This is a genomic window from Streptomyces sp. NPDC107522 (genome assembly GCF_055657525.1).
In genome coordinates this window covers 1-45,641 of the sequence record NZ_JBVKAU010000011.1, presented here as the reverse complement: position 1 = coordinate 45,641, position 45,641 = coordinate 1, and the positions used below count along the sequence as shown (strand labels likewise).

Below are 45,641 nucleotides of genomic sequence, written 5' to 3'. Positions count from 1 at the left end.
GACAACGACCGTGGCGGCTTCCGCCGGGACGACCGCCGCGACGACCGTGGTGGCCGCTCGTTCGACCGTGACCGTGGTGGCCGTTCCTTCGAGCGCCGTGACGACCGGGGCGGGTTCCGCCGGGACGACCGGCCGGCCGGGCGTTCCTTCGAGCGCCGGGACGAGCGCGGCGGTCACCGTGGCAGCGACCGTCCCTTCAACCGCGACCGCCGCGACGACCGCCCGGGCTTCCGCTCCGGCGGCCACGAGCGCCCCTACGGCCGTCGTGACGACCACCGTGGCGGCACCTCCGGCTCCTTCGGGCGCCGTGAGGACAAGCCGCGCTGGAAGCGCAACGGCTGACGCCCACTGAGCTGAGAAGGGCCCGCACGATTTCCCTCGTGCGGGCCCTTCCGGCGTTTCCGGGGTCGCTGCGGGACACGGCGCGGCAACGGCGTTCTCTCCGGCCCTCGATCCACTACCGGAACCTGTGTGACGGTTGTTAGCATCCGTTGCCTTTGACTCGCATGGGAGAGCATGACCGGGGGGTCCGACACGGTCGCCACCATGCCTTTCTCACTTTTCCCTGGGGAGGGACCCTTGACCCGGCATGCCCGGATCGCACTGACTTTGGCGAGCCTTGCCGCCCTGGGTGCCGGTTCGCTGACAGCGGCCGTCCCGGCTGCTGCGGAGACCGCGCCGACGCCCGTCCAGACGGACGGCGTGTGGGGGATCGACTACGCGGGCGGCTTTCTGAGCACCGTCGAGTACCGCCCGAACGGTTACCAGTACGTGGTCGGCCGGGATATCTCGGCCGACGGATCCATGGTGCTGTCGCAGACCACCCGCGGGTTCGCCGGCGGCTTCGCGGATGGCACGCACGTCCAGCGGGTGCCGTGCGACGCCGGCGGCTGCGTCCCGCTGCGGTCCACCGGCAATCAGAACGTCGGCTACTTCCAGGTAGACGAGTACGACAGAGAACGCCTGCAGATCCATACCTCGCCGAACACGTACCACGGGACCGAACCGGCCGTGACCGGCGGCCGGTTCGTGGACACCACCGGCCGCTACTACGTCTACAACGCGGCCTCGACCGGCAAGCAGTACGTCGACTCCGTGCAGAAGTACCTCGTGCACGAGGTCCGGCTGACCCGGTCCGTCACGGCCGCCTCCGTGTGGGGCTCGGCGCTGTGGACGCCGGGGTCCGGCGCCGGCGCCGTCACCGCCTACGACCTGGAGCAGAAGAAGACCGTGGGGACGTATGCCACGGGCGCGCCCTGCACGGTCAAGGAGCTTCAGGTGGTGGGCCGTTGGGTCTACTGGAACTGCGGAAGCACGGGCGCGGCGGGGGTCTACGACCGTACGGCGAAGAAGAACATCACCGTGCCGTCCGGCCCCGTGCTCGTCGGCGACGGTTATCTGGTCCGGCACGACCGTGCGGCCGGGAAGCTGATGCTCACCGACTTCCACACCGGTACGGCCGCGGCTGCGCGCGAGGTCGCCGACCTGCCCGCCGGGAACACCGCCGACCAGCGGCGGCTGACCTGGTCGGTGGACAAGTTCGGCGGGGACATCGCGTACGTCGGCCCGGACAAGGCGATCCGTGTGGTGCAGAGCGGGGTGCCGGCGCAGCGGCTGACGAAGATCGAGTCCGAGCTGGGCGGCGACCACGTGGACGCCAAGGACTACTACTGGAACAGCACCTGGCAGCTCAACAAGCCTGCCTCCTGGACCTTTACGGTGAAGGACTCCCGTGGGCGGGTCGTGCACACCGAGGCCGGCTCCGGCACCGCCGTTGACGCCGGATGGGGCGGGATGACGGACGCGGGGACGTACGCGTACAACGGGCGCTACACCTGGACGCTGAGCGCCAAGGCGGCCGAGGGCACCGACACGTACTCCACCAGCGGTTCCTTCGGGCTCAGCGGCGGTCTGCAGGGCCACCACGACCAGGGCGGCCACAGCTACGGCGAACTGGTCACCCTCAACTCCTCGGGCGGTCTGACGCTGCACTACACCGAGGGCAAGGGCGCGTTCGACTGGAAGCAGTCCGCCTCCGGCTGGCCAGCCGGCACGGTCGCCGTCCCCTTCGGCGACATGGGCAAGGACCGTTGCGCGGAGATGCTGGTCCGCATGCCGAACGGCGAACTGCGGCGGTACGCGGGCAAGTGCGGGACGTCGTACACCCCGTCGAGCAGCCACACCTCCCTCGGCACCGGCTGGAACGCGTACAACGTTCTGACCGCGCCCGGCGACCTGACCGGTGACGGCCGGGTCGACCTGCTCGCCCGCAAGGCGTCCACGGGTGACGTCTACCTGTTCGCCAACGACGGTGCCGGGAAGCTGAAGGCGGGGGTCAAGATCCGCTCGGCGTGGACCGGTTACACGAAGATCGTGGGCGTGGGGGACTTCACGGGCGACGGCTTCGGGGATGTCCTCGCGCGGGACAGGGCCGGAACGCTGTGGCGCTACGACGGCGCCGGGAACGGGCTGCTGAAGGAACGGGTGAAGCTCGTCGCGAACTGGGGCGGGTCGTACAACGCGATCGTCGGTGTCGGGGACATCACGGGGGACGGGAAGAACGACCTGGTCGCGCGGGACACCGCGGGCAACCTGTACCGCAACCCGGGCACCGGGAACGGGACTTTCGGGCCACGAGTGAAGATCGCGAGCGGCTGGCAGGGCTACAAGGGCATCTTTTAGCCGAGCTTTTCAGCCATGCTGTGACGCATGTCACGCCCCCGGCGAGGGAATCGGTGGGGGCATGACAGATGACGGCATAGCGAGTGGGCGGTCGGACGGAAGACTCTCCGAACTCTCCGACGAGGAACGGCTTGCCCAGCTCGGCTACACGCAGGTTCTCGCCCGCCGCATGTCGGCGTTCTCCAACTACGCGGTCTCCTTCACGATCATCTCGGTCCTGTCGGGCTGCCTGACCCTGTACCTGTTCGGCATGAACACGGGCGGCCCGGCGGTGATCACCTGGGGCTGGGTCGCCGTAGGCCTGATGACCCTCGTCGTCGGCCTGGCGATGGCCGAGATCTGTTCGGCGTATCCGACGTCGGCGGGCCTGTACTTCTGGGCGCACCGGCTCGCGCCGCCCCGTACGGCGGCGGCCTGGGCGTGGTTCACGGGCTGGTTCAACGTGCTCGGCCAGGTCGCGGTGACCGCGGGCATCGACTTCGGGGCCGCGTCCTTCCTGGGCGCCTATCTCAACCTGCAGTTCGGCTTCGAGGTGACGCCGGGCCGCACGATCCTGCTCTTCGCGGGCATCCTGCTGCTGCACGGCCTGCTGAACACCTTCGGCGTCCGGATCGTGGCGTTGCTCAACAGCATCAGCGTGTGGTGGCACGTGCTGGGCGTCGCGGTGATCGTCGGCGCGCTGGCCTTCGTACCGGACCGGCACCAGTCCGCGTCCTTCGTCTTCGGCGAGTTCGTGAACAACACGGGCTGGGGAAGCGGCGTGTACGTCGTCCTGCTGGGCCTCCTGATGGCCCAGTACACCTTCACCGGCTACGACGCCTCGGCGCACATGACGGAGGAGACGCACGACGCCTCCACCGCGGGTCCGAAGGGCATCGTGCGGTCGATCTGGACGTCCTGGATCGCGGGATTCGTGCTGCTCCTCGGCTTCACCTTCGCGATCCAGTCGTACGAGGGTGCGCTCACGTCCCCGACGGGCGCGCCGCCCGCGCAGATCCTGCTCGACGCGCTGGGGGCGACGGCCGGCAAGCTGCTCCTGCTCGTCGTCATCGGGGCGCAGCTGTTCTGCGGGATGGCGTCCGTGACCGCCAACAGCCGTATGATCTACGCCTTTTCGCGCGACGGCGCCCTGCCGCTCTCCCACGTCTGGCACACGGTCAGCCCACGCACCCGCACGCCGGTCGCGGCGGTGTGGCTGGCGGCGGGAGGAGCACTGGTCCTCGGCCTCCCGTACCTGATCAACGTCACGGCGTATGCGGCGGTGACCTCGATCGCGGTGATCGGCCTCTACATCGCGTACGTCATCCCGACGCTGCTGCGGCTGCGCAAGGGCGACGCTTTCGAGCGGGGCCCCTGGCATCTCGGCCGCTGGTCGGGGCCGGTGGGTGTGGTGGCGGTGGCGTGGGTCGGCGTGATCACGGTGCTGTTCATGCTGCCGCAGGTCTCGCCGGTCACCTGGGAGACCTTCAACTACGCCCCCGTCGCCGTCCTGGTCGTCCTCGGCTTCGCCACGACCTGGTGGCTGGCCTCGGCCCGGCACTGGTTCCTCAACCCCGAGCACGAGCGCACGATCGCGCGGGAAGCGGGGCGGGTGGGGGCGCCCGAGCCGGTGGATCCGTAGCCGACGCGGCCGTGTCCCCGATACCCGATCGGAGACACGGCCAGGTGCGGCTATGCTCGGGGTGGCAACATCGCCTGGGCCCTTAGCTCAATTGGCAGAGCAGTGGACTTTTAATCCATTGGTTGTGGGTTCGAGTCCCACAGGGCCTACGGCTGGTAGGCGGGGGATATGCCCTCTGACCTGCTACGCAGCGTCCGGGTCGGCTTCGGTCGACTCGGGCGCTGACTCGTTTTCGTCGCTGTGCGTGAGCGGATGCGACGGGGTACGCTCCGCCTGGAGAGCCTTCGGCTTGCTCATGCCGACAGATCGAACTGCTTGAGCCAATCCGGATCGGCGTCGCCGACCGTCGCGACTAGGCCGCCGCAGAGCATCAGCATGTACAGGGTGAAATTGATCGGGTCGCCCCCATAGTGCTCGATCGCCTCGTTGAGCGTCACATTCGGCGCGTCCGGGTGACCGATGAATCCTGCTGCTTGGACGAGATCATCGTGCTTGATTCCCAGGCTGTCTGAGACCCACCTGACGGCATCGCGCGCCTGCTCCTCGGTGATCTGCTCCCGAGCCGCGACGAGCCAGCCCATCAGGATCGCGCAGACCGCGGTGGGATCTGAAGGATGCTCACCCTCAATGAACGACGCCCCCGGTCCCTTGGAAGGGTTGTCCATCCACGTCGCTATATCTGCGCGCAGGCGCTTCGCGGTCCGGGCACGGGAGATCTCAGAGAGGTCCGGCCTGGCATCGCGCTCCGCCTTAGCGGCTCGTGCGCTTCGGCGGCGCCGGCTGTTTCGTCCCATGGGATGAGCATGGCGGCTGTCCCCGCCGGAGGGAGCGGAAACTGCCGAGAAAGGTGACACTTCCTGCCGGTCCCGGCCGACCGCCTTGGCGCGAGAGAGGCTGAGGGCGCTCTTCAGAAGGAACCTTGCGTACGGGCGTCGATCTCAGCAGCATCGAAGGAGGCGCCGAACTGCATTGGTCTTCATCCCAGTTGGCCCCCTTGGCGTTCGTGTACAGCTCGGCCGCCACCGTCTAGGTCCTCAGTCGTACCCGGGGCGGTAGACGCGGCCGGCTCACCAACTCCGTGTGATCGGTTTGAGTAGGCGCCACGCAAGATGCGTGTCTGAATGACAACCGACCTCATCTTGCCGTGAAGGATGGGAAGTTGCCGAGCTCCGGCGTGCGGGCCGGTACCGCAATCGCCGTCTCACGGGTGTTAGTGCACTCACTCTGTAGAAGCGGTGCATGAAGCATCTTTTTTGGCGTGCGACTCAAGCGCTACCGGGGGCGGGTGAGGCTTTTGCATGTCGAATTCGGAGAAAAAGCGCGCTGCGCGCTACCGTATGAAGTACTCGGGTGAGTCATACGAAGCGGCACTTGCGGGAATCCCAATGATCGTACGCATGGGCTGGATTCTTGTGCACCGCAACAGCGCCAGTTGAATGCAATTCTATCCCTCGGTCTGTTTAATCGAGGTGACGAGGGTGCACCTCCGAAGCGATGGACCATCAACGCCCTGACGTGGTACACGATCACGGTTTCGCCGCGCTGGAACCGCCTGGTATTTATCGCGGATGCGCCAATGAACGTTGCGCAGTACCTCGTCCCGAGTAACGTAAATTTCCTGCGGGTGCCAGGGATGCGCCTTAGAGGGCGTCTGATCAATGTTCAGGCTGTTGTGGCGGTCATGTCCGTTTTGATTTGCCAGGTTGGCGTGGATTCTCCCGTCAGTTCGCGGGACATTTTGTTAGCCATCGCCCAGTGGATCACTGCTCGGGATCTCTGAGGCAGGGCTTCATAGTCCCGCGCCAGGCGGCGGTGCTGCATCAGCCAGCCGAAGGTCCGCTCGATCACCCACCGCTTCGGCAGGGGTTCGAACCCCCTCGTCCGAGGTCGCTGCACCACCTCCACGTCGATACCGAGGAGGGCGCCGTGGTTGAAGATGCTGTTCTGGTATCCGCCGTCGGCCCAGACCTTCGACACACTGGGGTGGTTCGCGGCCACGTCGTCGAGCAGGAGCTTGCCGCCGGTGGTGTCGTGCACGTTCGCGGCGGTGATGAGGACGGCCAGCACGAGACCGAGCGTGTCTGTGATCAGGTGCCGTTTGCGTCCTTTGATCTTCCTGCCGGCGTCGATGCCCTGGCTGGTCTCGGCCACGTTTGCCGAGGTCTTCACGCTCTGGGCGTCGACCACAGCAGCGGTTGGTTCGGAGCTGCGTCCGTGGGCTCGGCGGGCCTTGTCACGTAACGGGTCGTGGACCTGCTGGGTCGTGCCGTCTGCCTCCCACTTGGCGTAGTAGTCGTAGACGGTCTTGTACGGCGGGAAGTCGTGCGGCAGGTACTCCCACGGGATGCCGGTGCGGTTGACGTAGAGAATCGCGTTGACGATCTCGCGCAGGTCGTGCACGCGGGCCGCCGTACCTGGTCCTGTCCGTCTCGCCCGCCAGGCGGTAGAGACCGGCTCGATCAGAGCCCAGCGGGCATCGGACACATCACTGCGGTACGGACGGCGAACACTCACGCCCGGTGCAACGACCGGCCAACGCCATCTGTCACACAAACATCCCAGAACACCTACTACCTAGATCAGATGCCCTCTTAAAGGTGGCGTATTTGGTTCCGCGTTCGTGTTGGAGCATGTTCCGACAGGCGCGCAACTTGTAGTCACTGGCCGGTCGAGTGGCAAAGTGACTGGACGGTTGAGCACCACGGATCTTCGCATGCTGTCGCTTGATACCCCCTTGCTGTCAGAGGAGAAGCGTCTCCATGCGGCACTGCCAGTCATGGCCGACAGCGCGCAAACCCTGCTAGCCGGAATTGCCGCGAGGATGTCTTTGGCTGACCCGGCTCGGCGATGGACCACGGGTAACTGGTATTGGGATCCGTTGGAGCGTGTGGGTCGTGCGGAGGTTGAGGGACACAGTGACCCCCAGCGACGACTCTGGGGGGAGGGTGACGAGTGCAATGGACGGGATACCCCTACGCGCAGGACGTTGCGTTCGCACTAACTGACCCTGCGATCGGGGTGCACGGTGCGGAGCTCTCTACGGGGAGGCGCGGATATGAGGTGTCCCTGAAGGGATCAGTACTCAAGATTCGACGCTGATCTAAATCGGATGACCGAGTCGATCAACCTTCTCACGTAGAGAGTCGTCGAATCATGATTGAGACCCCTCAAAATGTCCTCGAAGGAATGCCGTGGTGGGCGTGCCTGCCTCTAGCGTTTCTCTTCTTCCTCCCGCTGGCCTTGGCGCGGATACTTATACCAAAGGACTCCAAATATCGCTATATGTGGTGGGTGGCTTTGTGGGAGCACCGGCGGAAGAGCGCTGCTCTAAGGCATAGATCGAAGGCTCGGGGACGAACGCCTCCGTCTCCATAAGGATGAGATGGACCTCGACCTGTACGTGGGTGTCGACGCAATCCAGGTACGTGGTGCGCATCTTCGTGGTCGGAGCTCGCAGCCTCAGCCCTTGTGATCGGGTGTGTCTGTGGCCTGCGGGTCGGGTGAGGCTTGGCCAGCCGAATCAGTAGGTGCCGGACGCGACCTGGGAACCAGCTTCGCTGCCTTTTCGGCGATCTCACGGTCCAGTTCAGGGAGCAGGCTGGTGTACGTGTCCGAGGTCAGCGTGATGGTGGAGTGCCGGAGCGTTTCCTCCACCGTGTGGATGTCGCCGCCGCCTCCGTGTGTGAGCGTTGCGGCGACGTGGCGCAGGTCCCGCAGGGTGATGGGCGGCAAGTCGGTCGTGGCGAGGATGCGGCGGAAGGTTTCCGAGACCGTCTCGAGGTGGAGCCAGGAGCCGTCTTCCTTGGTAAACACCTTGCCGGTGTTTTGCCAGGCGGTGCCCCACGTGGCGCCCTCCTTCTTCTGGCGGGCCTTGTGGTCCCGCAGGACGACGAGGTTCACGCTGTCGAGCGCGATCGTGTTCGCGCTGCCGTCCGTCTTCGGCTCGGACTCGTAGGGGTCCCAGCCGTCGACCACGATCTCCTTGGCGGGGGTGATGAGTCCGGCGTCGAGGTCGATCTCGTGCCAGTCCTGGCCGACCGCCTCGCCGCGACGAAGGCCACGGGTGCCCATCAGGTGGAAGATCGCCTACAGGCGGTCGTCCTCGGCTGCGTCGAGGAAAGCACCGAACTGCTGCGGGGCCCACACCATCACGGGGCCGGGGACCTCGCCCGTCTCACGCCAGCGCCGGACTCGTTCATCGGTCCAGAGGAGTGGCTTCGGGCGCTTGCCAGACTCCAACTCGACGTGGGACGCCGGGTTGAAGGTGATGAGCGCGCCGGCACCGGCTACAACGCCGCCCTCCTCGCCGAACGAACCACTGGTCGAGCCACTCGCCGACGGTGAGGCTGCCACATCTTTTGGTGTCACCGCGGCCGGAAAGCACGGCTGGAGCGCCGTCGGGAAGCCCCGCCACCCCTGCAGCCGCAAGGAAGGAAAGGAAGCCTGGCCAGTATGGCGAGCCGCCGGACCGACCAGATGCTGAACATCAGTGAACAATCGAGGCCGGTGTGAAAGAAATTCTGGCCGGTTCCAGTCGAAGACATGACAGGATTCCCTTAACTGGCCCACAAAGGGCCTGAGTTGGGGGAACAAGTGAGAAACGGGAGACAGAGACGCGCTGCGGTGGTAGCGCTGGGTGCGAGCGCGCTGGCTCTACTGCCGCCTTCCGCGGCTGCGCAGGCAACGGACAGCGCCACGGGCACCCACGACGCGGTCGCGGCGACCCGCACCGTGGACGCCGAGACCACCGGGGACTTCGCCGCCCTCGCGGACGCCGTTCTGACCAAACGGACCTCCGCCCTCGTGGACGGCGCCCAGGCGGCCCGACGTGCCGCACAGGCGCTGCCGCTGCAAGGTGACGTGCATGTCACCAGCCGTTTGGTCCGCAAGGAGAGCGATGCGGCGGACGTCCTGCGTGACCGCAAGGCACGGCTGGCCGACCTCGACGAGGCGTACACGGCGGCCGACACGGAGGTTGACGTGGACGAGGTGCGGGTGACCGGGGACCGGGCGACCGCACAAGTCACCGAGACCACGATGCTCACGTACAAGAAGATCCGCGGAGATGAGCCGCCGACCACCGGCTTCCAGGCGCGGCACGAGCTGACCTTCGTCGCGGCCCCGGACGGCACCTGGGAACTGACCGGGATCACTCCCCTCGACGGAGGGGGACCGGCCGCGGTGAACTCTGTTGTGGACACCGCCACGGACGGGGGCTCTCCGTCCACCGAAGCGGCGGAAGAACCGGTCGACGAGGGCGGTGCGCCGGAAGTCGACGGGCCCGCCCCCGAGGAGACGTCGGCTGGCGCGAACGAGCCTCGCGTCCAGGCGGAGGCGAAGGCCACCGTCCGGGCGGGTTACGACTACAACGACATGGCGAAGTACGCCGAGAAGTACTGGAGGAACTACAACTCCAGTTACCGCAAGTTCAACGACGTGGGCGGGGACTGCACCAACTTCATCAGCCAGGCGCTGCGTGCGGGCGGCTGGAAGAACGATTCCGGCTGGTACAAGAGCTACAAGAACTGGTGGTACAACTCCTCGAACCAGACGACGTCCTGGATCAACGTCAACTACTGGGCGTCCTTCGCCCTCTACAGCGACCGCGCCTACAACCTGGACAATGTCTATAAGTTGGGTATCGGGGACATCCTCCAGATGGACTTCACCGGCAACCGGTCCAAAGACCACTCGATGATCACCACGTACAGGAGTGGTGGAGTCCCCTACCTCACGTACCACTCGACGAACACCTACCGGAAGTCGGTGAGCAGCATTGTGGCGCAGTACCCCAATGCGAAGTATTACGCCTTCCGCACCTGACAGGCGCGGCCACCGGCCGCGGCAGCGTCGCGCCGGGCTGCTCATGGCCATGCTCAGCGCCGTACTGCTCACCGCGTGCGGTGGCGGGGACGGCGCTGAGGCGAAGTCCCCCGACCTGGCCGACCAGGACCGTTTCCTGCACGACTACGTGGAGTTCCTCAACGAGTCGGACGAGAGCGGCCTGGCCCGGCTTCTCGACGCCCACCCTCAGGGCGACAAGGACGCCCGCGCCCGGATCAAGGCATACGGCGGACAGGACTGGGACGTCCGGTGGAGCCGCGCCTCGGAGTTCGAGGGAGTGTGGAGGGTCGACCTGACCGGCACCGCACGTGCCGAGGACAGACCCGTGCGGGTCACCGAGACGGTCGCCTGGGAGCACGGGCACTGGGTAATGGCTCCGCTGCCCGGCGTCGTACCGACACCGTCGAACGCGGCGGGGACCGAACCACCTGGCTGAGCCTGGTGCCGACGGGCAGACGACAGGAGGTCCGCGTGGTCCCGGAAGGGTTCGCGCGGACCTCCGCCATGTCAGCCTCCGGCTCGATCTCCCAGGTGGAAACCGCGCCGACTGATTGCGTGACCTTTCCGCGGGAGAGGGCGCCGTCGCCCAGCGCGAGCCGAGGCCCTGCCCGATCCACGATGCCGAACACCGCTGACACGAGAGCTTCCGCTGATCAGCGGCAGGTCCTGCGTGAGCGATGCGTGAGCGGATGATGCGGCAGAGGCCATCACGGCGTGGACTGAGCCCAGGGCGATACTCCCCCTGACCAGGTAGTTCCGAACCCCGAAATAGCGTCCGGAACCACCCAGCAAGCTTTGGCCAGGACTTTTAATCCATTGGTTGTGGGTTCGAGTCCCACAGCGCCTACCGGTGGCGGGGAAGGCAAACGCCCTCTGACCTGCTACGCAGCGTTCGGGTCGGCTTCGGCTGGCTCGGACGCTGACTCGTTTTCGGGTGATCCGTGCCGTCTGGGCAACCGCGCTGTGTGGGGCCGGTGCGGTTGGGGAAGCGATGGGGGTGCTCTCTTTCGGGTGGCGCTGCATTCGCTCACGCACACAGGCGCAATGAGGTTTCTTCGACTCCCGTCGCCTCAACCGTGATGCGGAGGACGAGGCGGCGGGGGCGGCATCGTCGACAGGTCGGGGGCCGGTTCCGGCCAGACCAGCAGGGCCGGGCAGGGGGCGTGGTCGACGACGAAGCGGCTGGTGGGGCCGAGGCTGCGGGGGCCGAGGTGGGTGCGGTCGCCGTCGCGGGCCAGGATGAGCAGGTCGGCGCCCTCCGCCGCGGCGACGACCTCGTGCTCGATGCGGCCGGTGCGCCGGGCGCGCGTGCAGGGCCGGCCCAGGCGGTCGGCGGCGGTCCGGAGGAGTTCCGCGGCGGAGGTGGCGGCCAGGTCGCTCAGGCGTGTGCCGGGATCGCGGTCGGGGCGGCCGCGGCCGAGCAGCCCGGCGAAGGCGCCGTGCGCCGCACCCGGGACATCCGCCGGGGTGACGTGCAGCAGGACGATGTCGGCGTCCGCGGGGGCGTGGGTGCGGGCGGCGTCCACGCAGGCGGGCCAGGTGCCCTCGACGATCCAGACGACCACGGCCATGGCGTCAGCCTCCTCCGATCGCGGCCAGTGAGGCCCACAGTGCCAGTACGGAGGCGCCCAGACTTGCCGGTACGGCATACACACCGAGACGGGTGAACTCCCTCAGCTCCACCTCGCCTTCGTGGGCGTGCACGATGCGCCGCCACAGCAGGGTGGCCAGCGAGCCGGCGTAGGTGAGGTTGGGGCCGATGTTCACGCCGAGCAGCACGGCGAGGACGGCGCCCGGCCCGGACGGGGCGGTCAGCGGCAGCAGGACCAGGACCGCGGGCAGATTGTTGATCACGTTGGCGAGGACCGCGGCCAGCGCGGCGATGCCGAGCAGGGCGGGCAGCCCGGTGCCGTCGGGGATCAGTCGGCCGAGCGCCGAGTCGAGACCGTTGTCGACGACCGCCCGTACCACGATGCCCAGGGCCAGTACGAAGGCGAGAAACGGCACCGAGGCCGCGCCGAGCAGCGCCTTCGGGGTCGTGCGACGCCGCAGGAGGGCCCGGGTGGCGAGGGTCAGCGCGCCCGCCAGGGCCGCCCACGCCGGATCGATGCCGAGCGCGGAGGTCAGCACGAACCCGGCCAGCGTGCACGCCACCGTCACCAGGGCGAACAAGGGCAGTTCGGTCGGCTCGGTGCCCGACGGGGCCCGCGCGCCCGCGTCCAGGTCCGTGGCGAAGAACTTGCGGAAGACGACGTACTCGACGGCGATCGCCGCCAGCCAGGGCAACGTCATCAGCGCGGCGAACCGGGTGAAGCTCAGCCCGCTGGCCGCGAACGCCAGCAGGTTGGTCAGGTTGGACACCGGCAGCAGCAGCGAGGCCGTGTTCGACAGGTGGGTGCAGGCGTAGACGTGCGGTTTGGGGCGGGCGCCCAGCCGGGCGGCGGTGGCGAACACCACCGGCGTGAGCAGCACCACCGTGGCGTCCAGGCTGAGCACCGCCGTGATCGCCGACGCGGCCAGGAACACCTGAACCAGCAGCCTGCGCGGCCGGCCCGCCGCCGTACGCGCCATCCACGCCCCGCACGCCTGGAACAGCCCTTCGTCGTCGCAGAGTTGGGCGAGCACCAGGACGGCCGCCAGGAATCCGATCACCGGACCGAGCTGTTCGGCCTCGGCCCGCGCGTCGTCCAGGGAGACGGCCCCGACGGCGACCACGAGCGCGGCGGCCGGAACGGCGACCACCGCCTCCGGCAGACCGAAGGGCCGCACGACGGCGCACACCAGCACCAGGACGAGCAGAGCCGCGGACAGGGTCTCCGCGAGCGGGGTGTTCAGGGTCGTTCCTTCCGTACGGCGGCGGAGGGCGGGTTGGCCGGGCCGCCCTCCCGTGCGGTGGCGGACGGGCCGCCGGTGAATCACGGCGAACGGTACCTGCGGAGGGTAAGGAGGCGGCATCTCACGTTTTGGGTTGCGTCCATCCGTGAGGCACGGTTAGCTGTGCCTCACGGATACGCCCCTACTCAACCGTGAGGTCCGACGATGGTCGCCAACCGCACCACCACCGAACAGATCCCCGCCGCCGTCCCCGTCCGCGTCTTCGGCGGCCCCACCGCCCTCATCGAGTACGCCGGCCTGCGACTCCTCACCGACCCCACCTTCGACGCCCCGGGCGACTACCCCCTGGGCGGCGGCCGCGCGCTGACCAAGACCGCCGCCGCCTCCGCCTCGCCCGCCGAACTCGGCCGCATCGACGTCGTGTTGCTCTCGCACGACGAGCACCCCGACAACCTCGACGTCTCCGGCCGTGCGCTGCTCGCCGGCATACCGCTCACCCTCACCACGCCCAGTGGCGCGGGACGGCTCGGCGGTACCGCGCGAGGACTGGCGGACTGGGAGTCCGTGGAGGTGGACCGGTCCGGTGGAGGGTCGATCACGGTGACCGGGGTGCCCGCACTGCACGGCCCGGGGGAGCGCGAGGAACTCGAAGCGGTCGTCGGTCAGGTCGTCGGCTTCGTACTGACCGGCGAGGGTCTGCCCACGGTGTACGTCAGCGGCGACAACGCCCAGCTCGGGCCGGTCGAGGAGATCGCCGAGCGGTTCGGGCCCGTCGACACCGCCGTCCTCTTCGCCGGTGCCGCGCGCACGGCCGTCCTCGACCGCCAGTTGCTCACCCTCGACAGCGCCCGGGCCGTGGAGGCCACCCGGATCCTCGGGGCGCGGCGCGTCGTTCCCGTCCACTTCGACAGCTGGGCCCACTTCACCGAGGGGCGGGAGGAACTGGTGGCCGCGTTCACCGCGGCGGGACTGGCCGACCGGCTTCAGCTGGGCTGATGGACGGCGGCCTCACAGGAATGTCACAGCCCGGCCCGATAAGTCCCCAGTGACGCATGGCGGGTTCCCGCCAGTCCGTGATCTTCCCTCCGTGAACTATCAACAGAAATCGGTCCCTTGAGGAAAGCTTGGCGATCATCCGGAAGCACCATCCGGACCGCGGCGGTCGAAGGTGCCCGACCCGGCCGCCGATGCCTACGTTCCTTCAGCACCAGGGATCACCATGCCCCCCACCCCCCACCCGGCCCCGATACCGGGCGCGCGACGCGCCGCCCGTATCGCCGTGGCCGCGGGCCTCGTCGCCGCGCTCTCCGCGGCCGGGCCTCTGCCCCTCGCCCTCGCCGCGGACGGCGCCACCGTCACCGCGGCCGACCCCGGCGTCAAGTCCGCCCACGACAAGCTCGGTTCGGACGACGCCGACCTCCTCGCCCAGGCCAAGGCACAGCGCGCCAAGACCGTCACGATGATGATCGCCACGGCGCCGGGGCAGACCGAGAAGGTCGCCCGGGAGCTGGACGCCGTCAAGGGCGGCTCGGTGGGCCGTACGTACGACAAGCTCGGCTACGTACGCGCCACCGTGCCGACCGGCAGGGCGGACTCGGCCATCGCCGCCGCCGCGAAGCTCTCCTCCGTGCAGGCCATCGACCTGCGCGACGAGATACCCCTGGAGGAGCCGGACCTCGACAGCGGCGGCAAGTCCGGCGCCTCCGCGGCCACTTATCCCGGCCCGGACGAGAACACCCCCGCGAAGAACCCGTACAACCCGTCCTTCGAGACGGGCGCCGTCGACTTCGTGAAGAAGAACCCGAAGGCCGACGGGCGCGGAGTCACCATCGGTGTCCTCGACACCGGCGTCGACCTCGCCAGTCCCGCGCTGCAGAAGACGACGACGGGTGAGCGCAAGATCGTCGACTGGGTGACCGCCACCGACCCCCTCGTCGACGGCGACGGCACCTGGCGGGCGATGACCACCTCCGTCACCGGGCCCAGCTTCACCTACGGCGACAAGACCTGGAAGGCGCCCGCGGGCGAGTACCGGATCAGCACCTTCCGCGAGGCCGTCACCACCCAGGGCGAGGTCAAGGACGGCGACGCCGACGGTGACGTCAACCGCGACGGTGACAAGACCGACGACTGGGGCGTCCTGTACGACGCGAAGGCCGGCACGGTCACCGTCGACGTCGACGACAACGGCGACTTCACCGACGACACCCCGATGAAGCCGTACAAGGACGGCTTCCAGGTCGGCCACTTCGGCACCGACGACCCCGCCACGGACATCGACGAGAGCCAGGACTTCGTCGTCGAGATCCGCAAGGACGTCCCGATGGACCCGCTGGGCGGCGACTGGGTCGGCAAGAAGGCCGACTTCGTCAACATCGGCCTCACCGCCGGTTCGCACGGCAGCCACGTGGCCGGCATCACCGCCGCGGGCGGCCTGCTCGGCAGCAAGCACATGAACGGCGCCGCCCCCGGCGCGAAGATCGTGTCGTCCCGGGCCTGCGTCTTCGGCCCCGGCTGCTCCAGCGTCGCGCTCACCGAGGGCATGATCGACCTCGTCGTCAACCGCGGCGTCGACGTCGTCAACATGTCCATCGGCGGCCTGCCCCCGCTGAACGACGGCAACAACGCGCGTGCCGAGCTCTACACCCGGCTCATCGACACCTACGGCGTCCAGCTCGTCATCTCCGGGGGCAACTCCGGCCCCGGCGCCAACACCATCGGCGACCCCGGCCTCGCCGACAAGGTCCTCTCGGTCGGCGCCGGCGTCTCGAAGGAGACGTTCGCCGCCAATTACGGCAGCGGCGTGGCGAACAAGTACCAGCTGTTCAACTTCTCCTCGCGCGGCCCGCGTGAGGACGGCGGCTTCACCCCGACCGTCGTCGCCCCCGGCTCCGCGGTCAGCACCATCCCGGCCTGGATGCCCGGCGCACCCCTGGCCGAGGCGGGCTGGAAGCTGCCGGCCGGCTACGCCATGTACAACGGCACGTCGATGGCGGCCCCGCAGGCGGCGGGCGCGAGCGCGCTGCTGCTGAGCGCCGCGAAGCACAAGGGCATCGACCTCACGCCCCAGAAGCTGCGCACCGCGCTCACCTCGACCGCCCACCACATCGAGGGACTTCAGGCGTACGAGGAGGGTGCCGGCCGCATCGACGTCCTCGACGCCTGGAAGGCGGTCAAGGCGGGCGCCACCGCTCACGAGTACGCCGTGAAGGCGCCGGTCGACACCGCTCTCGACCAGGCGCTGAAGACGCCGGGCTTCGGCACCGGCATCTACGACCGCGAGGGCGGCCTCAAGGCCGGGCGGAAGAAGTCGTACGACGTCACCATCACCCGTACGTCCGGACCCGCCGGCCCGGTCCCGCACACCCTGCGCCTGGCGAACAACAAGGCCCGCACCTTCTCGATCCTCGGCCCCAAGGTGGTCGACCTGCCGCTGAACAAGGCGGTGACCGTCAAGGTGCAGGCCGCGCCGAAGCACGCGGGCATCAAGAGCGCGATCCTCGTGGCCGACGACCCGCGGACGGTGGGCGTCGACCAGCAGATCCTCAACACCGTCGTGGTCTCCACGCCGGTGAAGCACACCTTCACCGCCTCGGGCTCGGTGCAGCGCAACAACTTCAGGTCGTACTTCGTGACCGTCCCGGAGGGCGCGAAGTCGCTCCAGGTCACGCTCGGCGGGCTGAAGGAGGGCAGCCTGACGAAGTTCAGCGCCATCAGCCCGTACGGCGTCACGGCCGCCGACGACGACCCGAACACCACGGACATCGCCTCCTACGCGGACCCGCTGCCCGGCGTCTGGGAGATCGAGGTCGACGCGCGCCGTACGTCGGCGCTGTTGGACAACCCGTACAAGCTGAACGCCACCGTGTACGGCGCCTCCTTCGACCCGGCGTCCGTGACCGTGCCGGAGGCCGAGGTCGGCACGCCGGTCGCCGCCTCCTGGACGGTGACCAACAAGCTGGAGGCCGTGGACGGCACCCTCAAGGGCGGCGCGCTCGGCTCGTCGAGGACCACGCGGCCCACCATCGCCGACGGCGCGACGCAGACCAGCACGATCGGGTTCCCCGAGGGCACCACGTCCCTGGACGTCGCCATCGGCAAGGTCTCCGACCTGGGCGCCGACCTCGACCTCAACGTGTACGACGCCGAGGGCAACCTCGTCGGCCAGTCCGCGGACGGCGACTCCGAGGAGGCCGTCTCCATCGCCGCCCCGGCCGCCGGCACCTACACCGTGGAGGTCGTCGGCTTCGAGGTGCCGTCCGGCTCGACCGCGTACGAATACCGGGACGCGTTCTTCTCGTCCTCGCTCGGCTCGGTCACGGTCGGCGAGGCCGCGGTGAAGCTCGGCACGGGCGACTCGGCGAAGGTGTCGGCGAACGTCACCGTGGCGCGGGCCGTGCCCGAGGGCCGGCAGCTCTTCGGTGAGGTACGGCTGGTGAACACGCGCGGGACGACCGCGGGTGTGGGCGGGGTGACGATCGAGAAGGTCACGCCGTAGTCGTCGTACGTACGACAGCGGGGCGGGTGTCCGGTGCCGGGCGCCCGCCCCTTTGCTGTGCCCAGGTGCTTCAGCCCACGTTGAGCCCGGCCAGATCCCCCAGCGGCAGCGTGTGCTGGGTCTGCAGCACCTTCGCGCGCAGGTAGCGGACGTTGTCCGGGGTGGCGAAGACGCCGGTGGGGACGCGGTCGCGGACCTCGATGCCGAGGGCGCGCAGCTGGTCGGCCTTGTCGGGGTTGTTGGAGAGCAGGTCCAGTTCGCCGATGCCGAGGGCGGTGAGCATCTGGGCGGCGGCCGTGTAGTCGCGGGCGTCCTCGGGGAGGCCCAGGGCTGCGTTCGCGGCGTAGGTGTCGAGGCCCTGGTCCTGGAGGGCGTACGCGTCGAGCTTGTTGTAGAGGCCGATGCCGCGGCCCTCCTGGCGCAGGTACAGCAGCACGCCGCCGTGCTCGGCGATGCGCTCGACGGCCTCGCGCAGCTGGGGACCGCAGTCGCAGCGGGCCGAGCCGAAGACGTCGCCGGTCAGGCACTCGGAGTGCAGGCGGACCAGGGGGGTGGTGCCGGGGGCCGGGTCGCCGAGGACGACGGCCACGTGCTCCTGGCCGTCGGCGAGTCCGTGGAAGGTGACCAGTTCGGCGTCGGCACGGTAGCCGTCGTGGAAGCGCAGCGGGACCCGGACGCGGGCGCGCTGGGTGGCGGCGGCGGTGAAGTCGGGCATGCGGGTTCTCCGGGTTCCGTCCGTGGGCCTGCTGCTTCAGATTTGAAGCAGCTCCTCGGTCCAGGACCCTACCCCATGCTTTAAATTTGAAGCAACAGGTTTGTCATGCGCGTCACGTACAACCCGTACAAGGGGCGTTACGAACAGGATTTGCCGGAACGCCGCCGCCAGGGCACCTCATCCGGCGTCGCGTGCGCGCTGTCCCCCTGGAACCCCTCGCCGATCGCCGTGAAGATCTCCTCCAGCTGTCCGACCTGCTCCGGGGTCAGCCGGTCGAAGAGCAGCGACCGTACGGTCTCGACATGCCCCGGGGCCGCGCCCTCCAGGACCCGCATACCCTCGTCCGTGAGGGTCGCGATGCTGCCGCGCTTGTCCCAGCGGCAGTCCTCGCGCCGCACCAGGCCGTCCTTCTCCAGCCGCGAGACGCCGTACGTCAGCCGACTGCGGGTGATCTTCAGGCCTTCCGCGAGGTCGGTCATGCGCAGTCGGCGCTCCGGAGCCTCGGACAGGGTGGCGAGGATGGAGTAATACAGGTGGGGCATGCCGGCTTCCTGCTGGAGCTGCCGGTCCAGCGCGTCCTCCACGAGCGCGGCGGCGGCGATGTACGCGCGCCAGGCGCGCTGCTCTTCGGGAGTGAGCCAGCGAGTCGTCATGCGACCAGTGTAGGTTTGTTTCAAACTTGAACCAAGCCTGAGATGCCGAGAAGCCGAGCCGGAGAGCGCGCCGATGCCGTCGTACCCCTACGTCCTGCTGTCCGCCGCCGTCTCCCTGGACGGCTACCTCGACGACACCACCCCGGAGCGGCTGCTCCTGTCCAGCCCGGCCGACTTCGACCGGGTCGACGAGGTACGGGCGTCCGTGGACGCGATCCTCATCGGCGCCGGCACGATCCGCGCGGACAACCCGCGGCTGCTGGTGAACTCCGCCGAGCGGCGGGCGGCGCGGGTCGCGGCGGGGAAGCCGGAGTATCCGCTGAAGGTCACGGTCAGCGCGTCCGGCGAACTGGATCCGACGGCGAACTTCTGGCACACCGGCGGCGAGAAGGTCGTCTGTACGACGGAGAAGGGCGCGGAGCGGCTGCGGCGGGCGCCGGTCGCGGCGGACGTGGTCGCGCTGGGCGCGGAGCTCGACTGGCGCGGCCTGCTGGAGCACCTGCGCGAGGTGCGCGGGGTGGAGCGGCTGATGGTCGAGGGCGGTGGCACGATCCACACGCAGCTGCTCCAGCAGGGGCTGGCGGACGAGCTGCAGCTGGTGCTGGCGCCGCTGTTCGTGGGGGACCCGGACGCGCCGCGGCTGTTCGGGCCGGGCGGGTACCAGGGCGGACGGCTGCGCCTGCTGGAGACGCGGCGGATCGAGGACGTCGTGCTGATGCGCTACGAGCCGACGGCGCCGGGCGCCGGAGTCCTCCCTGCCGCGGCCGACCGGCACTGGCTGGCCTTGGCGTGCGAGCTCGCCGCGCAGTGTCCGCCGTCGGATACGGCGTTCAGTGTGGGGGCGGTGGTCGTGGCCGCCGACGGGACCGAGCTGGCCCGCGGGTACTCCCGGGAAGGGGGCGATCCGGTGGTGCATGCGGAGGAGGCGGCGCTGGCGAAGATCGCGCCGGGGGATCCGAGGCTGGCGACCGCGACGGTGTACAGCAGCCTGGAGCCGTGCACGCGCCGGGCGTCCCGGCCTGTGCCTTGTGCGCGGCTGATCCTGGAGGCGGGGGTACGGCGGGTGGTGACGGCTTGGCGGGAGCCGGACACATTCGTGGCGGGGGCCGACGGGAGCGGTGTGCTGGCGGGGGAGGGGGTGGACGTCCTGGTCCTGCCGGAGTACGAGGAGCGGGCGAAGGCTCCCAACGGTCACCTGCTGACCTGATCCGGCTGCCGGACGGGCTGAAACCTGGTGCCGCGCCGTCCCCGTAAAATCGATCCCACTGTGTCTGACTCCCTCAACGCCCCAGAAGCCGACGCCCCCGGCACCCCCGGCATCCCCGAGCAGCCCGGCGCCTCCGAGCAGCCCGGCGCCTCCGAGCAGCCCGGCCTCTCCGGCGAGCATGCCCCTCACCTCCCGGGTGTCTCTATTCGGCACACCCGGGCCAAGGGCGAGCCCCGGTTCCCGGACGGGCCCAAGGCCGATCCCGCCGGGTCGCACTTCGAGCGGCGGATCCGGAGTTTCCAGCCGCGGCGGAGCAGGGTGACCGCGGGGCAGGCGGACGCGTTGCAGCGGCTGTGGCCCAAGTGGGGGCTGGACATCGACGGGCAGCGCGTCGTCGACCTCGGTGAGCTGTTCGGGAACAGCAATCCGGTCGTTCTGGAGATCGGCTTCGGGATGGGGGAGGCCACGGCCCAGATGGCCGCCGCCGATCCCGGCACCAACATCCTCGCCGTCGACGTGCACACCCCCGGTCAGGGCAATCTGCTGGGCCTCGCCGACCGGAACGGGCTCACCAACCTGCGCGTCGGCAACGGCGACGCCATCATCCTGCTGCGCGAGATGCTCGCCCCCGACTCGCTCGACGGGCTGCGCGTCTACTTCCCCGACCCCTGGCCCAAGAAGCGGCACCACAAGCGGCGCCTCATCCAGCCCGAGTTCCTCAGCCTCGCCGCGACCCGGCTGAAGCCCGGAGCCCTCGTGCACTGCGCCACCGACTGGGAGCCGTACGCCGAACAGATGCTCGAAGTGCTGACCGCACACCCCGACTTCGAGAACACCCAGGCCGACGGCGGGTTCGCGCCGCGTCCGCAGTCCCGTCCGCTGACCCGTTTCGAGGGGCAGGGACTGGACAAGGGTCATGTGGTGAACGACCTGCTCTTCCGCCGCGTACAGCGGTAGGAACAGCGGGAAGAACAGCGGGAAGAACAGCACTTACAAGAGCGCGTACAAGAGCACCGACAACAGCATCTGCAGGGCATCTAAAGCAGCATCGACAGCACCCCCACCGGCGCCGGAACCCCTCGCGCTGCTGCGGGCGGCGCCCCCGTCTCGTTAGGGTCAATGCCGTGGCCACCTGTCCCCCGTACCCGACGCACCCCACCGGTCCCGCCGGCGGCGCACTGCGGCACGCGCACTGGTGGCAGAAGCGCTGGGTGCGTTACGGCGCGCTCAGCACCCTGCTCGCGCTCTCCGGGCTGGTCATCCTCGCCCTGGTGCGTGAGCAGACCGGCACCGAAGGGTTCCTGGTCGGACTCGGGCTCGCCGTGCTGCCGGTGCCGCTGCTGGTCGCCTCCTTCCGGTGGCTGGACCGCGTCGAACCGGGCCCCTGGCGCAACCTGCTGTTCTCCTTCGCCTGGGGCGCCTGCGCGGCGGCGCTGATAGCGATCGTCGCCAACAGCTTCGCGACCAGATGGATAGCGACCGCGACGGCCGATCCGTCGCACGCGGACACCCTCGGCGCGACCGTCATAGCGCCCATCGTGGAGGAGACGGCCAAGGCGGCCGCCGTCCTGCTCGTCTTCCTCTTCCGCAGACAGGACTTCACCGGAATCGTCGACGGCGTGGTGATAGCCGGTGTCACCGCCACCGGCTTCGCCTTCACCGAGAACATCCTCTACCTCGGCACCGCCTTCGGCACCGACCAGCTCTCCGGCGACAGCGGCATCGCCTCCGTCACCGCGGCGACCTTCTTCGTCCGCGTCATCATGTCGCCCTTCGCGCACCCCCTCTTCACCGTCCTCACCGGCATCGGCTTCGGCATCGCGGCGCTGTCCGGCCCACGACAGCACCTGCGCCGCGTGCTCCTCCCGATCTCCGGGCTGCTGCTCGCCATGGGCATGCACGCCACCTGGAACGGCTCGTCGGCCCTCGGCGAGTACGGGTTCTTCGCCGTCTACGCGGCCTTCATGGTCCCCACGTTCGGCCTGCTGACCTGGCTCGTGATCTGGACCCGGCAGCGCGAGCTGAGGACCGTGCGCGAGGAACTGCCCGCATACGTCGCCGCCGGGTGGCTGACCCCGGGCGAGCCGTTCGCGCTCGGCTCGATGCGGGCCCGGCGGGTGGCCCGGCAGTACGCGCGGCGCCACGGCGGGCGGGAGGCGGCCCGGGCGGTGGCGCAGTACGAGGCGTACGCCACGTCGCTGGCGTTCCTACGGCACCGGGGGCGCCGCGGACGGGCCGGCGCCGACTTCGTCGTACGGGAACGGGAGTTGCTGCACGAGCTGTGGGGGCGCCGCGCTTTCGCACGCCCCGCGCTGAATGCCGCGCAGGTCTGGCCGACGTATGGATATCCGGCGCCGGGTCACTGGCAGCCGTACGGACAGATGTACGGACAGATGTACGGGCAGGGGTACGGAGGGGTGCCGTACCCCGCGTACAACCCGTATCGGACGTGACCGTAGTAGGCGGCGGGCGGGCCGGTGTCGGTCTCGCCCCCGCCGCCCCTACCCGTCCCGGCCTTCAGGGGCTGCGCCCCTCCGACCCCGCCAGGGGGCAGCACCCCAGGCGGGCTGAAGGACTCAGGCCGACGCGGCCGTCAGCTTCTCCAGCTGCCCGTCCGTCAGCCTCAGCTCCGCCACGCCCAGCAGTGCCGGCAGCTGCTCGACCGTCCGGGCCGAGGCGATCGGGGCCGCGACCGTCGGCCGGGACGCCAGCCAGGCCAGGGCCACCGTGGCCACCGGCGCCTCGTGGGCCTGGGCGATCTCGTCGAGGACGGCGAGCACGTTGCGGCCCCGCTCCGTCTCCAGGTACCTGCCGGCGCCCTGGGCGCGCGGGCTCCCCACCGTCGTACCGGCGCGGTACTTGCCCGTGAGGAAGCCGGACGCCAGGGCGTAGTACGGGACCGCCGCGAGGCCTTCCCGCTCGGCGAGGTCCTGGAGCTCGCCCTCGTAGGTGTCGCGGGAGACCAGGTTGTAGTGGGGCTGCAGGGCGACGTACCGGGCGAGGCCCTCGCGGTCGGAGAAGTCCAGGGACGCCCGCAGCCGCTCGGCGGAGATGTTGGAGGCGGCGATGTGCCGTACCTTGCCCGCCTTCACCAGCTCGTCCAGCGCGCCGATGATCTCCTCGACCGGGACTTCGGGCTTGTCGAAGTGGGTGTAGTAGAGGTCGATGCGGTCGGTGCCGAGGCGGCGGAGCGAGGCGTCCGCGGCGGCCTTGATGTTGGCGGCGGACAGGCCCTGGAAGTCGGGGTGCTGGCTGACCTTCGTGGCGATGACGACGTCGTCCCGGTTGCCGCGCGCCCGCAGCCACTTGCCGATGATGGTCTCGGACTCGCCGCCCGCGTTGCCCTCGACCCAGGCCGAGTACGAGTCGGCCGTGTCGATGAAGTTGCCGCCGGCCGCCGTGTAGGCGTCGAGGACGGCGAAGGACCGGTCCTCGTCGGCGGTCCAGCCGAAGACGTTGCCGCCGAGGGAGAGCGGGGAGACCTCGAGGTCGGAGGAGCCGAGCTTGCGAAGAGAAGTCATGCTCGACATCAACGCGCTTGGCGGAGCCCGGTCTTCCGGGACGCCCGCAAATTTCCCGTAAACAAGCGGACCCCGGCGCTCCGGAAACCGGCAGCCCTGACGTGGGGGGTAGCCGTCAGGACCGCCGGGGGATCGGAACCGGGATCAAAGGCCGGGGCATCCGAAACGCGGTCTCGGAAGCGGGTGAACCTCAGGGCGTGAGGCCCTTGCTCTGCAGCCACGCCATCGGGTCGATGCCGCTCGTGCTGCCGTCGGGGTGCACCTCGAGGTGGAGGTGGGCACCGGTCACGTTGCCGGTGGCGCCCACGCGGCCGATGACGTCGCCCGTGTTGACCTTCTGGCCCACGCTGACGCTGATCGAGGACTGGTGCGCGAACCAGAGCTCGGTGCCGTCGTCGAGGGTCAGCACGGTCTTGTAGCCGTACGAGCCGTCCCAGCCGGCGAACGTGATCGTGCCGGAGTGGACCGCCTTGATCAGCGTGCCGGACGGGGCGGCGAAGTCGAGGCCCGTGTGGTAGCCGGACGACCAGTAGGCGCCGGCCTGACCGAAGGTCGAGGTGATGGTGTACGAGGAGGTCGGCAGCGTGTACTGCTTGGCCAGCTCGGCGAGGCGCTCGGCCTCGGCCTTCTTGCGGGCCTCCTCCTCGGCCTTGGCCTTGGCGGCGGCGGCCTTGGCCTCGGCCTCCTTCTCCGCCTTGGCGGCCGCGGCGGCGGCCTCCTTCTCGGCGGCGGCGACCGCTTCGGCGGCGGCCTTGTTCTGGATCTGGTCCTGCTGCTGCTCGACCTGGGCGATGATCCGGGCCCGCAGCGCCTCACCGGCGTCGCTGGTGCCCTGGGTGGTCTCCTCGGTGGTCTCGCCCATGGTGCTCAGCGCGGTCGCGGAGTCCTCGGCGGCGGAGGAGTCGTCGTCGGAGATCAGCGGCAGGTCGGGCATGGTGATGGCGACCGGCGGCTTGCCGCTCTGCGCGCTGGCCATGCCGCCCGCGCCGACGGCGGCTATGACGCCGACGCCGAGAACCGTGGAGCTGCGCGCGAGTCCCCCGCCGCGCTGCTTGGCGACGCGATGCCTGCCACGGACCGGACGAATGGACTCCGCGGTGGGGTTCCACTCCTCGAACGGGCCCTCGTCGGTGCGGTAGCTGTCGTAGCCGAAGGTGTCGGTGCTGCGCTGACTCGGCACGAACGGGGCTTGCGTAGCAGGCCTGTTGGACGCCACGTGGGCGTACTCCTTTCCTTCCTTCTCGCCTACCGGGTTAGCTGACGGGTTCGGAGCAGGAAGGTCTCCTACGCGCGTATACCGTCCGTGACTTCACGGCGGAATCCGCGCGATTCACCCCAGGGTGGTGGTTCCCCGGCTCCCTTGCGGGATTCGGCGCGTGCGCACGGAGCCATCTCTTGTGACGGCTGGGACGACCGCGCTGCGTTATCGAACGTTAATAGACGCGAGGTGCGGATTCCAAGCTGTTCCGCTTGATCATTAACTATTTTCAGCGGGACTTAGGGGTCATGAGCGGCCTAAATCGGGCGAGTTGGCCGAGGCTCGGGAGCCACACAGGTATTGACGGTATGTCAGTTGTTATGCGGAGGGCGGTCGCCCGATCACCCTTGGTGAGAACGATCACGGTCGTCGTACGGCGATGAGGGCCATGTCGTCCGCCATCCCGTCCCCGGAGTGCCGGCGCACCTCCGCGGCGAGCGCACCGAGGAGCGCGGCCGGCTCGCGCTGTGCGTCGGCCCGCTGCCCCGCGAGACCCACCTCGGGGTCGTAGAACCGTCCGTTCTCGTCCCGCGCCTCGGACAGGCCGTCGGTGTACAGCAGCAGCGTGGATCCGCTCACGAAGTCGGCCTCCTCGGCCCGGTCGGGCCAGGCGCCGAGCTCCGCCATGCCCAGCGGCAGCGCGGGCTCGGTGGCGAGCAGCGAGCGCACGCTGCCGTCGGCGTACAGCAGCAGGGGCGGTGGGTGCCCGCGGTTGACGAGCCGCACGATCCCGTTGCCGTGCGGCAGCTCGGCGAGTACGGCGGTGGTGAACCCCTCGTAGGACTCGACTCCCTCGCGCCGCATACGCTCGCGCGCCAGCGCCCGCTCCAGCCGCTGTGCCACTGCCTCCAGAGTGGCCTCCTGCTCGGCGGCCTCCCGGAAGGCCCCGATGACGACGGCGACGGCCCCCACGGCACCCATGCCCTTGCCGCGTACGTCCCCCACGACGACCCGTACACCGTGCGGGCTGTCCTGCACGGCGTACAGGTCACCGCCGATGGAGGCGCCCTTCTGCGCCGCCTCGTACCTGGCCGCGATCTGGAACCCTCCGATCCGCTCGGCGGGCTCCGGCAGGACGGCGCGCTGGGCCGCCTCGGCGATCTCGCGTGCGGAGGCGAGGCGCTCGTTGCTGCGGCGGACGAGAAGGTTGATGAGGACGGCGAGCACGCAGACGACCACCACGGTGACCAGCTCGGTGATCACCTCCGCCCGGGGGAGGCCGCCGAGATGAATGCGGAGCCCGAGCAGTACGGCGAAGGCGACCAGGCCTGTGACGACCGTGCCGCGCTGCGTGTAGAGCGGGGCGGCGACCAGGGGCGCGGCGGTGAAGAAGGGGGCGCCGGTGAAATCCGTCGGGGTGGCGTAGTCGTACACGCCCCCGGCCCCGATCGACAGGGCCGGCAGCAGCCGGACGAACCGGCGTGCGTACGAGATCCGCCGTTCCTCCACGCCACCAGCGTTTCCGAAGCGGGGGCGGAGGGCGAGTGGGGAGGGCCGACCGGGCGAGTGGGGCCGACGGGAGTCGGGAGGGGGCGCGGGAGAAAAACACTCAGGGCCGGAACTGAACTGATCAGTTCCGGCCCTGAGCCTTCAGTAGCGGGGACAGGATTTGAACCTGCGACCTCTGGGTTATGAGCCCAGCGAGCTACCGAGCTGCTCCACCCCGCGTCGGTGAGTCCATAGTACGCCATCCGCAGGACTCGAAGCACACGGCTTTCCACGGCCTGCGTCTGACCAGCACTTCCGGCCTGTCTGGCGCTCGAGGAGAAGGCGCCGCCATCCCTGGCCCCCGCCCACCCGTAGGGGCTTCCGCTTCTCGACGCCGGTCCGCGTCATTCAGCCCGTCCGGCGTTTGAGGACGAGGCCCTTTCGGGGCCGAAGCGGGGGTCCAGGGGGCGGCAGGCCCCTGGCGGGGTGGAAGGGGCGGAGCCTCTTCAGGATGGGACGGGTAGGGGCGGCGGGGGCGAGAAAACCCCAGGCAGCCGGCACCGGCACCGCACCCACCCGCTCAAACACCCTCCAGCACCGCCACCACCCGCCGCGCAACCTCCCGCCCGATCGGCAGCGAGGCCGTAGCCGCAGGACTCGGCGCATTCAACACATGCACCGCCCGAGCCCCCTCCCTGATCAGAAAGTCATCCACCAGCGACCCGTCCCGCAACACCGCCTGCGCCCGCACCCCCGCCGCCGCAGGCACCAGATCATCGGACGTCACCGCAGGCAACAACCTCCGCACCGCCTCCGTGAACGCCCCCTTGGACACCGATCGCCGCAGCTCCCCCGCCCCGTACCGCCAGTGCTGCCGAGCCATCCGCCACACCCCGGGCCAAGCCACGGTCACCCCGACCTCCCGCGGCCGTACGACCCCCCACCCGTACCCCTCCCGGGCCAGCGCCGGCACCGCGTTGGGCCCGATGTGCACATCCCCGTCGATCCCGCGCGTGAGATGCACCCCGAGGAACGGGAACGCCGGATCCGGCACCGGATACACCAGCCCCCGCACCAGCTCGGGCCGCGCCAGCGAGTAGTACTCGCCCCGGAACGGCACGATCCGCACCCCCGGCTCGTCCCCTGTCATCCGGGCCACCTCGTCGCAGTACAGCCCGGCACAGTTCACCAGCACCCGCCCCCGCACGACGTCCCCGCGCGTGGTCCGTACGGCGACCCCCAGCTCCGCCCGCCGGTCGACCCGCTCGACCTCGGCGCCGTACCGGATCTCCGCCCCCGACGCCTCGGCCAGCTGCCGGGCGACCCCGACGAAGTCGCACACGCCCGTCGTCCCGACGTGTATCGCCGCGAGCCCCCGCACCTCGGGCTCGTACTCCGAGATCTGCGCGGCGCCCAGCTCCCGCACCGGAATCCCGTTCTCCCGCCCGCGCTGCACCAGCGCGTGCAGCCGCGGCAGCTCCTCCCGCTCCGTCGCGACGATCAGCTTGCCGGTGACGGCGTGCGCGACGCCGTACTCCGCGCAGAACTTGACCATCTCGGCGGCGCCCCGCACCGCGTACCGCGCCTTCAGCGACCCAGGCCGGTAGTAGATCCCGCTGTGGATGACCCCGCTGTTGCGCCCCGTCTGATGCCGGGCGGGCCCCGGCTCCTTCTCCAGCACGGTCACCCGCGTCCCCGGCGCGGCACGCGTGATCGCGTACGCGGTGGACAGCCCGACGATCCCCCCACCGATCACGAGCACATCACAGTCGTAGCCGACAGACCGCACCTGCCCCGCCACCTGCACCACCTCCGGCTTCGATAGTGCACTGCGCCACTGACAACGCCTTCAAACCCAGGGGACTGCAGCGCCGGAAAAGGGGCGCGGGACTCTGCTGATATGCGGCCCCACCCGCGTGGGCGCGATCAACCACGGACAACCTGCACCTGCAAGCGACAAAAACCAGGCAGACGAGAAGGCACCCGCCCCCCGAAGCGGAGCGCTCACGCCGGAGCCATGAGAAGCGGCCGAGCCCGCTCCCGCAACTCCACAACCCGCGGCTCGTCCCCATACGGCTCAAGCCGATGAAGAAGATCCTTCACGTACTCGGTAGTGCGCGCAGAAGATATCCGCCCCGCGACCTCCACCGCCCGCACGCCCTGCTCGCACGCCGCATCGAGATTGCCCGACTCGAGCTCGGCGACCGCCGAAACGACGAGCCGCAGCCCGTGCGACCGTACGAACTCCTCCGTCGGCTTCGACAGCGCCTGCTCCGTGAACCGCCGCACCTGCCGTGGAGCCTTCAGGTCCCGATAGCACTCGGCGGCGTCCGCGGCGAACCTGTCGTAGGAGTAGAACCCGAGCCAAGACGGATCGTTGTCACCCTCCCGGGACCGTTCGAGCCAGCCCTCCGCCGCCTTCAGCGCGGCTCCCGCCGCCTGCGCGTCACCCGCGCGTGCGTGCGCGCGTGCCTCGACGAGCCGGAAGAAGCTCATGGTGCGGGCCGTGGCGAGGCCACGGTTGCGTTCGAGGGCGGCCTGCGCGAGGTCGACGCCCTCGTCGCCGAAGCCCCGGTAGGTCGCCTGGAGCGACATCGACGCCAGGACGTACCCACCGAGGGGTACGTCGGCCGCCGCGCGCGCGAGCCGCAGCGCCTGGATGTAGTACCGCTGGGCGGCCTCCTGCTGACCGGTGTCGAAGGCCATCCACCCGGCGAGCCGCGTGAGTTCGGCACTCGCCCCGAACAGGGCACGGCCCACCTCGTCGGAGTACGAGCCCAGCAGCAGCGGTGCCGCCTCCACCCGTAAGCACTCGGGCACCATGGACGAACGCCAGTCGCCGCCTCCGTACTTGGAGTCCCAGCGCCTGGCGTCCTCGGCGGCCTCCCGCAGCTTCTGCACATCGCTGTGGCCGACTTTGAGCGGTGCGCCGGAGCCCTCGGAGGTGCTCGCCTCGCGCGCCACCGAACTGTCGGCCGGGGTTATCAGCCACCGTGAGGCAGGCGTTGCGTATGCGCTTACTGCGAACGAACCGGCCAGCGACTGCCATATGCCGCCGGAGCCGGCGCGGCGCCCGGCGAGGTCGAGACGGTAGAGCTCCGTCGCCGACTTCACCGCCTGTCCGACGTCCCGGGGGAAGGCGAGGCCCACTTCGGGTGCGGGGTCCGCGTCCGCCAGGCCGATCTCGTGGAGCGGCACCGGGCGGCCGAGCTTCTGGCCGATGGCGGCGGCGATGAGGTGCGGCGCGGCGCCCTGCGGCACCATGCCTTTCGACACCCAGCGCGCCACCGACGTCTTGTCGTAGCGAAGAGTCAGTCCCCGCTGAGCGCCAAGGTCGTTGACGCGTCGTGCGAGTCCTGCGTTGCTGATTCCCGCGAGGGCGAGAACGGCGCCGAGTTTTTCGTTCGGCCCGCGTTGCTCCCTGGACATGCGCCACCCCTCGACACAGACGGCTGCCGCGCTGGCATAACCACGCGGCATTCGTAAACCCAGCGTAGTTCGCCGCATCCCAAGCGTTAAGGGGCATTGTTCCGGATGGCGGGATTGTGGTTCGTACTGAAGTGCGGCCTCTGTACGGACAGTTGTGGCGTGCTCCCGTTGTGTGGCTGTGCGCCCGTCCGTGCGCTCTTCTCCAGCCATCGGGGGAGCGGTTCCATGACTCGTGCGTGGGTCGGCCCGCTGTACTGGATCCAGTGGGCTGGGGGATTCCGCCGCCTCCATCCCCGCGGGCGGCGGAACGGTCCGGGGGGCGCACTCCGTTCCCCGGACTGCGCGCGCGGCGAGCACGGCGAGTAGTCCGCAGGGCTTGTACGGAGCGTGCGTGAGCCTGTCCCTGCGGCGCCGATTTGGCCGAAAATCGACCCCGCCTCTCGTGCGGGATTACCGCTCCCACCACGGAACTTGAGGGCGCGAAGGGCGTTTTTGGGGAGCGTATCGGGGGCGCATTCGCGTCGCAGACCTCCTGGTCTCCGCTCGCCCCGCGCGCGTGGATCTCCTTGCCCCGTCCGGGTGTTCGGCCGGCGCCCGGCCCGGCACGGGGGCGCAGGCACGGGCGCATTCCCGGATCTCGAGCGGCTCCGCCGCCCCTCCGGCGCGCGTCCTTCATGGCAGCATGGTGAACCGGTTCGTACGGTGCACTGGTTGTCCACAGCCTGTGGAGGCGTCGATGCGGTGGTTGGTGGGATGGAGCAGCACCGCCGCGGTGGCCGCCGGGATCGGTTCCGCGGGGGCCACCGGAAGCGACGGTGAGACCGTGCACCCGGTGGGGTCCCAACTCCTGTGGGGTGACCCGGATCCGCTGTGGGCGGTCGGCGACTGGCGCCCGGACGAGGTGCGCGTGGTGAAGGCCGACGCCCAGACCCGGATCGCGGTGCTCGGCACATGCGGAGCGAGCGACGAGCAACTGCGGGTTGGTCTGTTCGCCGCGCGCGGAGGCGCACTTCGGCATCTGACGGCGTGGTCCGGCAGCTACACGGCCGTTGTCCAGGTCGGCCGCAGGATCACGGTGTGCGGCGATCTGGCGGGCGCGCGGCCCGTGTTCTACACCCCCTGGGCGGGCGGTACGGCCTATGCGACGGCCGCGCTCCCCCTCGCCGACCTCATCGAGGCCAACCTCGACTTCGGGCACCTCGCCGCGCTGCTCGCGGCCCCGGACGTACCGGCGGCCCTGCACGACTCCACGCCGTACGACGGCGTACGCCGCATTCCGCCGGGGCATGCGCTGATCCTCCGCGCCGGAGCACGCGAGATCGCCGGGTACGAGCCGGTCGCCTCGCTGGCGGTGGCGGCACCCACCGCGGACCCGGACAGCGCGGTGGACGCCGTACGCGATGCCCTGGTGGAGGCGGTACGCGCGCGTCTGTCGGCACCGCGCCACGTCCCCGGCGCCGACATAGACCCAGGCCCCGTCCCCGGCATGGGCCCCGCCGAACGACGTGCCGCGCGCGGGATGCCGGTACCGGGCATAGGGGCCGACCTGTCCGGAGGGCCGGCTTCAGGCACCCTGGCGCTGCTGGCCGCCGGCCTGCCGGGAATGCCGGGCACAGTGCTGGGCCACGGCACGGGCGCGGGGGAGCGGCTGCTTGCCGTGACCTTCAACGACCTGGCGGTCGGCGGCCGTGAGGCCGAACTGGAACGAGCGGGCACCCTGGCGGCCAACCCCCGCCTGCACCACGTGGTGGTCACCGGCGGCGAGGAGACACTGCCGTACGCCGACCTGGACGGCCCGCTGACGGACGAGCCGGGCCCGAGCCTGGTCACGGCGGCCAGGCACCGCGCGCGCCTGGCGTCGGGCAGCGCGGACCACTTCACTGGCTACGGCGCCCGCCAGGTCCTCGACGCCCACCCGGCCCGCCTGGCGGACCTCCTGATGGACCGCAAACGCCGCCACCTGGTCCGCCCGGTCGCGGCCCTGGCGAAGGCGGACGGCTCGGTGCTGGTCCCCGCGCGCGTGTACGGCGCGGCACGGAAGCTGGCCCGCACCCCCTACCGCACCGGCCTGGAATCCCTGGCGGACCGCCTCCTCCACCGCCGCTTCGACGAGCCCGGAGGTGCCGTGGGGGCGTCGCTCGCCGCGCTCACCTGGGCCAGACCGGGCCCGGCGGCACGCTGGCTGACCGGCGAGGCGCTCGCTGAAGTATCGGTTCGCCTGCAGGCGGCGACGAGCCGCAACGGCGTCGGCCCAGGCCAGCGTCCCGGCGACTATCGCGCGCGTGCTGCACTGGCCCGTCACGCATCGGACATCCGCGTTCTGGAACAGGCCGCCGAGATCCGCTCCCAACGCCTGCACACCCCGTTCCTCGACAACCAGGTCGTCCGCGCCTGCCGCGCCCTCCCCGAGGCCCTGCGCGTCCAACCGGGCGCCCGCGCGGCCATCCTCCGAACGGTCCTGGAGGGCGCCGGGGTCGCCGACCTCCCACCCGGCTGGGGCGCCCCTTCCCACGCATCGGCAGCAGTGGCCGCGCGAACGGGCCTGAGGGTGGCAGCCGACTCCCTCATGGCCCTGTTCGGCACCCCCCTCCTCGCCCAGGCGGGCCTGGTGGAAGCCCGAGTGGTCCGCAAGGCCCTCCGCGCAGCAGCCGAGGGCGAGCCCCTTCCTCTGGACGGCCTGGCAGACCTGGTCTCCCTGGAACTCTGGCTACACCGCCTCCTGGCCCGCCGCGGCACCTGCTGGACAGGAACCCCCGCCCGCCAACGAGCGGTACCGGCAGGGATCAGGCCGCAACGGGGGGCACTGGGGGCGGGGGCGGCGGCACGGCGGGTGTAGGAGCGAACCACCACCTTTCGCCGCCGACCCAGCTACCTCGAGCCGGCCCGGCGCTTGAGGACTTCCGCTCCTGGACGCCGGCCCGCGTCATCCAGCCCGTCCGGCGTTTGAGGACAAGGCCCTTTAAGGGCCGGCGGGGGTCCAGGGGGCTCCGCCCCCTGGCGGGGTCGAAGGGGCGGAGCCCCTTCAGGATGGGACGGGTAGGGGCGGCGGGGGCGAGAACCCTCCCGGCCCGCACCCGCCCGACCACCGCACCCCGACGAAACCTGTGCCCCGACGAAACCCGTGCCCCCCCAAAGCCACCCCCGCGACAATGACCAAGTGCGGTACAGAATCCTGGGCGTCACCCAGGCGGAAGACGACCACGGCACCGTCATACCCGTCGGCGGCCCCCGCCTCCGCGCCCTGCTCACGGCGCTCGCCCTACGCCCCGGCCACCCCACCACCCCCGACACCCTGATCGACGAGGTCTGGCCCGACGCCCCACCCCAGGACGCCCCGGCCGCCCTACAGGCCCTGATCGGCCGCCTACGCCGCACACTCGGCAAGTCCGCCGTCACCTCAGCCCCCGGCGGCTACCGACTCACGGCGACCAAGGACGACGTAGACCTCTTCGTCTTCGAACGCCTCGTACGCCAGGCCACCTCCGCCCTCGACCACGGCGACCCCGCCACCGCCGCCCACGACCTCACCACCGCCCTCGCCCTGTGGCGCGGCCCCGCCCTGGCCGACCTCCCCGACCGCACCGCCGCCGCGACCCGCCCGGAGGCCCTGCGCCTGGAGGCCACCCGAGCCCGCGCCGAGGCGGACCTGCGACTCGGCCGCGCCCAACACGCCGTACCCGAGCTGAAGGAACTGACCGCGGCGCACCCGTACGACGAACCGCTGCACGCCCTCCTGATCCGCGCCCTGCGCGACACGGGCCGCGCCGCCGACGCACTCGCCGCGTACGAAACCGCCCGCCAGGCCCTCGCCGACGGCCTCGGCACCGACCCCGGCCCCGAACTCCGCGCCCTGCACACCGAGCTACTGAACCCAGCCGCCCCCGAGACACTGCCCGAGACGGCTCGCCGGTCAGTCCGCGAGCCGGCCCCCGTGACCCCTCGTGACACGTCCCCCCAGCTCCAGCTTCACGCCCACCCCACCCCGCCCTCCACTCACCACCCCGAACGCCTCGGCAACCTCCGTCCACGCCTTACCTCTTTCGTGGGCCGGGAACTCGAACTCGCCGCCATCCGTTCCGAATTGCACAGGGCCCGACTGGTCACGCTCACCGGACCGGGCGGCTCTGGCAAGACCCGTCTCGCCGAGGAAGCCGCCGCCGGCCTCCCGCAGGCATGGCTCGTCGAGCTCGCCCCGCTCGACCGGCCGGAGGCGGTACCAGGCGCGGTGGTCAACGCGCTCGGTCTGCGCGAGACCGTGCTCATGACCAACGAGCTGACGGCCCCGCAGGACGACCCGCTCGCCCTGCTGATCGAGTACTGCGCCCCGCGCAGCCAACTCCTGATCCTTGACAACTGCGAACATGTCATCGGCGCAGCGGCCACCCTCGCCGAAACCCTGCTCACCCACTGCCCAGGGCTCACCGTCCTCGCCACCAGCCGCGAACCCCTGGGCGTCCCCGGCGAGTCGGTGCGCCCGGTCGAGCCCCTGCTCCCCGACCAGGCGCACCGCCTCTTCGCGGAGCGCGCGGCGGCCGTCCGCCCCGACGCCGCCGTGCTGCGTGACCCACGCGACCAGGAGGCCGTCGCGGAGATCTGCCGCCGCCTCGACGGACTGCCGCTCGCCATCGAGCTGGCGGCGGCCCGGCTACGGCTGCTCACACCCCGCCAGATCGCCGACCGCCTCGACGACCGCTTCCGCCTCCTCACCTCCGGAAGCCGCACGGTCCTGCCCCGCCAGCAGACCCTGCGCGCCGTCGTCGACTGGTCCTGGGAACTGCTCGACGAGCGGGAGCGGACGGTGCTGCGCGAGGTGTCCGTCTTCGCGGGCGGCTGGGACCTAGCGGCGGCGGAGGCCGTGTGCACCGGGCCGGTCGCGGACCTCCTCGGCGCGCTCGTCGACAAGTCCCTGATCGTGGCCGCCCCGTGCGAGCGGGACGGCTCCGACGGCATGCGGTACCGCATGCTGGAGACCATCCACGAATACGCCGTCGAGCGCGCCGCCGAGGTCCCCGAGCTGCGTCTGGCGGCCGAGCGCCGGCACCGCGCGTGGGTGCGCGCGCTCGTCGAGGAGGCCGAGCCGCTGCTGCGTTCGGCCGGTCAACTCCCCTGGATCTCCCGCCTGGAGACGGAGCTGGACAACATCCGCGCTGCCCTCGACCGCGCCCTCACGGCCGGCGACGAAGCGGATGCCGCGTCCATCGCGCTCGCCATGGGCTGGTTCTGGTGGCTGCGCAACTACCGCCACGAGGGCACCGCCTGGATCGACCGGATCCTGCGGCTGGGGGCGGCCTTGGACACCGGAGGTGTCGACTACCCGAAGGCCCCTCACAATTGCCTGAAAGCCGCCGCCGCTTCCCCGAACGCGCCCGACGATTCCCCGAAGGCCGCCGCCGATTCCCCCAAAGCCCCAGATGATCCCCTGACCGCCGCCCCCGACCCGATCGACGTCTTCCTCGCCGCCCAGGAAGAGCACTCCCGGCACTCCCCCCACCCACTGCACGTCCCGCGCATGGACCTCCGGCTGCTGCACCTCTTCCTCAAGTCCGAGACCGAGCCGATCGACACACTGCTGAACGAGCGGATGCGGCGCTACCTGATGCGGGTGCGGGCCTTCTACGAGCGCGGAGGCCCATCAGCGGCGCGGCTCCCGGGGCTGGTCTGGCCGCTGACCGCCTTCTACCTGACCAGTTCGCGGGACATGAAGGCCGACATGGACAGAGCCGTCGCCAACTGCCGTGTCCACGGCGGTGACTGGGAGATCGGCGTCCTGCTGATGTTCCGTACGCACCTGGTCGTCGACTCACACGGCGACATGGCGGGCATCGACGACGACCTCGCCGAGCTGAGGGTGCTCAGCCGCCGGGTCGGCGACCGCTGGATGCGGGCCCAGGTGTGCAGCGCGGCCGGCGAGACCGCCATGACACGCAGCCGCCTCGAGGAGGCCAAGGGCGAGTACGAGGAGGCGCTGCGCCTGGCCCAGGAGGTGGGCGCGTACGCCGAGACGCCGTTCCTCGTCGCGCGGCTCGCCGAGATCGCCTACCGCTCGGGCGACCGTACGGCCGCGCTGACCGCGCTGGACGAGGCGAGCGCCGCGGCGGACCGGTACGGCGTGGCGGACTCCCGGGCGTTCGTCCTGCTGATGCGGGCCCAGATCGCGCTGGACGACAAGGACACGGCATGCGCGCGTGAGATGTGCGAAGCGGCCCGCGCGGAGATCGCGCGCGGCACACCGCCGCCCCATTTCATGGTGATGCTGAACGCGATCGACGCCCTGGTAGTGACGGCCGAGTCGGGTCCGGAGCGAGGGCTGCCCCTCCTGGCCGACACGCTCCACCTGGCCGTGGAGAACCGGGTTGCCGACATGATCACGGCGGCTCTCGCGGAGGCCGCGGCCGATCTGCTGAGCCGTCTCGGCGACCATCCGCGGGCGGCCCGCCTGCTCGCCGCCTCGGAGCAGTGGCGCCGCGGCCATCCACGCCCGCAGCCGGAGCGGGCGAACGCCGAGCGGGCCGAGACCGCCGCCCGCACCGCACTGGGCGCCGACCGGTTCGCCGCCGAACACGCGCGGGGTGCCGCCCTCACCCGGGACGACGTCCTGCGCGACCTCGCCGAGGCCGTGCGCGCCCTTCACCACCCCGCCGAGCAGGCGCCGTAGGCCGCGGACCGGGCCGGCAGAACCGCCTTACACGCAGCGGAACTTGGACTCCGCCCAGTCGGCCAGCAGCACCGTGTCGAAGGTGCTGTGCGGTTCGACCACCAGCCGTACGGTCCGGCGCCCGGTGAGGTTCACATGGACGGGCACCGCAGGGTCCCCGCCCTTGAGCACTCCGGACCGCCACAGCCGGGCCCCGTCGCCGTAGACGGAGAAGGAGAACGCGCCGAGCCCCAGGGTCGTGTCGTCGACGCCGACCATCGCGTCGTATGCGGAGCACTCCCGGTTGAGGTCGATGGTGACGGAGGACCGGCCGTGCACGGTGACGCCGTGCGCATACCGCTGGTCGGCGATCGACACGCCGTACCGCTGCCAGACCCAGCTGCTCTCGCCGATCCGCATCTCGGGCTCGGTACCGTCGCCGGCGACGTCGTACGACAGCTCGCTCCACTGGTAGACGGCCGGTGTGGGCGGGGGCGTCGGAGTCGGGGTGGGCGTCGGGGTCGGGGGCGGAGTGGGGGCCGGGGTCGGGGGCGCCGTCGGGGAAGGCGTGGGCGTCGCACCGGACGTGCGGGTGGGTGACGGCTCAGGGGTTGGCGTCGGGGGCTGCTTCGGCTCCACGGCCGGGACGATCGCCGGAGGCCGCGGCGTGGGCTCCTCCTTCGGCGGCTGGGGCGTCGGTGTGTCCTCGACGATGGGGGAGGGGGCGGGGGGCTGCTTGGCGTCCTCCTTGTGGGCCGGACGGTCGTTGCCGGCCAGCGCGAGCACGAGCGCCGCCGCAGCGGCCACGGCGACGACACCGGCCGCGATACCGGCCTTCACCGGCGCGCCCAGCCCCTCGGAGGCCGCCGCACCGCCCCCGGAGCCCGCCCCGCCGGACGAACCGCCGCCCGCAGCGCCGGCCCCACCGGTGGCACCGCTCGACGAACCGCCGCCCGCCGCCGCGGCCGCCCCCGCGGCACCGGCCGCGCCAGCCCCGGCACCACCGGCGATGAGCCCGGCCGCCTTGGCGTACCCGGCCGCACCGAACCAGCCGATGACCGCGACCGGCACGACGGCGGGGATACCGCCGGCGACTTCCTTGATCTGGCCTGCGGCCAGCCGGCACTTGGCGCACTCCTCCAGGTGCTTGCGCAGACCTCGCTCGGCGCGGGTGCGCAGGCTGCCGCGGGCGTAGGCGCCGAGCCGGTCGGCGTAGCGGGCGCATGCCTCGTCGCCGGCGAGGCTGGCGCTGACATGGGCCTGGAGGTAGGCCTGCTTGAGGCCCTCCCGGGCGCGGCTGGCGAGCACGCGCGTGCCGTTGGCGTCGAGCCCGAAAAGCGTGGCCACCTCGCTGGGCGACTCGTCCTCGACCTCGGTGTGCCACAGCACCGCCTGCCAGCGCTCCGGCAGCGACCGGAAGGCCTGCATGGCCATGGACTGCTCGGCCTCGTGCATCGCCCGCACATCGGCGCCCAGGTCCACAGTGTCGTCGTCCGAGACGTCGGAGACACGCGCGGTCTGCGCGGCGAACACCGCGAAGTCGTCGACCAGCTGCTCGCGCCGCGCCGACTTCGTCCAGTCCGCGGCGGCCCGCCGGATCGAGGTGAGCAGATACGCGCGTACGGCGTGCTCGGGCCCGGATCCGCCGCGTACCGCCTGGAGCATGCGGGCGAAGACCTCGGCCGTGAGGTCGTCCGCGGTATGGGCGTCACGGCAGCAGGTGCGCGCGTACCGGCGCACGGCTTCCGCGTGGCGCCGGTACAGCTCCTCGTAGGCCGTGTCGTCGCCGGAGCGCATCCGGCCGATCAGGTCGGCGTCCGACGGCGGCAGTTCGCGCGGCGCGGGCAACGTGCTGTCCTCGCGCCGGTCGCGCTGCGCCGGGACGCTGCCCTCGGCGCGCCCCTGCATGCGGCCCTCCGTGGGCCCGCTCGGCGGCAGGTCCGCCCGTCCGCCCTGACTCGGCACCTGCGGAGTCGCCGAGTCACCGTCACCGCGTGACTCGTCCCACCCGTCAACGCTCATCGCGGAAAGCCCCCGCTGCCGGCTCCACAAGTCCTGGACACCGGGTCAGGGTGCCACATCGGGTTTTGGTCAGGACCCACCCGTACGGACATCCACTCGTCCGTGGGGACTTGCGGCACCGCGATACTTGCCCTCGCCCGTACGGGGAAGACTCAAAGGGCCCTCGACGGACGCGAGTTGAGTGCCGCGCTCGAAATGCCCCAGATGTACACGATGGTGTTCGAGGCGAGGGCGGCGCAGCACCCCGCCTCTTGACCCCCGTTCCGAGCAGCGGTCGCGTCGGCGGCCTCGTTCCGGGCCACCCTCTTCACGGCCACCGCCGTCACATCGGCCGGATCACGCCTGAGGCCGCGACCGCAACCCCTCCAGCAGGATGTCCAGCAGTCGCGCCGAGGCCGCCGCCTGCTGCGCCGCATCCGGCAGCGAGGGCGCCGCCGTCGCGATCACCAGCAGGACGTCCGACACCGACACGTCGGCCCGCAGCTCACCCGCCGCGCGCGCCCGCTCCACGAGCTGGCCCACCACGTCGAGCAGCGCCGCGGCCCCGGCGTCGTCCACCGGGTCGGCCGGCACCGCCGGAGCCTGATCGGACACCAACCGCAGCTCACCGGCGCCCGGCTGCGTCCGCTGCTGCGGCACCCGGGCCTCGTCGAGCACGGCGCCGTCCTCGGCGACCCCGACCCGCAGCACCTGCGGCGGCAGCAGCCGACCCGCACCCGACGCCACCGACGTGCGCAGGAAGCGTGAGAGCGCCGACCACGGCTCGTCCTCCTGGCCGAGCGCCGCACGCGCCTGGTCGGTCAGCCGGGCGGTCTCCTCCTCGGCTATCCGCCGCACCAGGACGTCCTTGCTCGGGAAGCGCCGGTACACCGTGCCGACACCGACCCTCGCGCGCCGCGCAACGTCCTCCATCGGCGCGCCGTACCCCAGCTCGCCGAAGACCTCGCGCGCCGCACGCAGCACGTGCTCCAGATTGCGCTGTGCGTCCACGCGCAGCGGCGTCGTACGCGAGCTGTCCCCGCGCCCGTTGCCCGCAGCCGCGCTCATCGTGCCGCCCACCGCCCCGCCACCCGCTGTGATGGCGGACGCGGAAGACCAACGAGAATCCTGAACATGCATAAGCGATCCCCCGGTAATGACGTCTCCCCCCGGAGACTCTCCCCGTCATTGCAAAGCCGGAGCGTCGCGGAACAAGCCCGGACAACGAGCCCGCCGTGTGTGACTCACGGACCCGAAGAGCGCATCCCCCTACACCCCGTCGACACACGAACATAGTTGAGCGGGGGTCAATTCAGAAGGGGCACGTTCCGCACGGAGCGCCCCTCGATCGGAGTACGAGTCGTTTACGTCCCGATTGAGCCACCTGCGACCCCCCCGGCGCACGCCCCTTGACCTGCGGATTTTCCTCACACTCCGGCAATTCGGCCAAACCGTGGCGGCGACGGGCTCCGGTCACACAAATTGTCGAGGCTGTGGACAAACGCAAGCGTCGGGTGCGTCATGGGATGGTGAAGGAACGTGCGCGCATTCTCGTTGTCGGCGGTGGCTACGTCGGGATGTACACGGCCCTGCGCCTGCAGCGGAGGCTGAAACAGGAACTGGCGCGGGGCGAGGCCGAGATCACGGTCGTCACCCCCGACCCGTACATGACGTACCAGCCGTTCCTCCCCGAGGCGGCCGCCGGCTCCATCTCCCCGCGCCATGTGGTCGTACCGCTGCGCCGCGTCCTGCCCCGGTGCCGGGTCATCATCGGCGAGGCCACGGCCATCGACCACGCCAAGCGCACCGCGACCCTCACCACCCTCGCGACCGAGGAAGAGGGCACAGGCACCGAACAGCTGTCGTACGACGAACTCGTCCTCGCCCCCGGCTCGATCTCGCGCACCCTGCCCATCCCCGGCCTCGCCGAGCACGGCATCGGCTTCAAGACCGTCGAAGAGGCCATCGGCCTGCGCAACCACGTCATCGAGCAGATGGACATCGCCTCCTCCACCCGCGACCCCGCGATCCGTGACGCGGCCCTCACCTTCGTCTTCGTCGGCGGCGGCTACGCGGGCGTGGAGGCGCTCGGCGAACTCGAGGACATGGCCCGCTACGCCGCGCGCTACTACCACAACGTCCGGCCCGAGGACATGAAGTGGATCCTGGTCGAGGCCTCGGACCGCATCCTGCCCGAGGTCGGCGAGGACATGGGCCGCTACACCGTCACCGAACTGCGCCGCCGCAACATCGACGTACGCCTGCACACCCGCCTGGAGTCCTGCACGGACCGCGTCGCCGTCCTCAGCGACGGCGCCCGCTTCCCCACCCGTACGGTCGTCTGGACGGCCGGCGTCAAACCCCACCCCGTACTCGCCGCGACCGACCTGCCGCTCAATGGCCGCGGTCGGCTGAAGTGCACCCCGGAGCTGACCATCGAGGGCACCACGCACGCGTGGGCCGCGGGAGACGCCGCAGCCGTTCCCGACGTCACCGCCGGCGAAGGCAAGGAGTGCGCCCCCAACGCCCAGCACGCCCTGCGCCAGGCGAAGGTACTGGGGGACAACATCGCGCACACCCTGCGCGGCGAACCCCTGGAGACGTACGCCCACAAGTACGCGGGCTCGGTAGCCTCCCTCGGCTTCCACGAAGGGGTCGCACACGTCTACGGACGCAAGCTGAAGGGCTACCCTGCCTGGTTCATGCACCGCGTCTACCACCTCAGCAGGGTGCCGACCTTCAACCGCAAGGCCCGTGTCCTGGCCGAATGGATCCTGTCGGGGCTCTTCAAGAGGGAGATCGTGTCCCTGGGTTCGCTCGAACATCCCCGAGCGGAGTTCGAACTCGCGGCCGGTGGAAAGCATCCCCTCAGGCCGGAAGACGACCCGAAGGGGTCGTCCTGACCGGACCCAGGAACTCCACCGACGAGGCAGGCGTCTGACGGGTGTCGGCCAGGTCGGCCGCACTGCCAGACTGATCCCCGAACCGATCCCGACACGAGGCTCTCCCCACAGTGCTGCGACTCAGGGGTGCCACCCCGCAGACCCCCGCCCTGGTCCGGAGCCGGCAGAAGACGACGACACGAGGCAAGGATTCGTGAACTTCACGCGCTGGAGCGCCCGGCTCCCCGGAACGCAGCGCCGCGCCGCAGCGCGGACCGAAACCGCGGCGGCGGTCACCCAGGACCGCCGGGGAGAGAGCCCGGGCGCCGTCCCCGCGGCCCGCGCCGAACAACTGACCGACGAGGCCAAGCCGATCCCCGCCCTGGACGAACTGCCGGTCCGCGAGGTCCTGGACCGCGTCCCGTCCCTGGTCGCCCTCGTCCACGGCCACGACCACCGCCTCGCGTACGTCAACGACGCCTACGTCACGGCCTTCGGCGTACGCCCTCCGGGCGAACCGGCCCGCGAGGCCCTCCCCGAACTCGCCGAACTGGGCCTGCTCCCCCTCCTCGACCAGGTCCTGCGCAGCGGCAAGCCCCGCACCCTCAAGTCCCGCAAGGCCCCCGACGGCCGCTCCTACACCTTCACCTGCACCCCCGTGACCGAGGGCGACGGCGGCGTCCTCATCTTCGCCACGGACGTCACCGACCACGCGGAAGCCGCCGAACGCCTCCGCGCCAGCGAACGCCGCCAGCGCGAAACAGCCGTCACCCTCCAACGCTCCCTCCTCCCCCAGGAGCTCGAACAACCGGACGACCTTCGCATCGCCGCCACCTACCATCCCGGCGGCACGGAGGCCGCGGTGGGCGGCGACTGGTACGACGTGATCACCCTGGGCGGCGGCCGCACGGCCCTGGTCATCGGCGACGTCATGGGCAGAGGCGTCCGAGCAGCAGCCGTCATGGGCCAACTCCGTACGGCGGTGAGGGCCTACGCCCGCCTGGACCTCCCCCCGCACGAGGTCCTCCAACTGCTCGACGGTCTCGCGACGGAAATCGACGCCAACCAGATCGCCACCTGCGTCTACGCCATCCACGACCCGAACGAGGGACGCCTGGTGTACGCCTCCGCCGGCCACCTCCCGATCCTGGTCCGCGACGAGAACGGCGACGTCCAGCGCGCCGACGAGCCGACCGGGCCGCCCCTGGGCACAGGCGGCTGGATGCACGCGTCGGGTTCGATCGCCCTGAGCCCCGGCTCCACCGCCGTCCTCTACACGGACGGCCTGGTGGAACGCCGGGACGAGGACCTGGACGAGGGAATCGCCTCCCTCGAACGCGCCCTGGCCGGTGCGACCGGCACCCCGCAGGTCGTCTGCGACCGCCTGGTCCGAAGCTCGGGCGTGACCGCGGACCACGACGACGACGTGGCGGTCCTCGTCCTCCAGCACCCGTCCCGCACAGGCCCCGACGGCGACCTCTTCCGCAACGCCGCCCTGGAACTCCTGGGCGGCGTGGAGGCGGCCCCCCGAGCACGCGCCTTCGCCTCCGGAGTCCTCACCAGCTGGCGCTTCCCGACAGACCTCCACGACCTGGGCGTCCTGGCCACCAGCGAGCTGGTGGCGAACTCCCTCCAACACGGCACCCCACCCATGCGCCTGCGCCTCCGCCGCACAGACCGCCGCCTGATCATCGAGGTCACCGACGGCGACGACCACCTCCCACGCCGCCGCCGCGCCGAACCGGCCGACGAGTCCGGCCGAGGCATCGCCATCGTCGCCACCATCGCCTCCGCGTGGGGCTCCCGCCGAACGCCGGGCGGCGGAAAGGCGGTCTGGTGCGAGTTCGCCCTACCGAAGTCGGCGATCGACGCGTCGAGGCCGTGAACGGGAGGCGCGCCTGAGGGCGCATGCCCCTGTGGCCCGTCCTCAGACTGGTCGAGCAGTTCCCCGCGTCCCTTGGGGCGTTGCCGGACTCCACTTTTCAGTGCCGGTCGGCATCTGTCAGCCCGTCCGGCGTTTGAGGACCAGGCCCTTTCGGGGCCGGCGGGGGTCCAGGGGGCGGAGCCCCCTGGCGGGGTGGAAGGGGCGGAGCCCCTTCAAGGATGGGACGGGTAGGGGCGGCGGGGGCGAGAAAACTCAGGCGTGCGCCCGAGCCTGCCCAGACCCCGCCGCAGCCCCCTGCGCCACCACCCGACTCTTCGCAAGCCACGGCTGATCCTGCACGGCACTGAGCTGACGCCCCAACCGCACCGCCAGCCAACTGATCCCCAGCGAGAACCCCAGGAACGTCACGACATACGGCCCATGCAGCGACGCCCCCATAGGCCCACCCACCGCCGGCCCCACAGCCAACGCAAGCTGCTTCACCAGGGCAAACGCAGAGTTGTACTGCCCAGCCATCCCCTCCGGAGCCAAGTCAGCCACCAGCGGAGCAACAGTCGGCGACAACATCGCCTCCCCCAGCCCGAACAGCGCATACGTCGAAACGAAGGCAGCCGTAGCCATCTCCTGGCTCCCGTGCCCAAGCCCCGCATACCCCGCCGCAACCCACGCCACGGCCCAGATCAACCCCACAGCCGCGATCACCCGCGACCGCCTCCGCCGCTCGACGAACCTCAGCACGGCGAACTGCGCCACCACGATCATCGCGGTGTTGGCAGCCAACGCGGTCCCGAGCGCGGAAGTCGACACCCCGGCAGCCTCGACCCCATACGCACTCAGCCCCGACTCGAACTGCCCGTAGCAAGCGAAGAACAGCACGAAGCCCAGCACACACAACTGCACCATCGCCCGGTTCCCGAGCAACTGCTTCCAGCTCCCCTTCGCCGCCCCGGCCCCCGGCGCCCCCTCCATCCGCGGCGCACGCGGCATCCGCACCGTCGACATCACCACGACGAGCAGCAAAAACACCGCCGCCTCGATCGCGAACAGCAGAGTGAAGGACGAGACACTCGTCGTGTCGACGAGATGCCCACCGATCAGCCCGCCGACCCCCAGCCCCAGGTTCTGCAGGAAGAACTGCATCGCGAACGCCCGCGACCGAGTCTCCGCGCCGGAGCAGTCCACGATCATCGTCGCGAGCGCCGGCTGCATCACGGCCTGCCCTGCCCCGAGCGCAGCCGCCGACAGCAGTACGGTCGCCGCACTCCCCGCGAGCCCCAGGCTCAGCGCCCCGAGCGCGGCGATGACCAGGGCGGCGAGCAACACCGGCAGCGGGCCCCGCCGGACGATGGCCCGCCCGGCGAACGGCAGCACGATCAGCGCGGCCACGGCGAAGACGGCGAGGACGAGCCCCGCCGTCAGAGACCCGAGCCCTCGCACCTGCGCCACATAGACGTACAGGTAGGGGACGGTGAAACCGAGCCCGAACGCGCTGAGTGCGTTGCCCACGTGGATCCGGCGCATCGCTGCGCCCATCGCCCTGGTCACGTTCACCTCTCTCGATGTAGATCTGAAGACTTCAAAGCTAAAGTTCGAAGCTAAAGAGTACACATCGAAGGACTTCAACGCCAAGCAAGCCCGTGCGATACTCGGCCCATGGGCGACACCACCGGCATCAGCGAGCCGACACTCGAAGAGCAGATCGCCGCCTACCAGCGCGAGTTCCAGGACCTCGACCCCCAGGTCGAGAAGATCGTCTCGGCACTCTCCCGCCTCAACCGCCGTATGAACGTCGCCTACGGCCGCCAGACCGCCGCCCTCGGCATCAGCAACGCCGAGTGGGAGGTCCTCAAGGCCCTGGTCCTCTCCGGCGCCCCCTATCGCATGGGCCCGAGCGACCTCGCCAAGCGCCTCGGTCTCACGCCGGCCGCCATGACGCACCGGATCGACCGCATGGTCTCGGAGGGTCTGGTCACCCGTGAGCGCGACGAGTCCAATCGTGTCCGCGTCATCGTCGAGCTGACCGTGGAGGGCCGCGAGAAGTGGCTGGAGGCGATGCGGCTGGCGTCGGTCTTCGAGGAGGACCTGCTCCAGGACCTCTCCGCGGAGGAACGCACCGCCCTCGGCGAGGTCCTCACCCGCCTGCTCCGCAGGGTGGAACACGCCCAGCCGGACGCCGGCGGGCGCCTCACTGACCTGGACTGATGGGCGCCCCGACGCCGACACAAAAGATCTTGACAGGGACTGCTTGACAGCCCCCTCCCCGATCCGTAAAGTTCTTCGGGTTGCCGCGGAGCCGTAACGGTTCTGCGACAGCACCTCCCGCCGCGAAAGCGGCAACCCAAACCACAGCACGATCTCCCGACGGGGTTGATTTCGGCATGCCCGAATTCAATTCGAATTGGGGCTCGGCGGCCCGATTGGGAATCGCCGAGAGAATCCGCTAAGGTTTGAGACGTCGGAACGGCCCAACAGCCGCGAAGACAGACCCGACTGACCGGGAATCAGCTCCGAAAGGATCTGATAGAGTCAGAACCGCCGGAAAGGGAAA

The 45,641-nt window shown here is 70.5% G+C and carries 28 protein-coding genes, 2 tRNA genes, 2 pseudogenes and 1 riboswitch; of the genes and pseudogenes, 16 read left to right on the top strand and 16 right to left on the bottom strand.

Going from position 1 to position 45,641, the window contains the following annotated elements:
* From ACZ7L6_RS29650 to ACZ7L6_RS29635, 4 genes and pseudogenes are all read left to right on the top strand, one after another.
* Positions 1-342, top strand: a pseudogene (locus tag ACZ7L6_RS29650) (DEAD/DEAH box helicase); the annotation flags it as partial.
* A gap of 237 nt (positions 343-579) precedes the next feature.
* Positions 580-2,682, top strand: coding sequence for an FG-GAP-like repeat-containing protein (locus ACZ7L6_RS29645; RefSeq protein ID WP_471929130.1), 2,103 nt, complete (start codon positions 580-582; stop codon positions 2,680-2,682).
* Between the two features lie 61 nt (positions 2,683-2,743).
* Positions 2,744-4,303 carry an amino acid permease gene (locus tag ACZ7L6_RS29640; RefSeq protein WP_471929128.1) on the top strand — a complete coding sequence of 520 codons (1,560 nt, stop codon included), beginning with the start codon at positions 2,744-2,746 and terminating at the stop codon, positions 4,301-4,303.
* 76 nt (positions 4,304-4,379) lie between these two features.
* Positions 4,380-4,452 (top strand) — tRNA-Lys (locus tag ACZ7L6_RS29635).
* A gap of 144 nt (positions 4,453-4,596) precedes the next feature.
* On the opposite strand, the gene ACZ7L6_RS29630 is transcribed toward ACZ7L6_RS29635, so the two are convergent.
* The 3 genes and pseudogenes from ACZ7L6_RS29630 to ACZ7L6_RS29620 all read right to left on the bottom strand — a co-directional run.
* On the bottom strand, positions 4,597-4,968 hold the full coding sequence (locus tag ACZ7L6_RS29630; protein ID WP_471929126.1) for a hypothetical protein: 372 nt from the start codon (positions 4,966-4,968) through the stop codon (positions 4,597-4,599).
* Positions 4,969-5,965: 997 nt separating this feature from the next.
* Positions 5,966-6,817, bottom strand: a complete 852-nt coding sequence (locus tag ACZ7L6_RS29625) for an IS5 family transposase (RefSeq protein WP_471929124.1) — start codon at positions 6,815-6,817, stop codon at positions 5,966-5,968.
* Between the two features lie 945 nt (positions 6,818-7,762).
* Positions 7,763-8,584 (bottom strand): annotated as a pseudogene (locus ACZ7L6_RS29620) (site-specific integrase); the annotation flags it as partial.
* A 342-nt stretch (positions 8,585-8,926) separates the two neighbouring features.
* On the opposite strand from ACZ7L6_RS29620, the gene ACZ7L6_RS29615 reads away from it, so the two are divergent.
* Entirely contained in the window at positions 8,927-10,126 is a 1,200-nt protein-coding gene (locus ACZ7L6_RS29615; protein ID WP_471929122.1) for an amidase domain-containing protein, read from the top strand.
* A 43-nt stretch (positions 10,127-10,169) separates the two neighbouring features.
* Complete coding sequence (locus ACZ7L6_RS29610) at positions 10,170-10,583, top strand: hypothetical protein (RefSeq protein ID WP_471929120.1); 414 nt, start codon at positions 10,170-10,172, stop codon at positions 10,581-10,583.
* A gap of 634 nt (positions 10,584-11,217) precedes the next feature.
* Here the strand turns inward: ACZ7L6_RS29610 and ACZ7L6_RS29605 are convergent.
* Together ACZ7L6_RS29605 and ACZ7L6_RS29600 are read right to left on the bottom strand one after the other, a co-directional pair.
* The gene (locus ACZ7L6_RS29605; protein ID WP_471929118.1) at positions 11,218-11,718 is read right to left on the bottom strand and encodes a universal stress protein; all 501 of its coding nucleotides are present in this window, start codon (positions 11,716-11,718) and stop codon (positions 11,218-11,220) included.
* A gap of 4 nt (positions 11,719-11,722) precedes the next feature.
* Positions 11,723-12,982, bottom strand: coding sequence for an SLC13 family permease (locus ACZ7L6_RS29600; protein ID WP_471929423.1), 1,260 nt, complete (start codon positions 12,980-12,982; stop codon positions 11,723-11,725).
* Between the two features lie 204 nt (positions 12,983-13,186).
* On the opposite strand from ACZ7L6_RS29600, the gene ACZ7L6_RS29595 reads away from it, so the two are divergent.
* Complete coding sequence (locus tag ACZ7L6_RS29595) at positions 13,187-13,978, top strand: MBL fold metallo-hydrolase (protein WP_471929116.1); 792 nt, start codon at positions 13,187-13,189, stop codon at positions 13,976-13,978.
* Positions 13,979-14,201: 223 nt separating this feature from the next.
* Positions 14,202-17,480 carry a S8 family serine peptidase gene (locus ACZ7L6_RS29590; protein ID WP_471929114.1) on the top strand — a complete coding sequence of 1,093 codons (3,279 nt, stop codon included), beginning with the start codon at positions 14,202-14,204 and terminating at the stop codon, positions 17,478-17,480.
* 70 nt (positions 17,481-17,550) lie between these two features.
* Here the strand turns inward: ACZ7L6_RS29590 and ACZ7L6_RS29585 are convergent, their stop codons facing one another.
* Positions 17,551-18,195 carry a GTP cyclohydrolase II gene (locus tag ACZ7L6_RS29585; RefSeq protein ID WP_471929112.1) on the bottom strand — a complete coding sequence of 215 codons (645 nt, stop codon included), beginning with the start codon at positions 18,193-18,195 and terminating at the stop codon, positions 17,551-17,553.
* 137 nt (positions 18,196-18,332) lie between these two features.
* Positions 18,333-18,848, bottom strand: coding sequence for a MarR family winged helix-turn-helix transcriptional regulator (locus tag ACZ7L6_RS29580; RefSeq protein WP_471929110.1), 516 nt, complete (start codon positions 18,846-18,848; stop codon positions 18,333-18,335).
* Positions 18,849-18,921: 73 nt separating this feature from the next.
* Here ACZ7L6_RS29580 and ACZ7L6_RS29575 point away from each other — a divergent pair, with 73 nt between their 5' ends.
* The 3 genes from ACZ7L6_RS29575 (at position 18,922) to ACZ7L6_RS29565 (ending at position 22,508) form a co-directional block, all read left to right on the top strand.
* On the top strand, positions 18,922-20,055 hold the full coding sequence (locus tag ACZ7L6_RS29575; protein WP_471929108.1) for a dihydrofolate reductase family protein: 1,134 nt from the start codon (positions 18,922-18,924) through the stop codon (positions 20,053-20,055).
* A gap of 60 nt (positions 20,056-20,115) precedes the next feature.
* Complete coding sequence (trmB, locus tag ACZ7L6_RS29570; RefSeq protein ID WP_471929106.1) at positions 20,116-21,012, top strand: tRNA (guanosine(46)-N7)-methyltransferase TrmB; 897 nt, start codon at positions 20,116-20,118, stop codon at positions 21,010-21,012.
* Positions 21,013-21,179: 167 nt separating this feature from the next.
* Positions 21,180-22,508: a PrsW family intramembrane metalloprotease gene (locus ACZ7L6_RS29565; RefSeq protein ID WP_471929104.1), complete on the top strand. Its 1,329-nt coding sequence runs from the start codon at positions 21,180-21,182 to the stop codon at positions 22,506-22,508.
* A gap of 123 nt (positions 22,509-22,631) precedes the next feature.
* On the opposite strand, the gene ACZ7L6_RS29560 is transcribed toward ACZ7L6_RS29565, so the two are convergent.
* From ACZ7L6_RS29560 to ACZ7L6_RS29535, 6 genes are all read right to left on the bottom strand, one after another.
* Positions 22,632-23,576, bottom strand: a complete 945-nt coding sequence (locus tag ACZ7L6_RS29560) for an aldo/keto reductase (protein ID WP_471929102.1) — start codon at positions 23,574-23,576, stop codon at positions 22,632-22,634.
* 190 nt (positions 23,577-23,766) lie between these two features.
* Positions 23,767-24,792, bottom strand: a complete 1,026-nt coding sequence (locus ACZ7L6_RS29555) for a M23 family metallopeptidase (protein ID WP_471929100.1) — start codon at positions 24,790-24,792, stop codon at positions 23,767-23,769.
* An 11-nt stretch (positions 24,793-24,803) separates the two neighbouring features.
* Positions 24,804-24,961: riboswitch (cyclic di-AMP (ydaO/yuaA leader) on the bottom strand.
* A 233-nt stretch (positions 24,962-25,194) separates the two neighbouring features.
* Positions 25,195-26,283, bottom strand: a complete 1,089-nt coding sequence (locus ACZ7L6_RS29550) for a PP2C family protein-serine/threonine phosphatase (protein WP_471929098.1) — start codon at positions 26,281-26,283, stop codon at positions 25,195-25,197.
* Positions 26,284-26,428: 145 nt separating this feature from the next.
* Positions 26,429-26,502: transfer RNA gene (locus tag ACZ7L6_RS29545), tRNA-Met, on the bottom strand.
* Positions 26,503-26,842: 340 nt separating this feature from the next.
* Positions 26,843-28,051, bottom strand: coding sequence for an L-2-hydroxyglutarate oxidase (gene lhgO, locus ACZ7L6_RS29540; protein WP_471929421.1), 1,209 nt, complete (start codon positions 28,049-28,051; stop codon positions 26,843-26,845).
* A 215-nt stretch (positions 28,052-28,266) separates the two neighbouring features.
* Entirely contained in the window at positions 28,267-29,691 is a 1,425-nt protein-coding gene (locus tag ACZ7L6_RS29535) for an MFS transporter (RefSeq protein ID WP_471929096.1), read from the bottom strand.
* Positions 29,692-30,427: 736 nt separating this feature from the next.
* Between ACZ7L6_RS29535 and ACZ7L6_RS29530 the strand changes: the two genes are divergently transcribed.
* Together ACZ7L6_RS29530 and ACZ7L6_RS29525 are read left to right on the top strand one after the other, a co-directional pair.
* The gene (locus ACZ7L6_RS29530; RefSeq protein WP_471929094.1) at positions 30,428-32,527 is read left to right on the top strand and encodes an asparagine synthase-related protein; all 2,100 of its coding nucleotides are present in this window, start codon (positions 30,428-30,430) and stop codon (positions 32,525-32,527) included.
* A 321-nt stretch (positions 32,528-32,848) separates the two neighbouring features.
* Complete coding sequence (locus ACZ7L6_RS29525) at positions 32,849-36,346, top strand: AfsR/SARP family transcriptional regulator (RefSeq protein ID WP_471929092.1); 3,498 nt, start codon at positions 32,849-32,851, stop codon at positions 36,344-36,346.
* Between the two features lie 27 nt (positions 36,347-36,373).
* On the opposite strand, the gene ACZ7L6_RS29520 is transcribed toward ACZ7L6_RS29525, so the two are convergent.
* Together ACZ7L6_RS29520 and ACZ7L6_RS29515 are read right to left on the bottom strand one after the other, a co-directional pair.
* Positions 36,374-38,347: a sigma-70 family RNA polymerase sigma factor gene (locus ACZ7L6_RS29520; RefSeq protein ID WP_471929090.1), complete on the bottom strand. Its 1,974-nt coding sequence runs from the start codon at positions 38,345-38,347 to the stop codon at positions 36,374-36,376.
* A 336-nt stretch (positions 38,348-38,683) separates the two neighbouring features.
* On the bottom strand, positions 38,684-39,466 hold the full coding sequence (locus ACZ7L6_RS29515) for a TetR/AcrR family transcriptional regulator (protein ID WP_471929088.1): 783 nt from the start codon (positions 39,464-39,466) through the stop codon (positions 38,684-38,686).
* A 386-nt stretch (positions 39,467-39,852) separates the two neighbouring features.
* Here ACZ7L6_RS29515 and ACZ7L6_RS29510 point away from each other — a divergent pair, with 386 nt between their 5' ends.
* Together ACZ7L6_RS29510 and ACZ7L6_RS29505 are read left to right on the top strand one after the other, a co-directional pair.
* A complete protein-coding gene (locus tag ACZ7L6_RS29510; RefSeq protein WP_471929086.1) occupies positions 39,853-41,229 on the top strand; it encodes an NAD(P)/FAD-dependent oxidoreductase in 1,377 nt (458 codons plus the stop codon).
* A 193-nt stretch (positions 41,230-41,422) separates the two neighbouring features.
* Positions 41,423-43,093 carry an ATP-binding SpoIIE family protein phosphatase gene (locus tag ACZ7L6_RS29505; RefSeq protein WP_471929084.1) on the top strand — a complete coding sequence of 557 codons (1,671 nt, stop codon included), beginning with the start codon at positions 41,423-41,425 and terminating at the stop codon, positions 43,091-43,093.
* Positions 43,094-43,345: 252 nt separating this feature from the next.
* Here ACZ7L6_RS29505 and ACZ7L6_RS29500 read toward each other — a convergent pair whose 3' ends face one another.
* Positions 43,346-44,614 carry an MFS transporter gene (locus ACZ7L6_RS29500; RefSeq protein WP_471929419.1) on the bottom strand — a complete coding sequence of 423 codons (1,269 nt, stop codon included), beginning with the start codon at positions 44,612-44,614 and terminating at the stop codon, positions 43,346-43,348.
* Positions 44,615-44,746: 132 nt separating this feature from the next.
* On the opposite strand from ACZ7L6_RS29500, the gene ACZ7L6_RS29495 reads away from it, so the two are divergent.
* Positions 44,747-45,295 carry a MarR family winged helix-turn-helix transcriptional regulator gene (locus ACZ7L6_RS29495; RefSeq protein ID WP_471929082.1) on the top strand — a complete coding sequence of 183 codons (549 nt, stop codon included), beginning with the start codon at positions 44,747-44,749 and terminating at the stop codon, positions 45,293-45,295.
* Positions 45,296-45,641: the final 346 nt, after the last annotated feature.

Excerpts from the sequence above, each read along its gene's own strand:
- ACZ7L6_RS29560 (WP_471929102.1), bottom strand. The coding sequence starts at position 23,576 with ATGACTTCTCTTCGCAAGCTCGGCTCCTCCGACCTCGAGGTCTCCCCG.
- ACZ7L6_RS29610 (WP_471929120.1), top strand. The coding sequence starts at position 10,170 with ATGGCCATGCTCAGCGCCGTACTGCTCACCGCGTGCGGTGGCGGGGAC.
- ACZ7L6_RS29585 (WP_471929112.1), bottom strand. The coding sequence starts at position 18,195 with ATGCCCGACTTCACCGCCGCCGCCACCCAGCGCGCCCGCGTCCGGGTC.
- ACZ7L6_RS29510 (WP_471929086.1), top strand. The coding sequence starts at position 39,853 with ATGGTGAAGGAACGTGCGCGCATTCTCGTTGTCGGCGGTGGCTACGTC.
- ACZ7L6_RS29520 (WP_471929090.1), bottom strand. The coding sequence starts at position 38,347 with ATGAGCGTTGACGGGTGGGACGAGTCACGCGGTGACGGTGACTCGGCG.
- ACZ7L6_RS29535 (WP_471929096.1), bottom strand. The coding sequence starts at position 29,691 with ATGTCCAGGGAGCAACGCGGGCCGAACGAAAAACTCGGCGCCGTTCTC.
- ACZ7L6_RS29640 (WP_471929128.1), top strand. The coding sequence starts at position 2,744 with ATGACAGATGACGGCATAGCGAGTGGGCGGTCGGACGGAAGACTCTCC.
- ACZ7L6_RS29590 (WP_471929114.1), top strand. The coding sequence starts at position 14,202 with ATGCCCCCCACCCCCCACCCGGCCCCGATACCGGGCGCGCGACGCGCC.
- ACZ7L6_RS29495 (WP_471929082.1), top strand. The coding sequence starts at position 44,747 with ATGGGCGACACCACCGGCATCAGCGAGCCGACACTCGAAGAGCAGATC.
- ACZ7L6_RS29580 (WP_471929110.1), bottom strand. The coding sequence starts at position 18,848 with ATGACGACTCGCTGGCTCACTCCCGAAGAGCAGCGCGCCTGGCGCGCG.
- ACZ7L6_RS29515 (WP_471929088.1), bottom strand. The coding sequence starts at position 39,466 with ATGCATGTTCAGGATTCTCGTTGGTCTTCCGCGTCCGCCATCACAGCG.
- ACZ7L6_RS29595 (WP_471929116.1), top strand. The coding sequence starts at position 13,187 with ATGGTCGCCAACCGCACCACCACCGAACAGATCCCCGCCGCCGTCCCC.
- ACZ7L6_RS29575 (WP_471929108.1), top strand. The coding sequence starts at position 18,922 with ATGCCGTCGTACCCCTACGTCCTGCTGTCCGCCGCCGTCTCCCTGGAC.
- ACZ7L6_RS29605 (WP_471929118.1), bottom strand. The coding sequence starts at position 11,718 with ATGGCCGTGGTCGTCTGGATCGTCGAGGGCACCTGGCCCGCCTGCGTG.
- ACZ7L6_RS29500 (WP_471929419.1), bottom strand. The coding sequence starts at position 44,614 with ATGCGCCGGATCCACGTGGGCAACGCACTCAGCGCGTTCGGGCTCGGT.
- ACZ7L6_RS29630 (WP_471929126.1), bottom strand. The coding sequence starts at position 4,968 with ATGGACAACCCTTCCAAGGGACCGGGGGCGTCGTTCATTGAGGGTGAG.
- ACZ7L6_RS29530 (WP_471929094.1), top strand. The coding sequence starts at position 30,428 with ATGCGGTGGTTGGTGGGATGGAGCAGCACCGCCGCGGTGGCCGCCGGG.